The organism is Clostridioides sp. ES-S-0049-02 (assembly GCF_020658465.1).
Taxonomy (GTDB): domain Bacteria; phylum Bacillota; class Clostridia; order Peptostreptococcales; family Peptostreptococcaceae; genus Clostridioides.
In genome coordinates this window covers 1-41,264 of record NZ_JACVWG010000015.1, presented here as the reverse complement: position 1 = coordinate 41,264, position 41,264 = coordinate 1, and the positions used below count along the sequence as shown (strand labels likewise).

The window sequence follows — 41,264 nt, the reverse complement described above, 5'->3', positions numbered from 1 at the left end:
TCTTTGACTAATTGTTTTCTTAAAGTATTCATAAAAAATCTCCTTTACGACATTTGATTATATTTAAATCATTGCCATAAAGAAGATTTTTATTAACCTTGAAGCACAAATTATTTTACATTACCCTACAAATATAAATAGTCTGTGTCTACTTCTACTTAATATTTCTATTAGAAGTTTACACAGACTAATCTACATTTTATTTATAACTATATTAACTATACATTTCTTCTAACTTAATTTATATCCAATCCTATAAATTACTCAAATTAAGATTACTTTTCTTCATAAAATGTTACATTCTTTATTACTATATCTATAGTTCCATCTTGATTTTGCTTTACAGTATATTTCATTGGGTCTTCAAAATCAGTTAGGTTCCCTTTTATATCAAAGCCATTATCAGTTTTTATACTTCTCTTTTTGAGCTTTTTCTCAACCCATTTTTTATCTATGCTAAAACCTTCATCAAGACCTTTTTCTTCCATATGCTCTTTAAAACTACCTTTTAATTCTTCATCCTTAATTGAATTATCAACAAAATCATTTATATCAATTTCATGTTTTTCTTTTAATGTATAATTTAATATACTTCTTACATCTTCTGCTTGTTTTATATCATTACTAAGAGCATTAGTTATCCAATTTTCGGCTGTATTTTTAAATACTTTTGTCTTATACTTATCATCATCTATTTTTTTAGCATGCAAAAATTCTGTTACAAACTTTGATTCTGAACCCTCTTTTTCTGCATCTTTGTCTAAGAGTCTTAGATGAAACTCATCATTCATTCCACTTAATCCAATTAAAGCTCCTTGTTTTTGTCTTAAAGTCTCTGGAATACCAATTTCATTTGATACCATTTGAATATTAAATTTATCATCTACAAACTCAATTGAATGAGTATACAATTTTTTATAATCTAATTTCAATATAGCAACACTCTTTTCATCTTTTACAGTATACAAGCAAATTGCCAAATCACAAGATTCTAATGCTGCATTAATCTTCATAACATCAAACAGATAAGATGCTATTTCTTTAGAGTTTTTTAAAAATGAACTTTCATCATATATTATTTGTTCACAACAATTTTTAATTAAATTGTCATTATAATCTTTAAAAATCCCTTTTCTTAAATCTTCATCCTTTGAAATTCTCTTTATTGCTTTTTGAAAAAATCCATCTACTTCTTGATTAACTTTACCTTCAAAATCATTTAATATTGGAACATCACTATTCTTATCCAAAACATGTATTATAAATTTATGTATTATCATATATATCACCCCATCTATCTTAATTTCGATATTAACTCTTGCATATCCTTTGGTATATCTGTTTTAAATTTTAAAATTTCTTTTGTTCTTGGTTGTTCAAACTCTAAGCTATATGCATGAAGAGCTTGCCTATTTATAAGATTTCCATCTATATAACCATATAACTCATCACCTATTATTCCATGACCTATATGAGCCATATGAACCCTTATTTGATGTGTTCTACCAGTTTCTAGCTTTACTTCTAGTACAGTTGCATTTTTTAATCTTTCTACTACTTTATAATGAGTAACAGATGCTTGCCCTCTTTCATCTATTACTCTCTTTATTGAATCCTCTTCAGGTCTATAAATTGGTTCATTTATAGTTCCCTCATCTTCATCTATAATCCCATTCACTACTGTTATATATGTTTTTTCAACTTTGTTTTCACTCATTGATATAGACAAAGTATGGTGTGCATAAGCATTTTTTGCTACTATAACAAGTCCTGAAGTGTTCATATCAAGTCTATTTACAAATCGTATTTTTACATTTTCTTTATGCTTCTCTATATAATAACTAATACCATTTGCTATTGTATTATCATAGTGACTTTTAGTTGGATGAACTACCATAAATGGTGGCTTATTTACCATAATTATATCAAAATCATCATATATTATTTGTAAATTTAAATCTTGTGGCTCAAAATTTGCTTTTTCTTCTTCTATTTTTACCTCTATTAAATCCCCACGAGACACTTTTAAACTTGGCTTTTTATATACACCATTTACTAATACACTTTTTTCTCTTTTCATTTTTGATAGTGACCTAACCGAAAAATTTAGCTTGTCCAGCAAAACTTCTTTTAGAGTCATTTCTTCTTCATTTGTATAGGATATAAGATTATATTTTTGATTTTCTTTTTTAAACAAACTTTTACCTACTTTCTTTTATATCTTCAAAACCATGATATTATATATTTTACACTATTTTTGTTTAATAGATAATAATTATTTTTTAACCATAAAAACCTGTAAGAATAACAAATAGTTACTCTTACAGGTTAAGTTCATGGTTAAATGTTTAATTTTTAAAAATTATAATCTAAAACTATCTTTTAACTATTAAAGTAGTTCCCATTCCACCACCTATACAAAGTGTAGCTAAACCAGTTTTAGCATCTCTTCTCTTCATTTCATATAAAAGTGTAGTAAGTATTCTTGCTCCTGAGCATCCTATTGGATGTCCTATAGCTATTGCTCCACCGTTAACATTAACTTTAGCCATATCTATGTTTAAATCTTTTACTACGGCTATAGATTGAGCAGCAAATGCTTCATTAGCTTCAACTAAATCTATATCTTCAATAGTCATATTAGCAGCTTCTAAAGCTTTTTTAGTTGCTGGAACTGGTCCATAACCCATTATTGTAGGGTCAACACCAGCTGTTCCATAAGAAACTATAGTTGCAAGAGGTTCTATTCCTAATTCTTCAGCTTTTTCTTTAGCCATTACTACTAACATAGCAGCACCATCATTGATTCCTGATGCATTACCAGCAGTAACTGTTCCATCTTTTTTAAATGCAGGTCTTAATTTAGCAAGTTTTTCTATTGTAGTACCAGGTTTAATATACTCATCTTTGTCTACTACAGTGTCACCTTTTCTTCCTTTTATAACCACTGGAACTATTTCTTCGTCAAATTTTCCTTCAGCTTGAGCTTTTTCAGCTTTATTTTGACTTGCAAGGGCTAATTCATCTTGTTCTTCTCTAGTTATATTCCATTGCTCTGCTATATTTTCAGCAGTTATACCCATGTGATAGTTATTGAATATGTCTGATAATCCATCTTTTATCATTGAATCAACAAAAGCAGTATCACCCATTCTTGCACCATATCTAGCACTTGGTACTAAATAAGGAGACATACTCATGTTTTCAGCTCCACCAACTAGCATTATATCAGCGTCCCCTAATGCTATAAGTTGAGATGCCATTGAAACAGATCTTAATCCAGAACCACAAACTATATTTATAGTCATAGCTGGTTTTTCTACTGGTATTCCTGCACCTAATGCTATTTGTCTTGCTATATTTTGACCAAGACCTGCTGTAAGTACTCCTCCTAAAAGTGATTCATCTATCATATCTGGAGTTATATTAGCTCTTTTTATAGCTTCTTTAGCTGCTGTTATACCTAAGTCTACTGCTGAAACTGATTTAAATGCTCCTCCAAAACTTCCTACTGCTGTTCTAGCTGCACTGGCAATTACTACTTCTCTCATATTCATTACCCCCATTAAATTAGATTTTTATCAGATTTTTGAGATTGTTTTTTTTTAGACAATATCAGTTAAATTTTTTAGATTTCAGTTCTTATTTATTATAATCATAGAATCCTATTTTAGTTTTTCTTCCTAATTGATTAGCTCTAACCATTTTAGCTAAAAGTGGATGAGGTCTATATTTAGTGTCTCCAAATTCAGTGTATAAAACGTTCATTATAGCTAAAACAACATCTAATCCTATTAAATCACCTAATGCCAAAGGTCCCATTGGATGGTTTGCACCTAGTTTCATAGCTTCATCTATTTCTTCTTTACTTGCAACGCCATCTGCATATATACCAACAGCTTCATTTATCATAGGTATAAGTATTCTGTTTACTACAAATCCAGGAGATTCAGATACATCTACTGGTACTTTATTGATACTCTTAGATAATTCAAATACTGTATCAAAAGTAACTTTTGATGTTAATTGACCGCTTATAACTTCAACTAATTTCATCATAGGAACTGGATTGAAAAAATGCATTCCTATAACTTTATCTGCTCTATTAGTAGAAGAAGCTATTTCTGTTATAGATAATGATGAAGTATTTGTTGCTAAAATAGTATCGTCTTTACATAACTCATCTAATAATTTAAAAACATCTTTCTTTATGTTCATATCTTCTACAGATGCTTCTATTATTAAGTCCATGTCTTTCAAATCTTCATAGTTAGTAGTTGAACTAACATGACTTAATATTTCTGCTTTTGTAGTTTCGTCCATTTTTCCTTTAGTAACCAATTTAGTTAAATTTTTATCTAATAAGCCTAAACATTTATCTATAGCACCTTGAGTTCTACTCTTTAAACATACATCATGACCACAACTTGCAAAAGTTTGTACAATACCACTTCCCATAGTTCCACTACCTATTACAGCTAATTTCATAGTTATAACCTCCTGTTATTTTAGTATTTATATTCTGTTAACTAGATTAAAGTATTTATTCAATCTAGTTAACAGCAAATATATTTTTAATTAGATTTGTTTATCCTTTTATAAAGTTAGCTTCTCTTTTTTCAATAAAAGCTGACATTCCTTCTTTTTGGTCTTTAGTTGAAAAACAAAGTCCAAAGAAATTAGATTCTATATCTATTCCAGTATCTATATCAGTTTGAGCACCAAGTTGTATAGCTTCTTTAGAGTATCTAACTGCAAGTTGAGCATTTTTAGCTATTGTTTTAGCTAGTTTTTCAACTTCTTCCATTAAAGCTTCTGGCTCGACAACTTTATTTACTAGCCCTATTTTTTCAGCTTCATCAGCTTTTATAACTTGACCTGTAAAGATTAATTCTTTTGCTTTTGCCAGTCCAACCAGTCTTGTAAGTCTTTGAGTTCCTCCATACCCTGGAGTTATTCCAAGGGTTACTTCTGGTTGCCCAAATTTAGCTTTAGCAGATGCAATTCTTATATCACAAGCCATTGCTAGTTCGCATCCTCCACCTAAAGCAAATCCATTTACAGCTGCTATTATTACTTTTTTACTATCTTCTATTTCTCTAAAAGCTTTAGCTCCTAGAAGACTAAAATCTTTAGCAGCTACGGCATCTAAATCTTTCATATATGCAATATCTGCTCCAGCTACAAATGCTTTTCCTTCCCCTGTCAGTATTACTACATCAATAGTTTCATCATTATTAATATCAGCAAATACTTCATAAAGTTCTTCTAAAGTTTTTGAATTTATTGCATTAAGGGCTTTAGGTCTATTCATTTTCACTGTACATATATTTTCATTTACTTCAACAGCTATATTCTCATAAACTTTAACATCGCTTGTACTCATAATACCCTCCCCAAGAAATTAGTTAGCTAAAACTTCACCTTTTTCTTTTGCAACACTTAATTGACTTATAAGTTCTGGAAGTACTTTGTGAACATCTCCAACTATACCAACATCAGCATATTTAAATATTGGAGCTTCTGGATTTTTGTTTATAGCAACTATAAACTCAGCATCTTCCATACCAGCTATATGTTGTATTGCTCCAGATATACCACATGCTATATAAAGGTCTGGTCTTACAGTTTTACCAGTTTGACCAACTTGTCTTGCTTTATCTAACCATCCTGCATCTATAGTTGCACGAGAACCAGAAACTTCTCCACCTATAACTTCAGCTAATTCATAAAGTATATCTAAATTTTCTTTTCCGCCCATTCCACGTCCAGCAGAAACTAATATTTTAGCATCTTCTATTTTAACTTGTTTTTTAGCTTCTTTTATTATTTCTACAACTTGAACTAATTTGTCAGCCTCAGTAAATTCTACTTTAAAACGATTAATTACAGCTTCTCTAGTTTCATCAACTTCATTTTTCTTCATAACGCCTGGTCTAACTGTAGACATTTGAGGTCTGAAATCTTTACAAACTATTGTTGCCATTATATTTCCACCAAAAGCAGGTCTTGTCATTAATAATAATTTTGTATCTTCAGCTACTGCAAGTCCTGTACAGTCAGCAGTAAGTCCTGTATGTACTCTAGCAGATACTCTAGGTGCTAAATCTCTACCTATTGAAGTTGCTCCAAATAATACAACTATTGGGTCCGCTGCTTTTATTGCTTCATATGCAGCCTTTGTATATGGTTCAGTTGTATACACTGCTAAAGCTTCATCATCTACTACTATTACTTCATCAGCTCCATAATGTGCTAATGTATCTATTAAATCTTCTACCTTACTACCTAAAAGTAATGCAGAAACTTTTGTATCATAATCTTTGGCTATTTCTGTTGCCTTTCCTAATAATTCTAAAGAAACAGTTTGAATTACATTTTCTCTTTGTTCTATTACTACTAAAACATTACCCATTCTTTATCCCCCCTTAATTATATGATATATTTTTCTTTTAATTTATCTATAATAATTCCAGCTGATGCTTTTGCATCTTCGTTGTATATTGTACCAGCTGGTTTAACTGATTTCGTAAATGATTTAAATACGCTAGTTGGAGAACCTTTTAGACCTAAGTTAGAAGGGTCAACTTCTATATCTTTTACAGTCCAAGTTTCTACTACATCATTTTCAAAAGAATCATATATTCTTCCAACCTTCATGTATCTTGGTGTGTTCATATCTTTAAGAGTTGTTATAAGGCATGGCATTTTAACTTTTAAGTCATGACAACAATCTTCAAATTGTCTTTTTACTAAAACATATTCGCCTTCAGTTTTTATTTCTTCAGCATATGTTATTGATGGAAGTTTTAAATGTTCAGCTATTTGAGGTCCAACTTGTGCAGTATCACCATCTATAGCCTGTCTTCCAGCTATTATAATATCAAAATCTATATTTTTTAATGCTCCTGCTAATGCTGATGAAGTTGCCCAAGTATCAGCACCTGCAAAGGCTCTATCTGTTAATAATATTCCTCTATCTGCACCCATTGCTAAAGCTTCTTTTAAAGCCATATCTGCTTGAGGAGGTCCCATTGTTATTACAGTTACATGAGCTCCCATTTCTTCTTTTAATCTTATCGCTTCTTCTAAACCTGCTTTATCATCAGGGTTTATTATACTTGGTACTCCATCTCTAATTAAAGTACCTGTATTAGGATCTAGTTTAACTTCTGTTGTATCTGGAACTTGTTTTATACAAACGACTATCTTCATAAATCCTTCCTCCATATCTATTTTAATATCGACCTATTGTGTATATTTTAATATCTCTATTTTAATAATTTTCCTGAAATAACCATTCTTTGAACTTCACTAGTTCCTTCATATATTTCAGTTATCTTAGCATCTCTCATCATTCTTTCTACTGGATAATCACGAGTGTATCCATATCCACCATGAAGTTGTACAGCTTTTGTAGTAACTTCCATAGCTGTTTCTGCTGCAAATAATTTTGCCATTGCTGCTTCTACTCCATAAGGTTTTCCTAAGTCTTTATTTATAGCTGCTTGATATACAAGATGTCTAGCCGCTTGTATTCTAACTTCCATATCAGCTAATTGGAATTGTGTATTTTGGAATTTTGATAGTGGTCTACCAAACTGTACTCTTTCTTTTACATATTTAACTGTTTCATCAAGAGCACCTTGTGCTAAACCTAAAGCTTGTGCTGCAATACCAATTCTACCACCATCAAGAGTAGACATTGCTATCTTAAATCCTTGGCCTTCTTTTCCAAGTAAATTTTCTTTAGGTATTCTACAATCTTCAAATATTAATTCACTAGTAGCTGAACCTCTTATACCCATTTTCTTTTCTTTAACACCAAAGCTAAATCCAGGAGTTCCTTTTTCAACTATAAATGCTGAAATTCCTCTATTACCTTTAGATTTATCAGTCATTGCCATTACTACATATATGTCACCAGCTATTGCATTTGTTATAAATATTTTTGAGCCATTAAGTATGTATTCATCTCCATCTAAAACAGCAGTAGTTTGTTGTCCAGACGCATCTGTACCAGCATTAGGTTCAGTAAGACCAAATGCTCCTAATTTTTCACCACTTGCTAATGGTCTTAAGAATTTTTGTTTTTGTTCTTCATTACCATATTGATATATAGGCCATGAACCAAGAGATGTATGAGCTGATAATATAACTCCTGTAGTTCCACAAACTCTAGACAATTCTTCAACAGCCATTATATAACCTACAGTGTCTCCACCTTCTCCACCATACTCTTTTGGATACGGTATACCCATCATTCCTGCCTTTGCCATTTTTTCCACTGTTTCATAAGGAAATCTTTCTTCTTCATCAAGCTCTGTTGCTAAAGGTTTAACTTCATTTTCAGCGAAGCTTACATATAACTCTTTAAGCATCTGATATTTTTTAGAATTTAAATCCATAATAGCCTCCTCAGTATTTTATAAATATTTTATTTTCATTTATTAATTAAAATCTCGGCAACATCTATAATAAAGTATTTGAGTATACGTCGAGAAATTTATAACCTTAATTAAAGTCCGCCCTATATTTATATGCAATTATATTAACCGATTATGACATTAATTTAATTATAAATTGTTAATTTAAAGTCAACTGTTCTTAAAAAAAATCTCGCTTTTTGGAATTTTGTGAAATTTCAAGCTAGAATAAGACTTCTCTCACAATGGTTATAGATAAAATAATTTGTTTATGATGTTCATTCTAGGGTATATCAATAGTAAATGTTATGTATATTAGTATTTCAACCCATATATAAATTTTTTCTATCATATCAAAATTATTTTAATAGAGCTAAATAATCATATTTTTTCGTGATTATTTTTGTTTTTTAAATATCTTACATTTATAATAGTATCACTCAAAGGATAATTTTTCAATAATTTCTAATTATTTTTTTAACAATATTTACTACATTTTTTCCATTTTTTTGTCATTTTTTTATTATTTTGAAGAAAAATCAGAATTTTTTAACTTTTTTTTGGATTATTAGTTTAAATTAGATTTTTCTCTTAGATTTATAAATATTTTCCACATAAAAATATCCCCACACAGACTGTATACAGGGATATTTTTTTACTAATTTTCACTATATTTTTTACCAATTTTTACAAACATCTACCCATTTCTCACACTTAGAAAATTTCTCCATTTCATCACATGTAAGTTCTATTGCTGAATTACTGCTACCACATGCAGGAAATACTGTATCAAATCTCTTCATTGAATCATCTAGATATACTTTTAAAGGATTTTTTAAACCAAATGGACAAACACCACCAATAGCATGTCCAGTAAAATTTAGAACTTCTTCTGGTGCTAACATTTTAGCTTTACAACTAAACTCATCCTTGTATTTTTTATTATCAATCTTAGCATCTCCAGCTGTAACAATTAAAATTGCATCCTCTCCTATTTTAAATGAAAGAGTCTTAGCGATTCTAGCTGGAATAACTCCTGCTGCTTCTGCCGCAAGTTCTACAGTAGCACTAGATTGTTCAAACTCTAGTATGCTATCTTCCCTTCCAAATTCTTTAAAATACTCTTTTACATTGCTTATTGACATTGAACACCCTCCTAACCTGAATATTTATAAATTTCATACTATTTTAATTATATATGCAATAACTTTATTTTTCAATTTTTTCAAATTACTCCATAACATTGGAATTCCATACATCATTATTTTTTCTAACTACTAGATATAAACCTTTTGCGATAGGCATTTCCACAGTAAATTCGCCCTTATATTCTACACTCATACCAGAGTCATTAAAATACCTGTAGTCAAAGTTTAACCCCTTTGGAATCACAAAATCGACATAACCTTGATTATTCGACTTTATCCCATAGTTTAAGGTTTTTTCAGTTATAGAATTTTTTTCATTAAACAAATCTATATTTACATAATAAGAGCATTTATTCTCTCCTTTTTTACTCTCAATACAATTCTCAAATCTCATTTTTGCACTGTTTAACCTATATCTGTATTTACTATTATTACTTATTTTGAATCTTATAACAGTACCAATTTCTTCGCTTCTTCTGCTATCAAAATCAAAAACAATTTCCTCTAAATGATTTATTTCATAATCTTTGACACTTACCATATCTCTATATGCTAATTTATTTATAGCTATGAATAGTGTAAAAACTCCCAAAATAAAAATTGAAACTTTTATAAACTTATTCATTTCTAATCTCCTTATATTTTACGCTATAATATTAATTAAAAACTTTTATAATTAAACTTATTTTTTTTTGAAATCTTAATAGAAAAATACATAGATATTATAAAAATCATTATAGTCAAAAATGTAATACTATATAGATTTATATATCTAGTATTAGTCATATCAGTAATATAATTTGAAAGGTATACGCCTCCTACCTTACTATAATTAACATGCTTTACTTGATATACTATCATACTAACCATTCTTAAAATACTCCCATATACAAAATAAACTAAAATACTTATTATTAATCCACAAATTTTCATTTTGCCATATCCAAATTTAAAAAATAAAGGAAGTACTATTGATAAAATTGCTAAAAATATATTTATAGAAAAGAACACATCATTTAAAACCATGCTTCTAAAAAACACTAATGATGTCAATTTACTTATTAAAGATGCAATTGTTGTTATAAAAATTATTAATCCCACACCTAATAAATACTTTGAATACACTATATCTTCAATACTAACTGGCATACTTCTTATAAATATTCTTGAATCACTTTCATAATCACATTCAAATGTATTTACAAAAATCAAATAACTTATGACAACACTTACAGTATAATACGAAATTGAATTAAGGAAAAAATAAAAAATAAAAAATAGCAATATGTACTTCAAATTACGAATCCCATCTGAACTAACTCCTACTATTAAATCTTTTCTTATCAAATTGAACATTATTTCACCTCATTTACATAATAATACATTAGTTCTTCTATAGTAGGATTTTTAACTTTATGTTTATCAATTTCTATCAATAAGCTTTTTACTTTTAAGCTATCTCCAACTTTTAGTAGTGCTTCACTATAATATTTATACTCTTTTACACCCACTATATTTTCTTTAATTTCGTCTAATTCTGCTTTATTTGCCCTAATTATTTTATATTCCTGCTCTATCATATCTTTCTTTATTGTAAAAATTTGATTTCCTTTATTTACAAAAATAAGATAATCCGCAATCCTAATTAAATTATCAGTATTGTGAGTTGAAATTATTACACTACTACTCCCATTTTTCACAAAATCTTTTAGATACTGCATTATTTCTTTTCTTACAATTGGGTCTATTCCAGCGGTTGGTTCATCCAAAATAAGTAGTTTTGCATTATGGCTAAGTGCATTTGCTAACATAAGCTTCTCAGATTGTCCTTTGGATAAATTCTTAATATGTATATTTTCTTCTATTTCAAATTTTTCAAGATATTCATCAAATCTTTCTCTATCAAAATTACTATAAAATAAAGATACTATTCTTCTAAACTCTTTCACCTTCAAATGCGGATAAAATTGTAAAGAATCATATACAAAACCAATATTGTTTTTAAAACTTACTGGAGAGTTGTCAATTGTTTCATTACAAAGTTCAATTTCACCTTCATCAGCATCAATAATCCCCATTATAATTTTTATTAAAGTTGTCTTTCCAGAACCATTTGGTCCTATAACTCCAATAATCTCTCCTTCTTTTAATTCCAAGTTTATATTATTTAATTTAAATTTACCTAATTTTTTTGTGATATTTTTTACCTTAAACACGTCTTCACCTCTTATGTAATTTTTTATACCCCCTATACATATTTTAACACATTCACAACAAGCTAGGTCATTTATAAATTTATAAATTAAGAGTTATAAAACTATGTTATAATACAAAGTATGAAGAGGTGAATATATGAAAAGAATTATAACTATAAATGCAAACCAATTAAATAAGTCCCTTGAGACTAAAGAACTCTTAACTAGAAAACTTGTCAACGCTGGCTTTGAGGTGTATTCAGATATTTATCCAGATACAGAACTTATTATATCAATTGGCGGTGATGGCTCTTTTTTAAGAACAGTTAGAGATTTCGATTTTCCTGAAATTCCCATAATGGGTATAAATACGGGACATCTGGGATTTTTTCCTGATATTTTACCAGATAAGATTGATAGCTTTATTGAAGCTTATATAAAAAAGGATTATATTATTCAAGAAATGTCACTTCTTAATGCTGAAGTATATACAACTACTAGCGGCTCTAACATGCTTGCTGTAAATGAAGTTGTTATAAGAGGAGACAAGTCTAGAACTATACATCTTAATCTAAGCCTTGATGATAAACATATACAAAATTTTAGTGGAGATGGTATGATTATTTCTACTTCCACAGGTTCAACCGCCTACAACTATTCTGCTGGTGGTAGTATTGTTGATATAAAACTTGAACTTATGCAGATTACACCTTTACATCCAATAAACACTAATGCATATAGATGTTTTACATCAAGTATAATATGTTCAAATGAATCTGTTATAAAAATTGCACCAGAATACAGATTTGAAGATTCATTATTGATTGTTGTTGATGGTGTTGAACACAGATTTAGACAAATTGAAAATATAAAAGTTAGCATGTCTGATGCAAAAATAAAATTACTTAGGATGTCAAATTACGAATTTTGGCATAGAGTATCTGAAAAATTTTTATAGACTGCACTTAGGAGGATTTTAATATGAAAATAGGAATAATGAGTGATACTCATGGTAGTTTACTTTACTTTGAAAAAGCATTAAATGTATTATCTGATTGTGATATTCTTTTACATGGAGGAGATGTATTATATCATGGTCCTAGAAATGATATTCCAGAAGGATATAACCCTAAAAAATTTATTGAAGTATTAAACAAATTAGAAAATATTATAATTGTTAAAGGTAACTGTGATGCAGATGTCGACCAGATGGTAATAGAACATCCTATTCAAAGTCCTTATGTCATGAGCCAATTTGGAGAAATTAGGATTATATTAAATCATGGTTATACAGAAACAGAAGAAGAAATTATTGATAAATCAAAGAAAATGGGTGCTGACATATTAGTTTTAGGACATACTCATGTAAAGAAACTATATATGGATGACAATTTAATAGTTATAAACCCTGGAAGTACTTCTATCCCCAAAGATGGAAGCCATTCTGTAGCAATTATAGATATTATAAAAACTGATGATGAAGATGAACTTGAACTTGATATCAATTTAATCGATATTAATACTGGAAATATAATCAATATTAACTAAATGTAGTATTCCATAAGAATGTATTAAAAACGTTAAAGGCTAATACTTAAAACATATAGAGTAAATTTAATTACAAAAGTAAAATATATTATAAAAAGACACTTTACACTAAAGTGTCTTTTCTATTCTATATCATCAGAAAACTGTATAACAACATACGATATTGTAAAGTATCACAAAATTTCTACTAATTATGTTTTAAATAACTTCATCTGTATAACCTACAATATTATAAAGTGTATATTTGCACAAAAACAAGTAAACTAGGCTATTTGCAACTTAATTAGAATTTCAAATACATTAATTCAAACTTCTAATTAAACATAACTTAGTTTACTTGTCTCTATTATATAATATTGCTAATTGATAAAACTACTGTAATCCTAATGCTTCTGTATAAGGATTACTATTTTTTCCTCCACCAACTTGTACAAACTTATTTGCTTTTACTTTCTTTATAAAACTTTGTTGCCCATTACTTAAACTTCCACTTGCAAGAATGACAGGCGATTTTGTTTTTGCTGCCAATACTCCAGCAGCAAGCCCATCAACTAAATCAGCTTCTCTACCACTTCCATCCTTTGCAAAATACATATTACTAACCTTACTTAATTTTCCATAAAATTTTTCTAAAACTTTAGCATTTGTGTCTTTTCTATCTGTTCCAGCTAGTCTTTCTGAATTTACTAGTTGTCCCTCAAGTTTTTTGCTTATATTATATTCTCCACCTATTATGTATGTCTCATTTGAATTTTGTGTTATAAAACTTTTAGCCTCACTTCGTATACTATCTTTACTTGCATATATTATAGCCATATTATCACTTGCAGCTGGACTTGATATAGAAGTTGCATCTGCTAGACCATTATAGCCATTAACTACTGCTATTTTTGAAACGCCTAAATCTCCTGTATCATCCAATTGTTTAGTAAGAAGCAAAGAAGTTTCTTCTCTATCTGCTCCTCCAATTCTGCTTACTAAAACACCTGTATCTTCAAGATATTTTTTTACATTTGATGAAATTGCTCCTTCACTTCCAATTAAAATAATTTCTTCAGGATTAAGTCTTGTTATCTCATCTGCTACATTTTCTGGTACATTATTTTTATTAGTAAGTAGTATTGGAGCATCCAATTTGCTTGCCAAAGGAGTTGAAGCTAGTGCATCTGGTAATGAATTTGAATTTACTAGAAAAACCCTCTCTGAGCCATTATTCCATCCACTTTGAGATATTTTTATAGCTGTATCAAATCTATCTTCCCCAATTAACTTTTCTCCCTTTGGAGATTTTCTGTTTTGAATATAGCTATTCATATTTTCCTGCGAATTTTGATTCTTGCTAGTTGTATCTGCATATACACAGCTAGGCATTACAAGCCCTAATACAAGTGCAAATACCATTATTTTTTTAGATTTAATTTTCAATATAATTCCCCCTTATTTAAAATATTAATACTTATAGACACTCTGCAATACTTATTTATACCCCAAAGTAAATATAATTACCTTTTATCAAGATAATTATAAAATAGCTACATCATCTTAAATACAAAACAAACTTATAATCCATTTGTTTCATAAAGAATGATATAGCTATTATAACTTTAAACTCTTAATTTTTGAATACTTTTTAACTAAACTCTTTCAGCATATTTTTCAGCTATTCTTATAATTAATTTAGTAGCTTTCTCCATAGAACTAACTGGAATACATTCATTTTTACCATGGAAGTTTAATCCTCCCGTAAATATATTTGGACAAGGTAGTCCTTCAAATGATAGTCTTGCACCATCAGTACCACCTCTTACAGGAACTAAACGTGGCTTTATGCCTACTTCTTCCATTGCCTCTTTGGCTATATCAACGATGAACATAACTGGCTCAATCTTTTCTTTCATATTATAATAAGAATCTTTTAAGTCTAGTTCCACTCTATTATCATATTTCTTATTTATTTTTTCTATATTTTCTATCAATATAGATTTTCTTTGTTCAAATTTTTCTCTACAATGGTCTCTAATAATATAAGCCATGCTTACAGTTTCAACATTTCCATTTATAGTATTTAGATGCCAAAAGCCTTCATAACCTTCTGTTGTTTCTGGTCTTTCATCCGCTGGGAACATTTCTGATATTTCAGCTGCTATATGTATAGCATTGACCATTTTATTCTTAGCTGAACCTGGATGAACGTTTCTACCATGTATAGTAATAGTTGCATTTGCTGCATTGAAGTTTTCACATTCAAGTTCTCCAACTACTCCTCCGTCTAAAGTATATGCATATTTTGCTCCAAATTTTTTAACATCAAATAGATTTGCACCTCTTCCAATTTCCTCATCAGGTGTAAATCCTATTTTTATATCTCCATGCTTAATTTCAGGATGATTGATTAAGTATTCTATTGCAGTTACTATTTCGGCTATTCCAGCTTTATCATCAGAACCAAGCAAAGTTGTTCCATCAGTAACTATTAAATCATCTCCTTTAAATTCTACTAATTCTGGAGAATCTTTTATATAGGTAACAACATTTAATTCTTCATTTAAAACTATATCTTTTCCATCATAATTTTTTATTATTCTTGGTTTAATATCTTTTCCACTTATATCTTCAATTGTATCCAAGTGTGATATAAACCCTATAGTATCTACACCTTCAACATTTCCTTTTAAAGTAGCCATTACATAACTGTTTTCATCTAAACTTACTTCATCAATACCAATTGATTTTAACTCTTCAACTATATATTCAGCTAAAACTCTTTGACCTTCTGAAGATGGACAATTTTCACATTGAGAATTCGATGTTGTATCAAATGATACATACTTTAAAAATCTTTCTACTACTTTTTGCTTCATGCATATACCTTCTTTCTTACAATATTAATGGAATTTTTATTTATTAGTGAATAAAATTTTACTACAAAAATATATTAATTATTTATAGTTAAAAGATATCCACCTTCTTAAGTATATCATGCATACATACCAAACCCAAACAAAAAATTACTCCTATTATTCCCTTTACCTGAATTCCAATAAAAATTGCAGCCAGTGTTGCTAATGGATTTAACCCAACATTTACTGATACTAATTTAGGTTCAAGTATTTCTCTTATCAGAGACAAAACAAAAAATATTATAGTCATACTTACAGCTATAAAATAATTTTTTATAAGAAAATAGTACACGATTATTGGAAGGTATATTGTTATTATTCCTAAAAATGGAATTAAGTCCATTAAAGCTCCTACAAAAGCTACTATAAGACCATATTTCAATCCAAATATAGCAAAACTTCCCCATATAGTAAAAAAAGTTATAGCCATAAGTATTGTATAAGCTCTTATATACCCTACAAGAGAAAGACCTGCTTCCTTCTTTACATTCTTTACCTTTTTTCTTACATCACTAGTAAACATATTATAAAAATTATTTTCAATTTTATCTAAATCTTTTGCTATAAAATATGTAGCAATAAACAAAGTAATTATAAATATTATAATATATGGAATAGAAGTAGCCAGTCCAATTATACTTGTAAGGAGATTTTTTGTAATATGCATTACTTCATTACTAAACTTACTTACTAATTGTTCTATATCAAAGTTAGCTATTTCTTGAAATGATTTCATATAGTTATTTACTTTATTTAAAAAATACATAATTGTATTGCTTATATCTTCAGGGTTAGCAGATATATTATTTAGGAATCTCATTAATTCTTTCACTGAATTTATTGCTATTATTGTAGTAACTGTACTTACTACTGCTACTGCAAGAAAACTCAAAACTAATGTAGATACACCCTTATTGATGCTAAACTTATTTTCTAATTTTTGGGATATAGGATTAATCATAAGAGCTATTATTCCACCTAAAAAAAATGGAGCTATGTATGGAAACGCTTTATAAATAAAAATAAACAACAATGTGTATATACAAAAAAAGATAGTGTTATTTTTTAATTTGTATAAAAAATCATTTTCTAATATATTCATCTTAAAAATCTCCTTCCTTCTAATTTATATTTCTATTTTGTCCATTTAATACTAGTTTTATTTGAATATAAAATAAAAATAAGTGCATTAAATATAGAATTTAAATTCTACATTCAATGCACTTATAATAAATTTAAGAACATTATTACATCATGTATATATTCTTATTTTTTTTATTCTGTTTTTTTCTATACTTTCTATACAAAATCTTATATTATCAACTTCAATTACTTCATTTTCTTCTGGCAGTCTGCTTAAATGTCCAATTATAAACCCACCTATAGAATCAAATTCTTCAGATTCTAAGTTTACACCTATAAGTTCATTGACATCACCAATTTTAGTACTTCCATCTACAATATACTCATCTTCTTTTATAACTTGTATTTCATCTTCTTCTTCATCATATTCATCTTCTATATCACCAACAATTACTTCTACTAAATCTTCTATAGTCAAAAGCCCAGATGTCCCACCATATTCATCTACGACTATAGCCATTTGACTTTTTTCAAGTTTCATCTCTTCAAGAAGCTGTGTTATCTTTTTAAACTCATATGTGAAAAATGGTTCTCTCATATAATTTTTAATATCAAATGACTCTATTTCCTCATCTGATAAAAATATAATATCTTTTATATTAAGTATTCCTATAATATCATCTACAGTTTCTTCATATACAGGCATTCTACTTAGTTTTTCTTCTTTAAATACTTGTATGATTTCATCGTAACTATCTTCCATATCTATAGCTACCATATCTATTCTCTGTATCATTGCATTTTTAGCTTGCATATCTCCAAATTCAAATACATTATTTATGATTTCTCTTTCTTCCATTTCAAGGACGCCTTCTTCATGGCTTACATTTACCATAGTTTTTAATTCCTCTTCAGTTATAAATGACTTGGCTCCTTTATGTGTTATACCAAACAATTTAAATATAACATTCGTAATTATATTAAATACCCATACTACTGGTCTTAATACAAATATAATTACTCTTATAGGCTTAGATACCAAAAGAGAAACCTTTTCTGAGTTACTTGCTGCTATAGTCTTTGGAGTAATTTCACCAAATATTAACACTAGTACTGTCATAACAGCTGTAGCAATTGCTACTCCTTTTTCTCCCATCAACCCTATAAACAGTGACGTTGATATGGATGTTGCTGCTATATTTACAACATTATTTCCAACTAATATAGAACTTAAAAGTTTATTTGGGCTTTCTATTAATGAACTTACTAACTTAGCTCCTTTGACTCCTTCATCTTGCATATATCTTATTCTGATTTTACTTAAAGACATTAAAGCTGTCTCTGATGCTGAGAAAAATGCAGACCCCATAAGTAATACTACTAAAATTATAATCTGGACCAAACTATTGGGCGATTCCAACACTTACCACACTCCTACTTACTTGTTTTTTTATATTGACATTAATTATAAATAAATTTAATATTAGTTTTAATTATATCACAATTATATATTTTTTGGAAATGTTAGATAATATATTCAATTAACATATTGTTTCTAACTGTATTCAATTTTTACTTTTGAACCTACACCAGCTTCACTTGATGAAACCAATAACTTAACAGGAACCCTATTTTTAAGTTCTTCGACATGACTTATTATACCCACACTTAGATTATTACTATGCAATCTTTCCAATGATTCTATAACAATCTCCAAAAGTTCACTGTCCAATGAACCAAATCCTTCATCTAAGAAGAAGAATTCAAGCGGTGCACTTCCTTTTAATTGTATTTGAGATGAAAGAGCAAGTGCTAATGATAGTGAAGTTAAAAATGTCTCTCCTCCAGATAGAGTATCAATACTTCTTCTTTCTCCTCCATTAAAATTATCTCTCATTACAAAATTGAGTGTTGAGTCAATTTCAAGTGCATATCTTCCTTTAGTTATTCCTTCTAGTCTTTTTGATGCTTCTAAAGCTATATACTTTAGTTGATTTGTAGAGACATATTCTACAAATTTATTTCCTTGTATACATTTATCTAATTCTTCTAACAAATCTACTTTATGTTCAACCAATCTAAGTTCCTTATTAAAATCATTTATCTTATCTAAAGAATCTTTTAATGTTAGCAACCTATTTTGATTAGCTCCAATGTCTTTGGATATATTTCCTATTTCTACTTTCATATTATAAATATTATCTTTTAATTGTTCAAAGTATTCTTTTTTAATAATTCTTCCATTTAATTTTTCTTTTGATGATTTTATTTTAAATGATAATAACTTTTGTTCTTCTTCATATTCTAATATTTCTTCAATCAATTTTTTTACTTCTTCACTTTCTAATAACGCTCTTTTTACTGCGTATATACTTTCAAACTTATTTTCTGCTAGCAGTTTATTTAATATTATTTTTTGTTCTTTATATTGTTCTTTAGCAGTTTTAAGTCTTCCATCTATATTGTGCTTTTCAGCAAGATTTTTTTCATATTCTGACCTTTGTTCTTCTAGCTTTACTTTACTAGACTCTTCTTGTTCTAGTATCTTGCATATACGTTCTTCAACACTATGTAAAAGATTTTCAGCTAAATCACCTTTTGTTATGTTAATTACTTCTTTATACTTACTGTCTCTATGCACTTTTTTTTCTACATATAACTCTCTAGCTTTTATTAACTCTAATTCTATTTCATGTAACTTACTTTCTTGTTCTCTTATTTTAATATCTAATAAATCTCTGTTTTTTAATAAGTTTGAATATCCAGTATTTAATAATTCTAATTTTTTTTCATTTTCTCTTATTTCTTCTACTTTTGATGATAGATTTGAAACTTTAGTAATTGTTTTTAATCCTAAATACTCTTGTTTTAATTTCTTACATTTATGTTCCAGGTTTTCAATTTCGATATTTAAGTCTTTTATTAATTTCTTATAGTTATTCAGACTTTCATTTATCTTTAATTCTTCTTTTTCAATTCTATTTTTTTCTTCTTTTGCCAATGTTATTTTATTTTCGGTGCTTTCCTTCTCTTTTTCCCACTCTTGAATATTAGACTTAAGTACAGCTAATTTTCTTTGTTCATCATCAAGTCTTTTAAATAATTGACTTGATGGAATTTCCCCAAGCTTTCCTTTTACATCTTCCAATTCTTTAGTTTTCATTTTTTCTACAGACACATAACCACTTACTTTAGAATTTAATTCTTCAATATTGTGTCTTATGCTTACTTTTTCTTTTTCCAATTTATCCAATTTGTCTTTGACAAAAACTATATTTTCATCATAATTAGTTATATTATGATTTTCATGGTGCTTTGAAGCACAAACTGGGCATGGCACATTTTCTTTTAATTCACGTCTAAGTTCAGAAGCCAAATTCAAGTATTTCAGTTCTTCCAACTCTTTCTCAAGGTCTTCTCTATTTTTTCTATTATTCTCAAGCTTTTCATTTACTAGACTTAGCTCTCTCTCAATATTAAATTTCTTTTCTAAAACTACCTTTAATTCATCTTGTATATTATTTTTCTTACTTTCATTTTCTTTGGTATTATTTGCCTTATTTCTTAATTCAGTTACATATTCAGATTTTAAAAGCAAATCTTCACTTTTACCAGGACATTTCTTAAGAAGAACATCTAAATGAAGAGACAAACTTTCTAGGTTATGGTTGATATCATTTTTATCTCTATCAATATATCTAACTTTTAAATTTATATCTTCTGTATCCTTAGATATTTCTCCTAGCTTATTTATTTTTTGAGTTTTCTCTTCTAGTACTTTATTATAATCTTTCTCATATTCATATGCTAAAAATATTTTTTGTTTTAATTCTGCACTTATATTTACTTTATCTATTTTTCCTTCAACTTCTTTTACAGACTTAATAACTGCTTCTTTTCTAGATTCAGAATCTTTTTTTAGTTTTTCTAATTCCATTTTGTTTTTACTTAAATCAAGGCCATTTTCTTTTAATTCTTTTAATTCCTTATCTAGTAAAACTAATTCTTCTTCTAGTTTTATTGCTTGTTGTAACTTTATTTTTTCCTCACTTAACTTAGGAACTTCTTCATTTTTAATTCGACTTATTTTTTCATATCTATGCTTTGTAACTTCAAGTTCTTGATTTAAAATTACTAATTTTTTATCTAAATTATCTACTGTGAAACTGTCCTCTTTTATTCTTTTTTCTAAATTTTGAACTGTGCCTATATATGGGTCCACTCTTCTTGCATTATTATCATTTTCTACAAGATTAGTTTTTTCTTTTATCTCATTGCTTTTTAGATTAAGTTCATTTTTTCTAAGTTCATTTTTCTCTAGTTTCAATTGTTCCTCATATATTACTTTACTCTCTTCATAAGATTTTTGAGCTAAATCTAAAGTTTTATTTTTATCTTTTTCTAGTTTTTTTAACTCTATTAGTTCTTGATTGATATTATTATACACTTCTTCTGTAATTCCATCGTATTGACTTAATTTTGATTTCAAGTCTTTTAACTTTTGCAAATGTAAATTTTTTCTCTTTTTTACCTTATCTCCAAGACTTCTTCCATACTTTTCAAGATTGAAAATTCTCTCTAACATGTCTCTTCTATCTGCACGTGATAATCTCAAAAACTCATTGAATTTGTCTTGTGGTAAAACTACTGACCTCGTAAAATCGTTTGATGTTAGTCCTACAACTTGAGCCACTTTTTCATTTACTTCAACAACTTTATCAGCCAAAACATTTTTTGTATTATCATTTAACACCTCTACTAATCTAGCGCCAGAAGTTTTTGTTCCTGTTTTACTTCTTACAATAGTTCTATCTACAATGTATCTTCTTCTTGTATTTTTGCTTCCTATCTCAAATTCATATGATATAATTGCTTTGTCACATACACTGTTTATATATTCTTTTGTATTTCTAGATATATTTCCATACATAGCAATGGTTATGGCATCTAAAATTGTAGATTTCCCACTTCCAGTAGTCCCAAATATTCCAAACAAACCTCTTTCAATTAGCTTTTCAAAGTCTATAACTTGTTTATCAATATAACTATTAAGTCCAGTCAGTTCTAATCTAATTGGTCTCATCTGTTGATTCACCTTCTTCACTTATTATATCTAGAAATAAATCCATAAGTTCTCCTTTTGGTTCTACTCCTCTACTAAAGGAATAAAATTCTTTGAATAATTCTGCCATAGACTTTTCTTTTATATCTACACTTTCTTGTTCATAACAAGATGTTATTATCGGTTTTATCTCTATTATGTCTTTTAATAATTCTTTCATTTTTTTAATTTCACTTTGAGATATTATCTCATCAGTATTTATTTCAAAGTATGACCAAATATCTCTACCTTGATTTTTCTCACATATATCTAAAGCTTCATCTATACCATTACATTTAAATACTTCTATTGGCTTGTAATTATTAAAATAAATTTCCTCGATATTTGGTTTTTCTCCTGCTTTTATATCCACTATATACGCACCTTTAGTATATGCTCTTTCATCTTTGCTGTATTGAAGCGGAGAACCAGAATAATATGCATTTAAACGTTCAGAAGCTTTTTGTTGTTTGTGCAAATGTCCTAATGCAGTATATTGAGCTTTTTCTGGTAAGTCTTTTTTTTCAACCAGAAAGCTTCCCCCTAGTTGTATTGGTCTCTCTGATTCTGTACTCTCTCCACCTATTACAAATATATGTGATACTGCTATATTTATAGTATCGCTTCTAAAATTTTCTCCTAAACTTCTAAATATATCACCTACTTTTTCAGAGTAAGTCTTTTGCTTTTCCAAATCATCTTCACTTGAAAAAACCTCATTTAATCTTTTTTCACTTGGATAAGGTAATGTAGCAATTACAATACTTTCTCCATTTATATTTAGTGTTGTGCATCCTTGTACAGCCTCTATTATTTCAAACTTTTCATACTTAGCTCTTTCTGTAGAACTTGATGGATAACCAAATATAAGTATACCCTGTTCATGTGCTAAAGGTGTTATTGCAGAAAGTCTCTCTGGATTATCATGATTCCCAGAAATTATTATTACACATCTTTGTCCATTATTAGCAAGTCTTGAAACAGTTCTATAAAACAGTTTTTCTGCTTGAGCTGGTGGATTAGAATTATCATATATATCACCAGCAATTATTACCATATCAACTTCATTTGATTCTACTATTTGTATGAAGTCCTCACAAAATTTTGCCTGCTCTTCAATTCTAGAGTGGCCTTCTAGGTATTTCCCTAAATGCCAATCTGATGTATGAATGAATCTCATTTTTTCCCTCCCCATTTATATTTATGTCTAATTTATATCAAAATAATTAATAACAAACAGCCTCATCAATTCCAAATAAATATATACATTTTTCTTTTACTGATTTTCCAGTTAAAGTTTCAATAACATCTGCATATAAATCTAATTGTCTCTTATATTTCTCTATTATCTGATTTATATTTTCTTCATTTACAAAATCTGTTTTATAATCTACTAAAACTATCTGATTATCTTCTTCAAAATAAGCATCAACTATACCTCTTAACATGACACTTTCTTTGTCATAAATTTTCTTATCATCATTTTTTATCAATTCTTCATAAAGATATATATCTTTCATATTTACTTGTGCATAAATTGACTTTTCTCTATTTATAAGTTCAGCATTTAACATCCTTTTTCCTATATTAGATGTAAAAAATTTATATATTTTATAAGGATTTACTATACTAGCTTGCTTTTCTGTTATTATACCCTTTGAAATAAAACTTTTTATTTGCATCTTTATATCACTTATGTTGTTTACCTTCTTTAAATCTAAAACTTCCATAACTAAGTGAATTATTGTACCTCTTTCTGCTCCATTTATTTTTTCTTTTTCTTCATCATTTTGAATAAATAGAGGTTTTTTTAAGGTTATTTTTTGTTCGAATATAGTATTTATCAACTCTTCTTCATAATTATTTTGTATCTTTTTTATTTCTGTAACTGATATACTAGCAGGTTTTTTTGTACTAAATTCATATGGATATATATAGTCTAACTTTTCTTCTATTTCAGCATAATAATCGCTATCAGGCTCATCTACATCTATTTTTTCAAGAATTTTTTCAATACTTTCTTTTTCTTCATCATTTTTCTTTTGTATTAAAATATCATCCTTATTCCATAACTTTCCATACCATTTTGAATTATGTTCAACATTAAATGGTACATCTAATCCCATATCTTCCAATAAATTAGATAAATCTTTATGTTTTAATACACAAGGCATTATCCAATCTAAGAAATTCTTACTTTTTAGTATTTCATATTGTGATATTGTATCTAAATTTTCAATTCCATTGGACCATTTTTTCATGCTATCTTGTACATTTCTAGTAGAGCCTGTTATAATCAGTTTCTCTTTTGCCCTCGTAAATGCAACATATAAGACTCTCATCTCTTCTGATAAATTTTCTATATTTATTTTGCTTTTTAGTGCTTCTTTAGCTATACTTGGAAAAGAAATTCGTCTCTCATAATCCACAAACTGAGGTCCATATCCTAAGTTATGATGATATAAAATACTCTTTTTAAAATCTTGAGTATTGAAATTTTTTCCCATAGCAGAGCATATAACTATTGGAAATTCTAGACCTTTACTCTTATGGATACTCATTATTCTAACAACATTTGCATTTTCTCCAAGTGTTTTTGCACTCCCCATATCAGAGCTAGATTTTTTTAATTTCTCTATAAAATTTACAAAGTTGAATATTCCCTTAAAGCTAGTCTCTTCAAATTGTTTTGCTCTCTCAAAAAGTACTTTCAAGTTGGCTTGTCTTTGACTTCCACCTGGTAATGCTCCAACATAAGCATAGTATCCAGTTTTTGTATATAAATACCATATAAATTCATCTGTACTCATGTACATTGATTTTTCTTTGAATTCTTTTAGTTTAATCAGAAAGTCTTTGCTTTTATTTATACATTCTTCACTTGGTACAAAATCCGACTTATTTTCATTCTGTGATTCTGTAAATTCATCATACTCTGATGTACTTTCTAAAACTTCATAAAAAGTTTTATCTTTATTTTGAATTCTAATATCAATTAAATCTTCTGGTGTAAATCCAAATATAGGTGACTTTAACACAGCTATAAGTGGTATATCTTGCATTGGATTATCTATTATCTGAAGTAATGATAGTATTGTTTTTATTTCAATTGTATCAAAATATCCAACTCCAACATCAGCATAAGTAGGTATATCCATATTCATCAACTCATCTGCAAACACAGGTGCCCATGCAGATGTAGCTCTTAAAAGAATCACTATATCCTTAAATTCCACAGGTCTATAGGCATCAATTCCTTTATCATAGACTTTTTGAATCTTTCCATCTTCATTGGCTCTCATTAAATCCTTAATAATCTTTCCAACCATTCTAGCTTCAAGTTGTATATTGTCTAGTTCTTCATCTTCTTCTACTTCATTTTCTTCATTATTAACATTATTATCTTTATTATTTATAATATCATTACTAGGTTTAGTATTTTTTTGTATAAGGTGTATTTCTGTTGCTCCGCCAACAATAGAGTTCTCATCTAAATCTGATTTAAAATCTGCACCCAAATTAAGTCTTTCTTTTTCTGTATATTCAATCTCTCCTATATTCTCATTCATTATATTTTCAAATATATAATTTACAGAGTCTACAACTTCTTCTCTACTTCTAAAGTTTTTATAAAGCATTATTTTTCTGTGAGAACTTCCTTTTTCATCTTTATAGCTATTGTACTTTTGTAAAAACAACTCTGGTTTTGCTTGTCTAAATCTATAGATACTCTGCTTTACGTCACCAACCATAAATCTATTTGGAGTATCTATGTTTGCTACAGTTTTGAGCAGTACTTCTTGTACAAGATTGCTATCTTGATATTCATCTATAAATATTTCATAGAAATTATCTCTATACCCCATAGCTATATCAGAAGGTACGATATTTCCGTTCTCATCTATATTCGTAAGTATATTTAAGGCAAAATGCTCTATATCATTAAAATCTATTATTCCTTTTTCACTTTTTTTATTGCTGTATTCTTCTTCAAATCTTAGAACAATATTGGATATTGGTTTAACTATATTATAAAGATATTTAATTTCGTCTTTAATAGATTCGCTATCTTTATTAAATGTAGCATTTATTATACTTTCTAAAGATTTTTTAATTTTATCTCTTATTACTTTTGCTTTTTCTTTTGATTCTTTTATATATGAAGGAGCATCTTTTGGTATCCTTTTTATACCTTTTACATAGTTTTCAAAAGACATACTTGACATCTTCTTATGTGCCTCATTCCATGATTTATTACATGCTTCTGAAATATCGACCACTCTCTTATACTCAATCGAAAGCTTCTCTGTAAAAGTTTCTAGCTCTTCTATTGACTTAACTTCTTTTAAGGCCTTTTCCATATTTGAGCAAATTCCATCAATTTCTATTTTTACAGTGTCTAATATAGCTCTAGCCCAAATAGATTCTGAAAAATCAAAGTCCTCATCAATGTTAAATCTCTCTGCTGAATCAACAAGCCATTTTTTAGGCTCAGGAGAAGCCATTGCAAATGAATATATTCCTAAAATAATATCCTGAACCTCTTTATCTCCGCCTCTTTCTGCATAACTTTCAACTAAATTTAAAAAACCCTCTTCTCTTTCTTCATATAATTTTTCAAATACTTCTTCTATTGCCTCTTGTTTCAAAATAGCGCATTCAGTTTGGTCTCCTATTCTAAAATTAGGGTCTAGGTTTATTCTATGGAAGTTTGATTTTATAACATCTAAACAAAATGAGTGTATTGTTGTAATACTTGACTTATTTAATAAGACAAGTTGATTTTGTAAATGTTTATTTTCTGGATTTTCATCTAATGCTTTTCCTATAGCATCACCTATTCTCTCTCTCATTTCTGATGCAGCCGCATTAGTAAATGTAACTACTAATAATTTATCTATATCAATTGGATTTTCTCTACTTGTTATCATTTGAATTATACGTTCAACCAGTACTGCTGTTTTTCCCGACCCAGCAGCAGCTGCAACAAGTAAGTTACAGTCTCTACTTTCTATAACTTCTGTTTGCTCTTTTGTCCATTTAGGAGAACTCATCAATCAACATCTCCTTCCATCATTTTTATTATCTCTTCATTGCTCTTATTATTTAAAATTTTATATTTATTATCTTTCATAGTTGAATCAAATTGACATATAGCTGAATAATCACAAAAATCACATGATGTTCCCTCTTTATGTTTATATGGAGATATCTTTATTTCACCACTCAACATTTCTTCACATAAATCCTTTATCGCATGTTTTACATATTTTCTAAGTAACCTAAAATCTTCATAACTTACTGTAGATGTGCTTTTACCTACATTTCCATCCTTTGTAAGACCTACTGGTATTACTAATGAATTTTTTCTTTTTCCATCTATCAATGACTTATCCATCTCTTTTATTATATGAGAATCTTTTACCACAAGCCCTTTCATTCTAAGCTCTTTTAATATTGCTTCTTGAATTTCAGCGTCATCTTTATCTTCATTAAACTTTGCTATTGGGTTATTTATTCTACAATATAATATTGCTGCTGGATTTAAATTTATATCTTCTTCTTTTACACTTTCAAGGATTGCATCAAGATATACAAGTAATTGTAATTGTAGACCATAGTATATCTCTGTTAAACTTATAGCTTTATTACCTGATTTATAATCTACTATTCTTATATATTTGTTTTCACCTTCTTCAAACTCATCTACTCTATCTATTTGACCGATTAAATTTACTTCTTCTCCATTATTCAAAACTATTTTTATAGGAGGGTATTTACCGTCTTTACCAAATTTAACTTCATAATCTACAGGTTCAAATGAACCTTGTTTTATCTGTTGGCTAATTATATTTATAGCTGTTGTAAGCATATTCTTCAATCTATACGCAAGATATTTATATCTTTCAGAACTATTTAATATATATCCTGGTATCTTTGAGATTATTTCATCAACTATAATACCTACCTTTAATTCTATATATTCTTCATCAATATCTTTCCACAATAAATTATCTTGTGATAGTTCTTTTGAAAATCTATCTAAAATATTATGAACAAAGGTTCCTAAATCTGGTGGTGTAAATGAATACTCTTTACGCTTTCTGGCTTTAAGGCCATATTGTATAAAATAAGCAAATGGACACTCTGCATATTTTTCAAGCCTAGACACACTAAGAGAATTACTTTTATATAATGACCTTATTTTTTTCTCTTCAATCCTATGAACTTGATTGGTATAACTAAGACCTTTTATAACTTTTTTTGTTATAGAACTATATAGTTCATCCTTTAGATAGTATCTATATATATCTAACCAGATACTATTCATTTCTTCTTTGCTATACTCATCACTATCGTAGTTTTTTATTACACTTATAAGCTTGTTAAATGTAGGTGATTTTACAGTTATTTTTTTAAGTATATCTTCATTAGTTCTTTTATCTTCTTCTATCAAATAACTTTTATTTTCTACATTTGGGAATATTTTCTTCAATCTTGATATAATTATTGAAGGTCTAAGTGTCTTACCCTCATGGTCAGATATAGGATATGTTATAATTAGATTTTCAGATGTTGAAGTAAGGGCTTTATATACTAAAAATTGTTCTTCAAAACTTCTAGTTTTACTATCTATGTCAACTTCAATACCTTTATTTCCAAGACTCTCCCTATCATTATCACTTAATATTCCACTATCTTTTGTAATTAAAGGAAATACACCATCTGTAGTTCCTATTAAGTATAAGTATTTTGTATTTGGATTTTTCATTCTGTCCACACTACTTACAAGTACTTGGTCTATACTAGGAGGAACTAGCCCTAACTCATACTCATCAAAACCAAGAGTTATTAATTTTATAAATTTTTCTAAGGATATTATTTCTTCACCCATAAGTTCCACCATTTGGTCTAAAACATCTACTACTATATCCCAAACTTGTGAATACTGATTAGCAACATCGAGTTCTCCTTTATCCTTAAAATTTACTATTAAACTCTCTATAGTTTCTGGCATATTTATATCTAGTAAAAACTCATATATATACTTGCAAATTTCTTTTACTCTGTTTTTTCCCTTTAATTTTTCTTGTAAATTTATTATTGGCTCTAATACTCTATTTTTTATTTTATTTATTTTATCTTTTAATTCTACCTCAAATTCACTTTCTTCATTAATAAGACTTTGTGTTATTCTATAATCCCACTTTTCATCAAACCATTTCTTACCTTTAATCCCATTGGCTAGTACATAATTTTCTAGTAAATTTATATCATCATTATCAATTCCTATAAGACCACTCTTTAAATACCTAAACATAGTTTCATATCCATATCGTCTGTTTTTCATTTCTAGAGCCGAAATAATTAATATAACTATTGGATTACTTTTTGCTTCTCTCTTTTTATCTATAAAGTTAGGTATGTTATACTCATTAAATATAGAATGTACCAAAAAATCATATCTATTTAAGTCTCTTGTAGCAAGAGTTATATCTCTATATCTAACATTTTTGTCTCTAACCAAATGTACAATTTCTTTAGCTATTTCTTCTACCTCTGAATATAGATTATTAAATTCTTTTATTTTTATATTTTTAGTTGGATTTATATATGTTTTATATGGATAAGCATTATAAAACTTTTCTAAATGTTGTAACTCTTGAATTCCTTCAAATCTTTTTATAGTGCCTGTATTTAAATTTACTTGTGGTAATATTTTTACTCCTTCTTCATTACATAATTGAGTTAATTTTGAATAAGTAAACTTAGTTCTAGAAAATACATCTGCTTTGCTATATCCAATATAATTAACATTATCTACAGTCAAAGATATATTAACATCTTTAGCTTTATTTAATATACTTTTTATAACATTGTATTGATTTGGTGTAAAACCTGTAAACTCATCTATATAAACATAAGCTCCTTCTAAATAGTTACTCAATTCTATTTTGCCTGATAATGAAGTCAACATATCTTGAGCATCTATATAATTTTCATGTAATTTTCCTTCAAAAGAATTATATATCTTACTTATATCTTTTAACTTTAAACTTAATGTCTCATTTTCTAATTCTCCAGATATATTTTCTAACATTTCAGGACTTATATTGTACTGTTTCATTTCTGATATCATATCTGTAATTGAACTTACAAAACCAGATTGCGACTTTGATTTTGAAAATACATTTAACTCTTCACTTACATCTTCTATCGCTCGATACACCATCATTGCTTTTCCACTAGAATTTATATTTACATCTGTTAATCCTCCTGTTTGAGAAAAAACTATGTTACTCAGTGTTTTAAAACTAAGCACTCTAACTCTTAAGTACTTGTCCTTTTCTCTTCCTAAAAATAGTTTGCTTACTCTATTTTCAGCTTCAAATGTATACTGTTCTGGAACTAAAAGTATAACAGATGTCATTTCATTTTTTTGAGATTCTTTTTTAATTTCATCTAATATATATGTAGATTTTCCACTTCCACATCTACCTAATATAAACCTAAGTCCCATAAATTTCCGCCTCCAAAATACTATAATCTATTTCTTTGTCATTGCATAATTTATTAAACTCACAATACTTACAATGACTTTTATTTCTATAGCACATACGTTCTTCTTTATTATATACCTTTTCTATATCATTGTATAGATTGTATTCGTATGTATGTTCTTCATAATTAGTACTTTTTATCATGTTTATATAGTTTTGAATCTTATTTCTATTTGCTTCATGTTTTTCTTCATCATATGAGATATTAATTGGCAAATCATCAAATTCAGGTTGGTAATATTTCATACTTATATCTTTAACATTTACTTCTATTTTTAAAACTTTTGGTATAACTTCTTTTGCCAAAAACATATAAACTATTGTTTGAATCCTACTTTCCACATTTTTATAGTTAATCTTTTTAGACTCAGTTTTCCAGTCCCATATCTCTATATTGCCTTTTCCAACTACAATTAAATCATACTTTGCTTGTAATATGTCCCCATTTAAATTCATCCTTACTTCATATTCTGGTAAATACATTTTTTCTTTTTCGATAGGAACAATTTTTTTTATATTCTCAATCCATTTTGAAAATCTTTTACTATTTTTATCATCTTCATTAAAATAGATTCCAAGTGGTATATTACTAAAGTATCTTTCACAAATTAAATGAAAGTCTCTTCCAGTTTTTAAACTATCATAATATTCTCTACTACCTATATCATCATTTTTCCAATTTATTTTATCAATATACTTATATTTAAATTTTAGTGGGCACGATTTATATGTGTTAATTGAATTTTGACTATAAGAAAAATATTTTAATTTATCATTCAATCATATCACTTCTCTCTTAACTTTATTTTTTAATAACTATTTATTATATATTAATTTGGCATTCTTTTAACAGTATATAAGCTAAACTCATCATATATTAACTTATATTTCTTTCAATAATATATCAACTTAACTCATCTATATGTTAATTTGACCTTTTCTCAATAATATATTGATTCAACCTTCTTAAATAAACACAAGGATTCTGTTCTTTTCTTTTATTACCTATATCATTTTCATCTCTATAAGCACTCCCTGAAAGTACTAACATCTCCTTTGCCCTAGTGATTCCTACATATAAAAGTCTAATCTTCTCATTTATAGAATCAATTTTAGTTTGATAAGCGTAATCAGTTGAAATACTACCTTTTAATATAGCTTCAATTTCTGACTTAATAATAGCCATTGGATTTTTGTATTTTTCTTTTAAGTACCATTTATCACTCTGAAATTTCTGAGTAATATTGTCAGGGAAATTATATTCAACAAGACCTAATAAAAACACACAATCCCATTCCATCCCCTTTGATTTATGATAATTACATAGTGTTATGCTACCAGGTTCTGGCTCATATCCATTTATCTCATAAACTACATCTATTATGTGATTAAACACCTTATTTTTAACATCAAATAGAACATTGTAAACATCTTCTAAGTCCATATATATATTTTCCGAAACTAAATACTTTATATAAAAAGATATATAATCTAATACTGCTTTATCCTCTTTTTCTAAGTTGAGCTTTTTACCAATGAACAGTATCAGCAGGTCTAACCTTATTATTGGGTATTCTAATATCTGTTTTATAATATCTATACCATATTTAAAACTTGTATATATATCGCTTTCTTCATTAATTTCTAGTGATTCAAATTTATCTTTATTAAATTTCAAATCATATATAATTTCTTCTGTTGTATATTTTTTTAATCTGTCTAAAAAATTCTTTTCTTCTATCTCATTGTCTGTATTTATAAAAACCTTATCAAGTACGATTATTAACTTTTCTATATCATCGCAGTTTAGCATAAAATCTATAATAGAAGCTATGCTATTTATAACCTTTCTTTTACTTAAAGAATTTGGACCCAATTCTTCAAAGGTTAGACTATACTCTCTAAGTTCCTTAGCAACTTGTGTAACTTGTTCATTAAATGGAACTAGTATTCCTATACTCTTATCTGGATATTTCTTTTTTATACCTTTAACATATTTAGCAGTTTGTTCTATTTCATTTTTCCAACTATTATACCATTTTACATTTATATTATAATGCTCTGGCTTAGGGTTTTCTTTATATCCAACTCCAGTTGGAACAGTTTTTATTTGCATATCCTCAAGAGCATATCTGCATTCCTCTTGTTTAAATTCTTTTGTGACATATTCTACAAGTGAATTTGCTAAATCTAGTATATCTTTTGAACTTCTATTTGACATATCCATCCTATAACAACACTTTGCATTTTTTATAAATTCTTTAAAAAACCTAGGGTCTGATGATGAAAATGTACCTGTTATACTCTGATTTATATCTCCCACTCTAACTAAATTATTATTTTCACTTGATATAATTTTTATTATATTCCCTTGTATTTCATTTGAATCTTGACATTCATCTTCAAAAATATATTTATATCTAGTTTGGAATTTTTTTCTAAGTCCTTCATCTAAGCATAAGGTTTTTTCTGCTAGAATTAATATATCATCATAATCTAGTAAGCCATTTTGCTTTAATTTTCTATCATACAATTTGTATATTGGCAAAATCACTTTAAGCATGCCTTTGTGCCCTCTTGATAGTATCTCTTCAAGCTTATCTGGAGAAATTCCCTTGTATTTAAGTTCACTTATAGCATTTCCTACAAATTCAAAAAAACCTCTCTCCCAAGCTTCAAGAGTTATCTCTTTCCATCTCTCATCTTTTTGCTCCTTTAGAAACCATCTAAATGCTCTTTCTCCTCCATCAAATCTAAATTTATTTATACATTCATTTAATATAATACTTTTTTGTAAATCATCAGCTATATTAAAATCTTCACTTAGCATTACTATTTCGGGTTTTTCCTTTATTATTTTTACAGCTAGACTATGTATAGTCATTACTTCATATGAGTTAATATCGTCTATTTTGTTTTCTTCAAGTATTTTTTTTATTCTACCTTTAAAATTATTTACAGCACTATTCATATATGTAAGAACTAATATTTTACCACCTTTATGTTTCTGTTCAAGGAGTAGTTTAGCTACTAAATTGGTTATTATAAATGTCTTGCCAGCCCCAGGAACTGCTGGAACTGCCATAGTTCCATCCTCATAATTTATTATTGGTATTTGGTCTTCTCTATAGTTTATATTAATCATAAATTTTATCTCCTTTATGTGAGAGTTTCAAAAGTATACTATATAGCATACTTTCTTGAATATAACCATTAATTGTGTATTCACTCTTATATGCATAAACTTTCTTTGCACTCAACAATAAATTATATATTGTATTATATAGATAATATTTCTTGTAGTACTCTTCCATTTCATTTGTATAAATTTTTTTCTCTTCAAAAGATTTTCTAAGTACAATTAAATTACTTATATCTTTTTCTATTTTCATATTCCAAGAATTACTTCCTATATCTACCAATATCTGGACACTTCTATCTATATTTGATGATATATATGAATAAGGAGTTGTTATTACTATTTTATCTTTGCTTTTTAACTCTTCTATATCAATAACAGAATAATAATCATTTATTGTCGTCTTTAAAGCTTCTATAAAAATCTTTTCTTCTTTCAATCCAAGTAGGTTTGCACTTTCACTAAATGATTCACTTTCAGTTATTATCTGTTTACATAGACCAACATTCTTTTTACCATCTTTTAAATTTAACATTTTATCTATATAAAATTGAATTAAAAATTCATGTATTTTTATATCACTTTTCTTTTTTTCTTCAATATACTGTAAAATATCACGATATTGATTATATCCTCCTATTTTATCAACTTCTAAATACCTTGTTTCTTTAAAAATCTTAAATGCTTTTATTCTGTTTATGTCTAAAAGAGTCTCTAAAAAACTTATATATTCTTCATCTTTTATAAAGTCTAAATATCCATAAAATATGCAAGTTGCAACCACTAAAGCATTTCCATATGGGTAATCTATAGCTTTTTTATCTTTTTTAGTGTTAAAAACATCTATATTTTTTTCTTTCAAAGAATCTCTAATTTGATACTCCAATATTGTATTGTTTATAGGTGATATAATTGCTATATCTTTTGGAGATACTCCACTTTCTATAAGTGTTACAACCTTTTCGCTCACTAAATCTAACATTTCATTATATAGTTGACTTGATTGATTTAATTCTATACTTGAGGGTAATAAATATAAATCTTCTATTTTTATATTACTTTTTTCAAAGTTAATTTCTTCTTTAAATTTAATTTTAGATATTATCTTTTCATTTATATAACCCATGTCAATATTATTAAATACAGAATAATCTTTACTAAAATCAAAGAATATATAGCTTTCTAATGCATTGCTTGACACCTTTTCAATAAAATCTACTTCTGCATTACTTGAATTTTCAAGACTATCAACTACTATATATCTCAATTCTTTAAGTAAATTTTTTAAATAAAACTCATCATTAAGAAGGTAATTATTATATAGATATACACTCAGTGCATTATCTAACATTGAATTTGAAAGCAGTGTATTTATATAATATGATATAATTTCATCCATCTGAGTATATGAAAATCTATATATACTATTTCTATTTTTCTTTGATGAATATATTTTTTCTCCAATAAAATCAAAGTCAATTAAATTAAATGCGGACTTACTTATATTTGTAATTATACTTTTTGCGATTGATCTATTCGTTCCTGTGATATCTTCGAAATATCCTTCTTTCACTCTTTTTTCCTTAACTTTTTTAATTATTAAATATTCACTTAAACTATTTGATATAAATGTTGGAGATATAGATTTTTTATTTATTCCTTCACATTTCTCTATTATAAGTGCCCAATATTTTAATAATTCTTTTTTTACAAATCCTATATATGTTGTTATTTTTAATTCTTCACTATAATCTAATTCTAATGACCTCTCATATCTTATTCTAGTATTGTTATTTGGTACTAATAAAATAATACTTCTTGAGTTATTTTCAGTTCTATTCAATAATTCCTTATATTTACCTAAGGATTCATTTTCATCTTTTTTTAGACTGCTTTTTTTTAATAAATATTCCACATAATCACCTTCCTTAATTAAATTAAGTGTATATTATCTAATTATATCATATTGTGCATTTTTCAAAATACAATCAAATTATTGCATTTAACTACAAAAAAGACCATATATACACTGTTATGCATTTGTATATGCAACAATGTATATATAGTCTTTATATATTTACACACCCATACTTCAAATTATAGCTTTAATATAAACTCACAATCATAAATTTATATTAAACTTTAATCACTCTATTTTTAATTACTTTAATGATTCTTCTATTCCTTTAGCTATTTGTGTGCCCATTTCTTTTACTTTTGCAGGTGAATTTATTAACTTCATATCACTCTCATTATCCAAAAACGCACATTCTACAAGTACAGCTGGCATGTCATTGGTTCTTAAAACGTATAAATAATCTTTTGTAGGGTCACTAGTAAGTACTCTTGTTTTTATACCTCTATTTGTAAGTTTAAATTTCTCTAAAATTCGATTTAATATGTTTGTAGCCACAGTCTTAGAAGTTCCTCCATTTTTATCTTTAAGCTTGTAAAACACTTCTACTCCATGACCTTTTCTATTATTATCACCATTGTAATGTATACTTGTAAATAAGTCTGGTTTAAGTGAGTTAGATAAAGCAGTTCTACTTCCAAGTGATAAAGTCTTATCTGTATCTCTAGTCATAATTACATTTATTCCTTTTGAACGTAAATATTCAGTAGTTGCAAGTGAAGTATTTAAATTGTAATCTTTTTCAATCATTCCTCCAAATGAATTTCCAGGTGCTGAACCACCATGTCCTGGGTCAATCATAACTGTCTTTGCTCCATTACTAGCTCCTGGGTCTGTCGGTGTTGTATTATGCTTAGATAATGATGATGCTATAGAATTCATTACCTTAGAAGTTAATCCGCCTCCTATCTTATACACTTTATTAGCAGATTTAGCTTCTAAATTATCCTTATGATATGCAGATACATATGTTTTTGGTGTTATAAGTATTGGAGATTTTAAACTAGCAGCCAATGGTCCTGCTGCTAAAGCATCAACAAGTACATCTGACTTAGCTACTAGAACAGCTTCTAATTCATCCTCTGTATAGAATGTTTTTATTACATTTGCATTTGTTTCATGTCTATCTGCTCCATATACTCTATTTTTAGTAACACTATCTTTAGTTATATCATTTATTTTATTGATAACATTTGTTGATAACATTTGAGGACCACCTATAAAGTAAGCATTTTGTAAATCCTCACTTTGTAACCACTTATATGTATCGTTTGTAAGACTGTCTTTATCACTTAATATAATTGGTTGCTTATCTTGACCTGCTTTTGCTGCAATAGTAAGTGCATCTACTTCTCCACCATTTGCATTTGTTATATATACTTTATCTACATCATGATTTTTATCTATTTCTTTTGCTATCAATAAAGATGTCTCATATCTATTAGAACCATTTAAACGTGTTTGACTAGCACTTACAGTTGATTTTATTTGATTAGCAGTAGTTTTAGAAATAGAATTCTCATCTCCAATTATAATTATATCTTTAGGATTTAGACGCTTTAATTCTGCTTTTACACTATCAGACACATTATTTTTTTCAACCAAAAGTATTGGTGCATTATATGTAGTTGCTAGTGGAGTTGATATAATACCGTCGATGCTTACATCTCCATTTATTATAACTACTTTATCTGAACCATTTTTCCATCCCTCTTTACTTATTTTAACAGCTGTTTCATATCTATCACTTCCTGTAAGTTCTGTGATAGGTGCAGAAGTCTTTCTCAAATATTTATTTACATCTTTTCTTGAAGTTATATCTTCAATTATACATTCCTGTGTTACATTGTAGTCTTTTAGATTTAATCCCATAGCTTCTAATTCTTGTCTGTCTAAAGTCTTAGGATTAGTTGCGCTATTTATTGTTATCCCTTGTAACTCCCAAACATTTAGATACTCTGGGTCTTTATTATAATTTATAGTTCCTTCATATACCCCAGTTGATTGATTGTAGTTCAGAGTTGTATCTAGTGGCATATCATAACATTTATATTTTAATGTAATGCTATCAGCATCTGGTTTTTCTTTAAATTTTATACTTACTTTTGATGTACTTCCTAAAACTATACTTTTTTTCTCCAAATTTATGTTTAAGTTAGCATTATTTTCCATAGCATTAGACTCAGTAGCAAATGCCATTGTAGGTGCAACAATTGCCATTGAAAGAACTCCTGTTGTTATTAATCTCGTATTTTTTTTCATATTAATCTCCTTACTTAACATAGATTTTCACCTTGCTTTTTTTATCTTTTAATTTTTTAAAACACAGCAAAGTGTGCTTATCTAAATTTGCAAAAATTTATTAAAAATTAAATTACAAAAAATAAACAATTACAAAAAATAAACATAATTAAATATATTTGCTCATTTCCACTATATCATTTATTACTAAAAAAATCTATAAATGACAAATAAAAACATATAATGATTATATTTTGTAGAGTTTTATATCAAATTTTTATAAGTCAATAAAATTAATTTTTCAAAGTTGCATTCTAAATGTTACATATATATTTTAATAAATAAACATCATATAAATATTATTCAAGTCCTCGACCTATTAATACCTAGAAGTTAAATACATCTCTATAATTACACCTGAGACTTAGCAACCAAAACTTCAACACAAAAAGACTATGTATACACTATTTGCACTTATATCTGCAACAACTTATACATAGTCTTTATTACTAACAGAATTATATTTTTATTTTATGGATTTAAACTAAATCTAAAGTCATAAATTAATTTATGCTGAGTTTTTTAAGTATTTTCATTATGTACTATTTTAATGACTCTTCTATACCTTTACCTATTTGTGTACCCATGTCCTTTACTTTTGATGATGAATTCAATAAACTCATATCCTTCTCATTATCTAAAAATGCACATTCTACAAGTACAGCTGGCATATCATTAGTTCTTAAAACATACAAGTAATCCTTTGTAGGGTCAGTTGATAGTGTTCTTGTTTTTATACCTCTATTTTTAAGATTAAACTTCTCTAAAATTCTATTTAATATGTTTGTAGCTACAGTTTTAGTAGTTCCACCATTTTTGTCTGCAAGTTTATAAAATACTTCTACTCCATTTCCAGTTGTATCAGATGCATTATAGTGTATACTTGTAAATAAATCTGGTCTTAAAGAGTTAGATAGGGCAGTTCTATTTCCAAGTGATAAAGTCTTATCTGTATCTCTTGTCATAATTACATTTATTCCTTTTGAACGTAAATACTCAGTTGTTGCAAGTGAAGTATTTAAAGTATAATCTTTTTCTCTAATTCCACCTAATGGTTTACCTGTTGTTCCAGTATCCGAGCCACCATGACCTGGGTCAATCATAACTGTTTTTGCTCCATTACTAGTTCCTGGGTCTGTTGGTGTTGTATTATGCTTAGATAATGATGATGCTATAGAATTCATTACCTTAGAAGTTAATCCGCCTCCTATCTTATACACTTTATTAGCAGATTTAGCTTCTAAATTATCCTTATGATATGCAGATACATATGTTTTTGGTGTTATAAGTATTGGAGATTTTAAACTAGCAGCCAATGGCCCTGCTGCTAAAGCATCAACAAGTACATCTGACTTAGCAACTAGAACAGCTTCTAATTCATCCTCTGTATAGAATGTTTTTATTACATTTGCATTTGTTTCATGTCTATCTGCTCCATATACTCTATTTTTAGTAACACTATCTTTAGTTATATCATTTATTTTATTGATAACATTTGTTGATAACATTTGAGGACCACCTATAAAGTAAGCACTTTGTAAATCCTCACTTTGTAGCCACTTATATGTATCATTTGTAAGACTGTCTTTATCACTTAATATAATTGGTTGCTTATCTTGACCTGCTTTTGCTGCAATAGTAAGTGCATCTACTTCTCCACCATTTGCATTTGTTATATATACTTTATCTACATCATGATTTTTATCTATTTCTTTTGCTATCAATAAAGATGTCTCATATCTATTAGAACCATTCAAACGTGTTTGACTAGCACTTACAGTTGATTTTATTTGATTAGCAGTAGTTTTAGAAATAGAATTATCATCTCCAATTATAATTATATCTTTAGGATTTAGACGCTTTAATTCTGCTTTTACACTGGCTGGTACACTGTTTTTTTCAACTAAAAGTATTGGTGCATTATATGTAGTAGCTAATGGAGTTGATATAATACCGTCGATGCTTACATCTCCACTTATTATAATTACTTTATCTGAACCATTTTTCCAGCCTTCTTTACTTATCTTAACTGCTGTTTCATATCTATCACTTCCTGTAAGTTCTGTTATAGGAGCAGAAGTTTTTCTCATATATTTACTTACATCTTTTCTTGAAGTTATGTCTTCAATTATACATTCCTGTGTTACATCATAATCTTTTAAATTTAATCCCATAGCTTCTAATTCTTGTTTATCTAAAGTCTTAGGATTAGTTGTGCTATTTATTGTTATACCCTGTAATTCCCATACATTTAAATATTCTGGGTCTTTATTGTAGTTGATTGTTCCTTCATATAATCCAGTTGATTGATTGTAGTTCAGAGTTGTATCTAGTGGCATGTCATAACATTTATATTTTAAAGTAATGCTATCAGCATCTGGCTTTTCTTTAAACTTCACACTTACTTTTGATGTACTTCCTAAAACTATACTTTTTTTCTCCAAATTTATATTTAAGTTAGCATTATTTTCCATAGCATTAGACTCAGTAGCAAATGCCATTGTAGGTGCAACAATTGCCATTGAAAGAATTCCTGTTGTTATCAATCTTGCATTTTTTTTCATATTAATCTCCTTATTTAACACAAATTTCTATTTTATTTATTTTTTATCCTACTTACTGTTAAAATTACTTTTAAAACATATGTCAAAGTGTATCTCCCAAAAATTTTAAAGAAAGTTATAAAAATAAACTTACAAAAAAACAAAAAAAATTAAATATTTAAATATTTAATTATATTCACTATATCATTTATTGCCAAAAAAATCTATAAAAGACAAATAAAAACATATAATAATTAGATTTTTATAAAATTTTATGCAAAAAAAATTACGTGGCTACGTCCTACTCTCCCAGGCAGTTTCCCACCAAGTACCATCAGCGCTAGAGAGCTTAACTTCTGTGTTCGGAATGGGAACAGGTGTATCCTCTCTGCTATTGTAACCAC

At 27.8% G+C, this 41,264-nt stretch carries 27 protein-coding genes and 1 rRNA gene; 2 read left to right on the top strand and 26 right to left on the bottom strand.

What is annotated here, in order from left to right:
• Nucleotides 1-275 precede the first annotated feature (275 nt).
• From IC213_RS18290 to IC213_RS18235, 12 genes are all read right to left on the bottom strand, one after another.
• Nucleotides 276-1,280 carry a nucleoid-associated protein gene (locus IC213_RS18290; protein WP_227434024.1) on the bottom strand — a complete coding sequence of 335 codons (1,005 nt, stop codon included), beginning with the start codon at nt 1,278-1,280 and terminating at the stop codon, nt 276-278.
• Nucleotides 1,281-1,294: 14 nt separating this feature from the next.
• The gene (locus IC213_RS18285) at nt 1,295-2,197 is read right to left on the bottom strand and encodes an RluA family pseudouridine synthase (protein ID WP_227434023.1); all 903 of its coding nucleotides are present in this window, start codon (nt 2,195-2,197) and stop codon (nt 1,295-1,297) included.
• A 178-nt stretch (nt 2,198-2,375) separates the two neighbouring features.
• Nucleotides 2,376-3,551: an acetyl-CoA C-acetyltransferase gene (locus IC213_RS18280; protein WP_227434022.1), complete on the bottom strand. Its 1,176-nt coding sequence runs from the start codon at nt 3,549-3,551 to the stop codon at nt 2,376-2,378.
• Between the two features lie 91 nt (nt 3,552-3,642).
• On the bottom strand, nt 3,643-4,488 hold the full coding sequence (locus tag IC213_RS18275; RefSeq protein ID WP_227863368.1) for a 3-hydroxybutyryl-CoA dehydrogenase: 846 nt from the start codon (nt 4,486-4,488) through the stop codon (nt 3,643-3,645).
• Between the two features lie 100 nt (nt 4,489-4,588).
• Nucleotides 4,589-5,386: an enoyl-CoA hydratase-related protein gene (locus IC213_RS18270; RefSeq protein WP_227434020.1), complete on the bottom strand. Its 798-nt coding sequence runs from the start codon at nt 5,384-5,386 to the stop codon at nt 4,589-4,591.
• Nucleotides 5,387-5,404: 18 nt separating this feature from the next.
• A complete protein-coding gene (locus IC213_RS18265; RefSeq protein ID WP_227434019.1) occupies nt 5,405-6,415 on the bottom strand; it encodes an electron transfer flavoprotein subunit alpha/FixB family protein in 1,011 nt (336 codons plus the stop codon).
• Between the two features lie 17 nt (nt 6,416-6,432).
• Nucleotides 6,433-7,215, bottom strand: a complete 783-nt coding sequence (locus IC213_RS18260) for an electron transfer flavoprotein subunit beta/FixA family protein (RefSeq protein ID WP_227434018.1) — start codon at nt 7,213-7,215, stop codon at nt 6,433-6,435.
• 56 nt (nt 7,216-7,271) lie between these two features.
• Complete coding sequence (locus tag IC213_RS18255) at nt 7,272-8,408, bottom strand: acyl-CoA dehydrogenase (RefSeq protein WP_227434017.1); 1,137 nt, start codon at nt 8,406-8,408, stop codon at nt 7,272-7,274.
• A 695-nt stretch (nt 8,409-9,103) separates the two neighbouring features.
• The gene (locus IC213_RS18250; protein WP_227863367.1) at nt 9,104-9,571 is read right to left on the bottom strand and encodes a YbaK/EbsC family protein; all 468 of its coding nucleotides are present in this window, start codon (nt 9,569-9,571) and stop codon (nt 9,104-9,106) included.
• Between the two features lie 85 nt (nt 9,572-9,656).
• Nucleotides 9,657-10,199, bottom strand: a complete 543-nt coding sequence (locus tag IC213_RS18245; protein ID WP_227434015.1) for a hypothetical protein — start codon at nt 10,197-10,199, stop codon at nt 9,657-9,659.
• Between the two features lie 35 nt (nt 10,200-10,234).
• Entirely contained in the window at nt 10,235-10,930 is a 696-nt protein-coding gene (locus tag IC213_RS18240; RefSeq protein ID WP_227434014.1) for an ABC-2 transporter permease, read from the bottom strand.
• Nucleotides 10,930-11,790, bottom strand: coding sequence for an ABC transporter ATP-binding protein (locus IC213_RS18235; protein WP_227434013.1), 861 nt, complete (start codon nt 11,788-11,790; stop codon nt 10,930-10,932). Before IC213_RS18235 ends, IC213_RS18240 begins: the two co-directional genes overlap by 1 nt.
• A gap of 136 nt (nt 11,791-11,926) precedes the next feature.
• Between IC213_RS18235 and IC213_RS18230 the strand changes: the two genes are divergently transcribed.
• Nucleotides 11,927-12,727: an NAD(+)/NADH kinase gene (locus IC213_RS18230; RefSeq protein ID WP_227434012.1), complete on the top strand. Its 801-nt coding sequence runs from the start codon at nt 11,927-11,929 to the stop codon at nt 12,725-12,727.
• Between the two features lie 23 nt (nt 12,728-12,750).
• Nucleotides 12,751-13,317 carry a phosphodiesterase gene (yfcE, locus tag IC213_RS18225; protein WP_227434011.1) on the top strand — a complete coding sequence of 189 codons (567 nt, stop codon included), beginning with the start codon at nt 12,751-12,753 and terminating at the stop codon, nt 13,315-13,317.
• A gap of 372 nt (nt 13,318-13,689) precedes the next feature.
• On the opposite strand, the gene IC213_RS18220 is transcribed toward yfcE, so the two are convergent.
• From IC213_RS18220 to rrf, 14 genes are all read right to left on the bottom strand, one after another.
• Nucleotides 13,690-14,742: a cell wall-binding repeat-containing protein gene (locus tag IC213_RS18220; protein WP_227482159.1), complete on the bottom strand. Its 1,053-nt coding sequence runs from the start codon at nt 14,740-14,742 to the stop codon at nt 13,690-13,692.
• Nucleotides 14,743-14,951: 209 nt separating this feature from the next.
• Nucleotides 14,952-16,178, bottom strand: coding sequence for a peptidase T (gene pepT, locus IC213_RS18215; RefSeq protein ID WP_227434009.1), 1,227 nt, complete (start codon nt 16,176-16,178; stop codon nt 14,952-14,954).
• An 88-nt stretch (nt 16,179-16,266) separates the two neighbouring features.
• Entirely contained in the window at nt 16,267-17,319 is a 1,053-nt protein-coding gene (gene ytvI, locus IC213_RS18210; protein WP_227434008.1) for a sporulation integral membrane protein YtvI, read from the bottom strand.
• A gap of 150 nt (nt 17,320-17,469) precedes the next feature.
• Complete coding sequence (locus IC213_RS18205) at nt 17,470-18,723, bottom strand: HlyC/CorC family transporter (protein WP_227482158.1); 1,254 nt, start codon at nt 18,721-18,723, stop codon at nt 17,470-17,472.
• A 132-nt stretch (nt 18,724-18,855) separates the two neighbouring features.
• Nucleotides 18,856-22,383: an AAA family ATPase gene (locus IC213_RS18200; RefSeq protein WP_227863366.1), complete on the bottom strand. Its 3,528-nt coding sequence runs from the start codon at nt 22,381-22,383 to the stop codon at nt 18,856-18,858.
• Nucleotides 22,370-23,581 (bottom strand): exonuclease SbcCD subunit D, encoded by a 1,212-nt coding sequence (locus IC213_RS18195; protein ID WP_227434005.1) that lies wholly within the window; start codon nt 23,579-23,581, stop codon nt 22,370-22,372. The genes IC213_RS18200 and IC213_RS18195 overlap by 14 nt, the downstream gene beginning before the upstream one ends.
• A gap of 46 nt (nt 23,582-23,627) precedes the next feature.
• The gene (gene addA / locus IC213_RS18190; protein WP_227863365.1) at nt 23,628-27,455 is read right to left on the bottom strand and encodes a helicase-exonuclease AddAB subunit AddA; all 3,828 of its coding nucleotides are present in this window, start codon (nt 27,453-27,455) and stop codon (nt 23,628-23,630) included.
• The gene (gene addB / locus IC213_RS18185; RefSeq protein ID WP_227863364.1) at nt 27,455-30,922 is read right to left on the bottom strand and encodes a helicase-exonuclease AddAB subunit AddB; all 3,468 of its coding nucleotides are present in this window, start codon (nt 30,920-30,922) and stop codon (nt 27,455-27,457) included. The genes addA and addB overlap by 1 nt, the downstream gene beginning before the upstream one ends.
• Entirely contained in the window at nt 30,912-31,742 is an 831-nt protein-coding gene (locus IC213_RS18180) for a PD-(D/E)XK nuclease family protein (protein ID WP_227863363.1), read from the bottom strand. Before IC213_RS18180 ends, addB begins: the two co-directional genes overlap by 11 nt.
• A 145-nt stretch (nt 31,743-31,887) precedes the next feature.
• Nucleotides 31,888-34,107 (bottom strand): ATP-dependent helicase, encoded by a 2,220-nt coding sequence (locus IC213_RS18175; RefSeq protein ID WP_227831271.1) that lies wholly within the window; start codon nt 34,105-34,107, stop codon nt 31,888-31,890.
• Complete coding sequence (locus tag IC213_RS18170; RefSeq protein WP_227823611.1) at nt 34,100-36,016, bottom strand: hypothetical protein; 1,917 nt, start codon at nt 36,014-36,016, stop codon at nt 34,100-34,102. The genes IC213_RS18175 and IC213_RS18170 overlap by 8 nt, the downstream gene beginning before the upstream one ends.
• A gap of 246 nt (nt 36,017-36,262) precedes the next feature.
• On the bottom strand, nt 36,263-38,278 hold the full coding sequence (locus tag IC213_RS18165) for an N-acetylmuramoyl-L-alanine amidase (protein ID WP_227836232.1): 2,016 nt from the start codon (nt 38,276-38,278) through the stop codon (nt 36,263-36,265).
• A gap of 581 nt (nt 38,279-38,859) precedes the next feature.
• On the bottom strand, nt 38,860-40,881 hold the full coding sequence (locus tag IC213_RS18160; protein WP_227482150.1) for an N-acetylmuramoyl-L-alanine amidase: 2,022 nt from the start codon (nt 40,879-40,881) through the stop codon (nt 38,860-38,862).
• 267 nt (nt 40,882-41,148) lie between these two features.
• A 5S ribosomal RNA gene (gene rrf / locus IC213_RS18155) occupies nt 41,149-41,264 on the bottom strand; the annotation flags it as partial.

What these genes read in the sequence shown, in the direction of transcription:
- addB (WP_227863364.1), bottom strand. Translation starts at nt 30,922, where the DNA reads ATGGGACTTAGGTTTATATTAGGTAGATGTGGAAGTGGAAAATCTACA.
- IC213_RS18265 (WP_227434019.1), bottom strand. Translation starts at nt 6,415, where the DNA reads ATGGGTAATGTTTTAGTAGTAATAGAACAAAGAGAAAATGTAATTCAA.
- IC213_RS18200 (WP_227863366.1), bottom strand. Translation starts at nt 22,383, where the DNA reads ATGAGACCAATTAGATTAGAACTGACTGGACTTAATAGTTATATTGAT.
- IC213_RS18240 (WP_227434014.1), bottom strand. Translation starts at nt 10,930, where the DNA reads ATGTTCAATTTGATAAGAAAAGATTTAATAGTAGGAGTTAGTTCAGAT.
- ytvI (WP_227434008.1), bottom strand. Translation starts at nt 17,319, where the DNA reads ATGAATATATTAGAAAATGATTTTTTATACAAATTAAAAAATAACACT.
- addA (WP_227863365.1), bottom strand. Translation starts at nt 27,455, where the DNA reads ATGAGTTCTCCTAAATGGACAAAAGAGCAAACAGAAGTTATAGAAAGT.
- IC213_RS18250 (WP_227863367.1), bottom strand. Translation starts at nt 9,571, where the DNA reads ATGTCAATAAGCAATGTAAAAGAGTATTTTAAAGAATTTGGAAGGGAA.
- IC213_RS18270 (WP_227434020.1), bottom strand. Translation starts at nt 5,386, where the DNA reads ATGAGTACAAGCGATGTTAAAGTTTATGAGAATATAGCTGTTGAAGTA.
- IC213_RS18290 (WP_227434024.1), bottom strand. Translation starts at nt 1,280, where the DNA reads ATGATAATACATAAATTTATAATACATGTTTTGGATAAGAATAGTGAT.
- IC213_RS18165 (WP_227836232.1), bottom strand. Translation starts at nt 38,278, where the DNA reads ATGAAAAAAAATACGAGATTAATAACAACAGGAGTTCTTTCAATGGCA.
- pepT (WP_227434009.1), bottom strand. Translation starts at nt 16,178, where the DNA reads ATGAAGCAAAAAGTAGTAGAAAGATTTTTAAAGTATGTATCATTTGAT.
- IC213_RS18260 (WP_227434018.1), bottom strand. Translation starts at nt 7,215, where the DNA reads ATGAAGATAGTCGTTTGTATAAAACAAGTTCCAGATACAACAGAAGTT.
- yfcE (WP_227434011.1), top strand. Translation starts at nt 12,751, where the DNA reads ATGAAAATAGGAATAATGAGTGATACTCATGGTAGTTTACTTTACTTT.
- IC213_RS18275 (WP_227863368.1), bottom strand. Translation starts at nt 4,488, where the DNA reads ATGAAATTAGCTGTAATAGGTAGTGGAACTATGGGAAGTGGTATTGTA.
- IC213_RS18230 (WP_227434012.1), top strand. Translation starts at nt 11,927, where the DNA reads ATGAAAAGAATTATAACTATAAATGCAAACCAATTAAATAAGTCCCTT.
- IC213_RS18280 (WP_227434022.1), bottom strand. Translation starts at nt 3,551, where the DNA reads ATGAGAGAAGTAGTAATTGCCAGTGCAGCTAGAACAGCAGTAGGAAGT.
- IC213_RS18175 (WP_227831271.1), bottom strand. Translation starts at nt 34,107, where the DNA reads ATGATTAATATAAACTATAGAGAAGACCAAATACCAATAATAAATTAT.
- IC213_RS18245 (WP_227434015.1), bottom strand. Translation starts at nt 10,199, where the DNA reads ATGAATAAGTTTATAAAAGTTTCAATTTTTATTTTGGGAGTTTTTACA.
- IC213_RS18255 (WP_227434017.1), bottom strand. Translation starts at nt 8,408, where the DNA reads ATGGATTTAAATTCTAAAAAATATCAGATGCTTAAAGAGTTATATGTA.
- IC213_RS18195 (WP_227434005.1), bottom strand. Translation starts at nt 23,581, where the DNA reads ATGAGATTCATTCATACATCAGATTGGCATTTAGGGAAATACCTAGAA.
- IC213_RS18160 (WP_227482150.1), bottom strand. Translation starts at nt 40,881, where the DNA reads ATGAAAAAAAATGCAAGATTGATAACAACAGGAATTCTTTCAATGGCA.